The organism is Fibrobacter sp. UWT3 (assembly GCF_900230125.1).
GTDB lineage: Bacteria > Fibrobacterota > Fibrobacteria > Fibrobacterales > Fibrobacteraceae > Fibrobacter.
Genome location: NZ_OCSS01000001.1, coordinates 1,093,117 through 1,150,787, shown reverse-complemented (window position 1 = coordinate 1,150,787; position 57,671 = coordinate 1,093,117). Strand labels below are relative to the sequence as shown.

Genomic DNA, 57,671 nt, shown 5'->3' with positions numbered 1-57,671 from the left:
TCAAGACCAGATGGTTTTCACTGTCAAGCAACTGCTTGATATGTTCCAATTCGTCCACACGATCCGTGAAAAACTCGTCTTCTACGATTGTGCCGAATTTAAACGGGTTCATAATCTCTCCAATGCGAAAATTGATATTGCGAAAAATTTCGTTGCGAAAATTTTCGCATCACACCATAATATAGCATATTTATCAGCTTCGCGCAAGATGGTCAAACGAAACTCTATTACACAAATCCGCACATAAAATCAATAGTCTACGACATTTTTCCGCATTTTAGGCAAAACACTCGCGAATTGCTGCGATGATGGCATCCTGCTGGTCGGGGGTCATCTTGTTGTCGCTGGGGAGGCAGAGCCCGCGGGCGAAAATGTCGGCGCCCACGGAGGTATCCGCGCCTTCCTCTCCCGAAAAAGCCCTGTAGCCTTCCTTCCCCGCAGCGGTCACGAAGGCATGGCCAGCATACAGCGGCTGCATGTGCATGGGTTTCCAGATGGGGCGACCCTCGGCGTTCATGTCGGCGAGGCGTTCCAGTATTTTCGCAGGCGTAGTTTTCCCGCGGCCCTCGCCCACCGCACATTCATCGATAATCATGCAGCTAAGCCAGAAGTTCGGCACGGAATTCTCCGCGTTGTAGGGGTTCATCTGCACGGGCAACCCGGCAAGACCCGCCTTGTAGCGCTCGTAAATGGCACGCTTCTGCGCGATGTGTCCTTCGAGGTGCGGCAGCTGCCCGCGTACCACGCCCGCAATTACGTTGCTCATGCGGTAGTTGTACCCTATTTCCTCGTGCTGGTACCACGGTGCGGGTTCACGGCTCTGCGTGCTCCACTTGCGCACACGGTCCGCATCTTCCTTGCTGTCGGTAAGGTACATGCCGCCGCTACTGCCGGTAATAATCTTGTTCCCGTTAAAGCTGATTGCATTAAAGTCGCCAAAACTTCCGGTCTGCACGCCCTTGTAGCTTGCACCGAAACTTTCTGCGGCATCTTCGACCAGGAGGGCGTTGTGGCGGGCGCATATTTCGCGGATTTCATTGACCTTCGCAGGAGTTCCATACAAATGAACAAGCACTACGAGCCGTACGTCAGGGTAAATCTCGAAAGCCTTCTCGAGGGCAACGGGGTCCATGTTCCAGGTATCGCGTTCGCTGTCGATAAACACGGCCTCGCCGTTCTCGTAGGCCACCGGGTTGAGCGTCGCGGCAAACGTCATGTCGCTGCAGAATACCTTCTGCCCGCGCAGCGCACCCTCACCCGCCTTGGGCACCCCGAACAAGCGGACACCCGCAAGGCGCGTGCCCAGATGCAGCGCGGCAGTCCCCGCAGAAAGCGCCACGGCATACTTCACGCCCACCTTCTCGGCCACCAGGCGCTCCACCTCGTCGATATTCTTCCCGACGGTGCTCATCCAGTTGGTCTCGTAGGCTTCCTGCATGTAACGGAGTTCATCGCCATGCATGGTGGGACTCGCAAGCCAGACTCTCTTTTCAAAGCGCTTCATGGGCAATTCCTTTACGCGGTCTCCTGTATCGCCTTCATCGATGCGGTCGCCTTCTTGTTGTATTCCTCGGGTTTCACGAACGTCGGTACAATTTCGCGGAGAGCCTGTACGGTAGCCTCTTCATCGTTCTCGAACGCGGCGTCCCTCAGCTTGCGCAGTTGCTGGATAAACTTGCTACTGTCTATCTCCAGCTGCTTCCCGATAAAGATAAGTTTATTGTTGGTCTTCTGCAGGCCTTCCTCGTTCATCAGGAGTTCTTCCTTGAGCTTTTCACCAGGCCTGAGTCCCGTAAACTTTATCTGCACATCCTTGTATGGCTCCTTGCCGTACATGCGGATGAGGTTTTCGGCAAGCGTCAGTATCTTCACGGGTTCGCCCATGTCGAGCACAAAGATTTCGCCGCCGTGCGCAATGCTTGCCGCCTCGAGCACGAGGCTCACAGCCTCGGGAATGGTCATAAAGTAGCGGATAATGTCGGGGTGCGTCACGGTCACGGGCTTGCCCTGCTCAATCTGCCGCTTGAACAGCGGGATAACGCTCCCGTTGCTGCCGAGCACGTTGCCGAACCGGGTACATACAAATTCAGTATTGCTCATCTTGTGCTGGGCAAGGTACTGCACAATCATCTCGCAGCAGCGCTTGCTTGCACCCATCACGTTCGTGGGGTTCACCGCCTTGTCGGTGCTAATCATCACGAACTTCTTGACCTTGTTGAACAGCGAGAGGAACGCCACGTTGAACGTCCCTGCTACGTTGTTCTTAATCGCCTCCATGGGGCTATTTTCCATCAGGGGCACGTGCTTGTGGGCCGCCGCGTGGAAAACAACGTCGGGCGTGTACTTCTTGAAAATCTGGTTCATGCGGTTGTAGTCGCGCACGCTCGCAATAAGCGTCACCAGGTCAAGCGCACTCCCGTATTCCATGAGGAGTTCCTGCTGGATTTCGTAGGCGTTGTTCTCGTAGATATCCACAAGCACAATCCGCTTCGGGTCGTACTTTGCAATCTGGCGCACGAGTTCGCTCCCGATGGAGCCGCCACCGCCCGTAACCATGCAGACCTTGCCCTCGATAAAGCTACGCACTTCCTTGTTGTCGAAGGTAACGGGGGCGCGCCCCAGGAGGTCTTCGAACTTGATATCGCGAATCTGCTCCACAAAGCTGGTGGATCCGTCGCCAACGCTGGAGGAATCAAGCAGGCTACCGATAAACGGCAAAACCTTCACGGGGAGCCCGGTCTTGTTGCATATCGAAAGAATCGCCTTGCGGTCCTTGGGCGGGCAACTCGGGATGGCAAAGATAATCTGCTCTACATTCTCGGCCTTCGCGACCTTCACGATATCTCGCGTACCGCCCGAAACAAGCACCCCGCAGACGGTAGACCCAATCTTGTTGCGGTCATCGTCGATAAGGCACACGGGCTCAATCTTGGGCGACTCCGCCCCCGCCACAGCGGGCAGCCTGTTTATCTCCGTAATGAGGAGTTTCCCCGCCTCGCCCGCGCCGATAATCATGGTTCGCTTGCGTTCGGCCTCCTTGCGGCCGACTTCTGCAATAGTCAGGAACGCATCGCGGAACGCAAAACGGAACAGGCAAATCCCTATCGCAGTAAGCAGGCACGAAAGCGCAGAAAAACGCAGGTACGAAACATCGGTAATGATGTAGTAAAGGCAAATGGCGACGGCATAGCCGAGCACCACGCCAATAATGCAGCTAATGTAATCGTTCCGGGAAAAGTAACGCCAAAGTTTGTTGTACGCCCCAGTCAGGAGCAGGGCTGCCAGGCAGCACACCACGCATGTCGAAAGGAAGGCAAAAAGTTCGGGGCGGCCGATACGTTCTGCGTAAATAGGTATGGGAAAATTGGCGAGCAAGCCGGCAATCACGACAATAAATGCATCAGAAAGTGCCAAAAGACGCTTCCTTAGCCTAAAATTCGTGAATAATTTACGGATTTCCTTCATTTACACTCGCCCGAAACATTACAAAATTAGTTTTTTTTGATTATCGGGACGTTTTGTTACAGCATTTTGCAAACTAGCGTGATTTGGGTCAAAACACCCCATTTTTCGGGCTTTTTTCAATGTAAATAATACCTTAAAAATGCTTGAAAACACCCAAAAACTTTATAATTTAACGTTTGGTGTATGGATTAGGCATTTTTCAAATGCTCAAGGATCCGTATGCAGAAAAAATACATCGCATTCCCGTTCGTTGCCGCCTGCGCCCTCATTTTGGGCTGTTCTGACGATTCCCCAGAATCCCCCTAACCTCCCCTTACGGCGACATCCAGGATCCGAGTAACCCCTACGTTGACCCCAGCAATCCGGGTGTAGACCCGAGTGACCCCTACAATCCGGGCATCGGCGGGGACCTGAGTTCCGGAGCACTCCCGTTCGGCAGTTCCTCCTCGTTCGCGGGGCAAACGAACCCGATTATGAGCTCCAGCGGTATGATTCTGCCGTACAGTTCGGGCAATATCCAGCCCACTTCTTCGGCGGTTAACGCGAATTCTTCCAGCGCCGGGCTCAAGGAATACGATGACAACCACAAGGCAAAAGCGACGTTCCTCCCCAAGGCGGGCTTCTACTCTAACCTGACCATTGAACCGCCGACCCCCACGAAGGGCGGGCAAATCTACTGCACGTTCGACGGATCGTTCCCCACGCAGGGTTCCCAGCAGATTACCTCGGCAATGCAGATTACCAAGAGCACCGTGGTGCGCTGTAGCGAATTCGTGAACGGCCAGCCCGCCGATACCACGACGCAGACCTACTTTATCGGCGAAAACGTCTCGATGCCGGTGGTAGCACTCACCGTGAATCACCACGACATGTTCGACTCGACCGACGGCCTTTACGCGACCGGTCCCATGAACCAGCTCCGTTGCAACAACCCGAACTTCAACCAGATGAGCATGGGCGGCAACCAGACCGACAACAACAATTCCAAGTGTGCCGAACCGTGCTACAAGGCGAACTTCTGGTGCGAAGACGAACTCCCCGTACACGTGGAATACTTCGAGAAGGGCAGTTCCACCACCGAAAAGACGTGGGAAATCGACGCGGGCATTTCGCTTATCGGTAACTGGAGCCGCTACAAGCCCAAGAAGAGCGTCGCCATCAAGATGGATAACGACGACTACGGAGACAAGGTGCTCAAGTACTCCTTCTTCAAGACACGCCCCGAAGCGAAGAAGATGAAGAGCTTCAACCTGCGCAACAACGGCAACCGCTTCTGGACGGATTACATCGGCGATGCCATGATGACGAGCCTCATGGAAGGCACTGACGTGGATTACCAGCGCAGCCTGCAGGTGGTGGTGTTCTACAACGGTGAATACTTCGGCATTCACGATTTGCGCGAGCGCCTGAACAGGAGCTTTGTCGAGACGAACTACGGTATCGACAGCAAGTCCATCAACATGATTAACATCAAGGGCAACAGCGCCGAGGCGAGCGGTACGAACGGGGCATCGGCCACCGAGTACCAGCAGGTCGCGAACCAGATTACCAGCGGCAACTTTGCGGGCGACAACAACCAGAGTTATGAACAAATGAAGCAGAAGTTCAACATGAACAGCTTCGCGCAGTACATGCTCGCCGAATTCTACTTCCACAACGGCGACTGGCCCGAAAACAACATCCGCGCCTGGGGCGGCAACGGCAATCCGTTCAAGTTCGTCGCGTTCGATACCGACCACGGATTCGGTTTCTCGCCGGGTATCAGCGGGTTTGACGTGCAAAGCCAGAACATGTTCCAGTGGGCGCTGGGCTCTGCCACGAGGGACAATAGCCAGCAGGACGGCCAGCAGAACCCCGGCCAGCAACAGCCCGGTCAGGGCCAGTTCCCCGGCATGGGTGGCTGGGATATCGGCGGCGGATGGGGCTTCGGCGGCGCAAAGCAGGGCCCCGCACAGATGCTCAACAAACTTCTCGACAACAACGATTTCAAGCGCCTCTTCATCAACAACGCATGCATCTTGCTCGACAACTACCTGACCTACGAAAATGTGCAGAAGAAGGTGCAAGAGATGATGGCTGCAATTCCCGCAAGCGAGCAGCAGCGTGACCAGCAGAGATGGCCACGCAACCAGGGCAGCTTCCACTGGGCTCCCGACGGTAGCGACCTTATTCAGTATGCCCAGAACCGCACCCAGACCGTACGCCAGGAAATGGAGCAGTACTTTGGCCTGCAGAATGCAGTGAACGTGAGCATCAACGTGAGCGGGAGCGGCAGCGTGACGGTTGACGGCATGAAACTCCCGAAGAGCAATTACCAGGGCAAGTTCTACGCGGGTAACGACCTGTTGTTGCAGGCAGTGCCGAGCAACGGCTCCGTGTTTACCGGCTGGAGCGACGGTTCGACAGAAAACCCGCGCAAGTTCCAGCTGAACGGCGGCTCCGCAAACATCACCGCGCAGTTTAAGTGACACGCAGTGTCATCCTGAGCCTCCTTCTTGTCATCCCCGGCTTGACCGGGGATCTTTTTTAACGCGGCGTTGTCACAAAAAATTTTTCTATATTTACTCCCGTAATTTTTTAACCCAAAGCCGACGCTTCGCCTTTCCGCAAGCCGTCGCAAACTCAAAAGGAAACAACAATGGCTGACAATCTGTCCGTCCTCGGCAAGGCCCGCAAGGCCTACCAGCCGAAACTCCCCGCCGCTCTCCGCGACGGCGCTCTCAAAGTTGCTCTCGTGAAGGGCAAGCCCACCCAGTCCGTCCGCGACCAGGCCAAGATCAAGGCCCTGTTCCCGAACACCTACGGCGCTCCGTACATCGGCATGAAGAAGGCTACCAAGGCCGCTGCCGGTAAGGCTCTCAACGTGGGCGTGGTGCTCTCCGGTGGCCAGGCTCCTGGTGGACACAACGTGATCGCGGGTATCTTCGACGGTATCAAGAGCATCAGCAAGAATTCCAAGCTCCTCGGCTTCCTCGGCGGCCCCTCCGGCCTCGAGAACGGCAAGTTCATCGTGATCAACGAAAAGATCATGGACGCCTACCGCAACACTGGCGGATTCGACATCATCCAGTCCGGCCGTACCAAGCTCGAAACTGAAGAACAGTTCAAGAAGTGCATGGCCGTTGCCAAGGCTCAGAAGCTCGACGCTATCGTGATCATCGGTGGTGACGACTCCAACACGAACGCTGCTGTTCTCGGTGAATACTTCCAGGCCAACGGCGCAAGCTGCGTGGTTTGCGGCTGCCCGAAGACCATCGACGGCGACCTCAAGAATGAATACATCGAAACCTCCTTCGGTTTCGACACTGCCGTCAAGACCTACTCCGAACTCATCGGCAACATCATGCGCGATGCCAACTCCGCCCAGAAGTACTGGCACTTCATCAAGCTCATGGGCCGCAGCGCTTCTCACATTGCTCTCGAAGCCGCTCTCCAGACCCACCCGAACATCTGCCTGATTTCTGAAGAAGTCAAGGCCAAGAAGATGAAGCTCAAGCAGGTCATCAAGTACGTGGCCGACATCGTCGCTGCCCGTGCCGCTGACGGCAAGAACTTCGGCGTCTGCCTGATTCCGGAAGGCCTCCTCGAATTCATCCCGGATGTGGGCGTGCTCATTTCCGAACTCTCTGAAGCCCTCGCCCACCACGAAAAGGAAGTCGAAGGCCTCGACACCGCCGCCAAGGTGGAACTGCTCTGCAAGTGGATTTCCAAGGCTTCTGCCGAAGTCCTCAAGAGCCTCCCCTCTACCACTCAGGGCCAGCTGATGCTCGACCGCGACAGCCACGGAAACGTGCAGGTTTCCCTCATCGAAACCGAAAAGCTCATCATCGAAATGGTGAAGAAGGAACTCAAGAGCCGCAAGAACTTCAAGGGCAAGTTCAGCGCCCTCAACCACTTCTTCGGTTACGAAGGCCGCTGCGCCGCACCGTCGAACTTCGACGCCGACTACTGCTACAGCCTCGGTTTCACCGCCTCCGTGCTCGCCTTCAACAAGATGAACGGCTACATGAGCTCCGTGCGTGACCTCACGAAGGGCATCGAAAAGTGGACTGCCGGCGGCATTCCTATCACCATGATGATGAACATCGAACGTCGTCACGGTGCCGACAAGCCGGTGATCCAGAAGGCTCTCGTGGAACTCGACGGTGCTCCGTTCAAGTTCTTCGCCAAGAACCGCGAAGTCTGGGCCAAGACTGAAAGCTACACCTACCCGGGTCCGATCCAGTACTGGGGTCCGAGCGAAGTCTGCGACGTCACGAACTTCACGATTAAGTTGGAACGTGGTGCACTGAAAGTTAAGTAAGCGATAAACTTCGTCTAGAATCTAAGTCCCTCGCAAAAATGCGAGGGATTTTTTTGCTTTTGAGGCGAAATTGGGTACCAAACACGCTAAAAACTTTCATTTGGTACCCCAAAACACAAATTTGCAATTCATTTGCAAATTAACAAATGTAAAATCCTACAAGCCCGAGGGTCACCACGCTAATGAGCGCGACCGCAAGCGCGATAGGCCTGCGCATGGATTTCGCCCCGAGGAAAAACACCAGGCCGCCCTTGGTCAGCGTATTCGCGATACTCGCAAGCATCAGCGCAAGCACGAGCTCGCGCACCGGGAGTCCTGCCTTCAGGTTCATGTCTATCACGGAAAACGCAACCGCATCCATCTCGGCGGCACCACCAACGAAACTGCACGCCAAAAGCGCCCCCGCACCCAGATACACGCGGGCGGCGTTCGCGACAAACATCACGCAGGTAAACACCACGCCGAACTTGATTGCGGGCAACAGCTTGAACGGGTTCGAAAATCCGGCGGCGTTCTCCCTGTGGTCGCGCGACGCCTTGAACTTGAGGTACGCGGCGTACCCCAGCGCAGGGACCGCGGGCAACAGGAGCGGCAACGCGAGCGGTCGCGCAAGCGATGCACTCAGGAACACGCAAATCAGGTAGAGCCGCACGTACATCACCGCCCAGCTGAGCACAATCCCGAGCGTAAAATCGGGCGCATAGCCCTCGTTTTCGCGACTGCGGCCCGCCAGGTTTAGCGTGAGGGCGGTACTGCTAGCAAGCCCGCCCAGGAGGCCGGTCAGCCAGATTCCCTTCCCCGGGCCCACAAGCTTTATCAGCACGTAGCCCACAAAGCCGATGCCCGAAATAAACACCACAAAGAGCCATATCGTGTGCGGGTTCAGCACCTCGAGGCCCGGCGGGCCATACGCCTGGTTCGGCAAGAACGGCAGAATCAACAGCGATATTACCGCAAACTTCACCGCCGCAAGGATATCTTCTTTCGAGAGTTTCTGCGCGAATGCGTGCAGCTGCTCCTTCGCCGAAAGCACCCAGAGCATCACAACCACAACGACGCAAGATTCAAGAAGCCTGCCGTACATCGAGAGCGCCCCCAGCAGGTACACGACCAGCACAGCGACACTCGTAGTGACACCGTCACTCCCCACCACAGGGCGGCCCTCCTGCGGCTTGTGCGCGATGGCAAACGATATGTGCGACGCGACAAGCAACATCCCGATGATGACAAAGCCGGTCACGAACGGAGCCACACCGCCCATTTCTCCCGAAAGGAGCGCCGTCATCGCCCCCGCAAGGCCCACGAGCGTAAACGAGCGAACACCCGCCGGGTGCCTATCCGACTGGTCCGAATACGTATGCTCGCGCTGCAGGCCGATAATCAGCCCGATACCGATTGCAGCCGCCAAGCGGTAAAACACGTTAAAATCCAGCATAACATTAATCTATACTAAAAAAAAGTCCCCGACAAAATGCGGGAAAATAAATTCTTTAAAAATTATTCCAAGTTGTATCAAGAAACATCAATCTTCAATCATCAATTATCCATCATCAATTAATCCCGTTCCCAGACTTCAAACACAGTCGGGAAATCATTCTTCTCGTCTGCGCCTAACTGCTCTTCGCTCACTTTGCGCCAGCCCTCGCCCCATTCCGGGAAGAACACGTCGCCATCGACATCGGCAAGCACGCGGGTCACGTACAGTTTTTTCACGAGGGGCATCGCGTCGCGGTACACGGCGGCGCCGCCAATGATAAAGCACTCACTCTCGCCGGCGGCGCTAGCCTTGTTCAAGGCCAGTTCGAGGCTACTGCAAACGATACAACCCGGAGCCTCGAACGCCGTGTTCCGCGTGAGCACATAGTTCGTGCGGTTCGGGAGCGGCCTCCCGATATCGTCGTAGTTCTTGCGCCCGAGGATAATGGAATGCCCCGTCGTGATGGCCTTGAAACGCTTGAGGTCGGCAGACAGGTGCCACGGCAGGTGTCCGTCGCGCCCGATGACGTTGTTTCTTGAAATTGCGACAATAGCGGATATAAGCATAATAGGTAGTTGGAAGTGGTTAGTGGATGCTAGACGAGAAATTGTTTAGTTCATTCCGTGCAAATGCCATTATTCATCTTTCGTCTATAGCCGCGTGGTTCGGCGAGCTCACCAACCTAAGCGGCGTTCTTTCGTCTAATTTAAACTGCAATCGGGGCTTTAATCGTCGGCCACGGGTCATAATCCACGAGTTCAAAGTCCTCGAACTTGAATTCGAACAGGTCCTTGATTTCGGGATTGAGTTTCATGGTCGGGAGCTTGCGCGGCGTGCGGGTCAGCTGCTCGCGGGCCTGCTCGAAGTGGTTGGAGTACAGGTGCGTATCGCCGAGAGTATGGATAAATTCACCCGGCTCGTAGTCGCATACCTGCGCGAGCATAAGCGTCAAAAGCGCGTACGACGCGATATTGAAGGGCACCCCGAGGAACGTGTCGGCACTGCGCTGGTAAAGCTGGCAACTGAGTTTGCGCTTGCCGGACTTGCCTACCCCGCCCACGTAGAACTGGAACAGGCAATGGCAAGGCGGCAGGGCCATCTTGTCGACTTCAGAGACATTCCATGCGCACACCAGGTGGCGGCGCGAATCGGGATTGTTCTTGAGGCTGTTGATCAGGTTCTGGATCTGGTCGATGTGCCCGCCATCGGGGGTCGGCCAGCTGCGCCACTGGTGGCCGTAAACCGGGCCCAGGTCACCGTTCTCGTCGGCCCACTCGTCCCAGATGGTCACCTTGTTGTCGTGCAGGTACTTGATGTTCGTGTCGCCCTTCAAGAACCACAGCAGCTCATGAATAATCGAGCGAAGGTGCAATTTCTTTGTGGTAAGGCAAGGGAACCCCTGCGAAAGGTCGTAACGGCACTGGCGGCCAAACACGGAGCGCGTGCCCGTACCCGTACGGTCGGAACGGTCCACGCCATTTTCAAGAATATCTCTGAGTAAGTCTAAGTATTGCTGCATATCTGTAATTTAATAAAAGACGAAAGACGATAGACGATAGACGATAGAATTTTTTGCTCATAACGCGCGTAGCACCTTCTTTTGTCTTTCGTCTGTAGCCGCGTGGTTCGGCGAACTCACCAACCTAAGCGGCGTTCTTTCGTCTAAAATAGTTCCGCCCGCTTGTACTGCTTTACCGCCTTGTCCTCGGCAACCGCCTTCTCGCGCATGAGCATGTTCACCGCCTGCAAAATCAAGTCTTGCGTGTGCTTGGGCACGGGCTTCTTGCCGAGGCGCGCCTTCTGCACCATCTTGTGGTTCAAGTTCGTGGGGAGTTTTTCCACCAGGTCGTGGTTCGATGCGCCAAGCGCCTGCAAAATTTCGTCAAGTTTTGTCATGCGGGTAAATATAAAAAAAGAAAAATGTGTGCGTAATACCTTCATTTGGGCATTTTAGCAGACTAAATCAATTAAAAGCGATCAGTTGGTCTGCTAGTTTGCAGATAAAGTAACCGCATTTGCCAACTTTTTTAGAAAAACAAGGCCATCACAAGCACATTTAACGCGGAGTCTGCGCAGAAACGCCTCAAACAGCCCATATTTATTACAGACAAACTAATTTTATACAGACCAAAAGACAGCCAACCAGGCATTTAGTCTGCTATTTTTACAAATTCAGTCTCTACATGAGAGATCCCCACCGAGGCGGGGATGACCAACAATAAAAAATCCCCAGCCTTTCGGCCAGGGATTTTAGTTTAGTTGTTGATCAGACTCTATTGCTGGAACTCGGACTCACACTTGGTACCGTCGTTCTCCGGCGTAGCGAAGTGCATTTCGATACGGCGGTTCATTTCGCGACCGTCTTCGGTGCTGTTGTCCTCAATCGGGCAGCTTGCACCGAGACCCACGGCCTTGATGCGGTTCTTCTTCACGCCGTACTTGATGAGGGTCTTCATGACTTCCTGAGCACGCTTTTCAGAGAGCTTCTGGTTGGTCTTGTCCTTACCCTTGTTGTCGGTGTGGCCCTGGATAACAATCTTCAGTTCCTTGTAGCTATCATCTTCGTTCAGCTTCTTCGCAACAGCCTTGAGGATGCTCTTGGCGTTGGATTCGAGCGTTGCCTTACCCGGCTTGAAGGTCACGCCGGTGAGTTTCTCGACAGCCTTCTTCGGGCAGCCGTGGCCGTCATCACCCGCAACATCCGGGCAACGGTCGAGGCCAGTGCAGACGCCTTCGAACTGCTTGAGGAGCTTCTTGGTGGACACCCATTCAGAGCAGACGCCATCCTTATCGGCATCCGGATCGTCGTCCATCGGGCAGCCCTTGTTCCATTCAGGACCGGCTTCGTCCGGGCAACGGTCAGTACCGTGGCAGACATCCTTGAACTGGTCGAACATCTTCTGCTTGCCAACCCAGGCGTCGCACAGGCTGTCGCCGTCGGAGTCCGGATTTTCAGCCGGGCAGCCCTTGTTCCAGGCCGGGCCGCTTTCATCCGGGCAACGGTCGATGCCGGTACAAACATCCTTGAACTGTTCAGTCATCTTCTGCTTGGAGACCCAGGCATCACAGACGCTGTCCTTATCGCTATCCGGATCTTCGGCCGGGCAACCCTTGTTCCAGGCCGGGCCATTTTCGGTCGGGCACTTGTCGATGCCGTGGCAGATATCCTTGAACTGTTCCTGCATGTTCTTCTCGGCAACCCAGTCGGCACAGAGGCTGTCACCGTCAATATCCGGGTTGTCCATCGGGCAGCCGTTGGCCCATGCTTCACCAGGTTCGGTCGGGCACTTGTCAATGCCAGTGCAGATGCCGTCGTACTGGTCGAGCATGTTCTTCTGCGTCACCCATTCATCACAGATGCCGTCCTTGTCGGTATCGGGGTCGCCAAGCGGGCAACCTTCGTTGGTGGCCGGGCCGAATTCGGTCGGGCACTTGTCGATACCCTTACAGGTCTTCTCGATGAACCATTCGTTCTTAATCTTGTCGTCTTCGGCAGCCTTCTCGAAATAGAAGCCCATCTTCTTCTGGGTCACCCATTCGTCACAGAGGCCGTCGCCGTCGCTATCCGGATCATCCCACGGACAACCCTTATTGGCCTTAGGACCGGCTTCGCCCGGACACATATCGTAACCCTTACAGACGTTGGCGTAGTCACCGAGCTTATTCTTGTCGGTCACCCACGGAGAGCACATACCGTCAGAATCCGGGTCCGGATTGTCTTCGGGGCAGCCCTTGTTGGCAACAGTACCCTTTTCAGTCGGGCAGCTATCGATGCCTTCGCAAACGTCCTTGAACTTCTTCTGGAGTTTCTTCTTAGACACCCAGGCGTCGCACACATGGTCGCCATCCGGGTCCGGTTCGTCGAGCGGGCAGCCATCTTCGCCTTCGCCCTGTTCGTTCGGGCAAGCGTCGATGCCTTCGCACACATCCTGGAATTCAGATCCGAAGCCCTTCTCGGAGACCCAAGCATCGCAAACGCCATCTTCGTCAACGTCAGGATTGCCGAGCGGGCAGCCCTTGTTGAGGCGATGACCAAAGTCGTCGGGGCAGTTATCTTCATCATCCGTCACGCCATCGCCGTCGCGATCCTGCGGGAGCAGGAATCCGCTCCACGTGATACCGCCGTAGACCTTGTACTTCGGATTGACAGTTGTCTTGTACTCGAGAACACGTGTGTCGTTCTCCATGGCATGGACAGTCGTGTACTTTTCGATGTCGGTGCTACCCAGGGAATAGGAACCACCCAGGTGAAAATCAAGACCTATCGGGAGGTGGAACACGATTGCGCCAGTAAGGTCCTTCACGTCGAGCTTCACGGCATCGCGGTATTCATCCAGCTGGAACATCATGTAGTATTCCGCAAAGAGCGAGAGGAAATCCATGAAGTAGATTTCAGCAGCCGCAGTCATGTACGGGTACGAGAGGTAGTTCGAGTTCGTCGAGTAGACGTAACCGCCGTTCACGTGGATGAGGAACGGGACCGCGTCAATCTTGTCGAAGTCGAGGGTCAAGGCCACGCCGCCCTTCGCGATGGTAGAGCGCACGCCGTAAGCCTGGGCGGTTCCGCCACCATCAGTCGGTTCACCCTTGTTGATGAATTCGGCCTCGCGAATCCAGAGACCGTCCTTTTCAGGGTTAGACGTACCAAAGTTGCCTTCGCCGAAGAACGCGATGTCGACCGGCTGGTCTTCGGGGAGCGGAAGCCTAATCTTCAAGTCGGCCTTGAGGTTACCGATGTACCCGATATTGGTACCAGACATCTGGCCCTGCTGACCGCCGCCAATGTAATTGCCTCGGTCATCAAATTGAGGAGGATACCCGGTATTGTTCACGGTAAACTTGTCGTAGTAGATCGGGATGCCGACACCCAAGTCAAAGTAATGCCATATACCGATACCGAAACCGACCTGCGCGCCCATGGCGATGTAGTCTTCAACCATGCCCCGACGCATGGGAGAACCCATAGGAAGGACACCGGCAGCCCCAAAATAGAGTTCACGAACGCCTTCTGGGGCTATATTTTGCACATCAGTCGTGGCATCCACCAAGCCGTAGAACGACAACTTGGAATGCCCGAGCGACTGGGCGGACTGAGTCTTGTTGACACCAACAAAACCTGTCTTGTTGATTGTCTGCGGATGGTCTGCAAAAGCCTGCACGGCCATTGCGAGCGCCAATCCTGCTACTACTCTCTTCATAGAGTCTCCTTAAAAAACAGGGTGATCCCTAAACTAAACTACCACTAATATAATTTTTTTAACAAACGTTATATTGAACGCCCTCCCAAAAAGCGACAAAAAACACAGAATTTCGCACTTTTCGGCATTTGTTTCGCAATTTTTACAGCAATTTTCCGCTTTTTTTTTGCGAAAAAGCCCTTCTAGACCGCCAAAGAATCGATATTTGCGTGCCGGATGCCCTTCTCGAACATATCCGGATCGAGCCTGCACATGCTGGTGTAGCCGCCCCTGCCCACGATAATGTGGTCGATTACGGGAATCTGGAGCACCTTCCCCGCCGCACACAGCAAGCGGGTTATCGCGAAGTCCTGTTCGGAAGGTTCGGTGGAACCCGAGGGATGGTTGTGAGCAAGCACGACCGATACGGCGCGGTCCTCGATGGCCTTCGCGAAAGCCTCCCGCGGGGCAATGGGGGCCTGGTTAACAAGCCCCGAGGTGACATCGTGCACGTTTATCACGTAATTCGCCGAATTGAGCGTCACCACCACGAAATGCTCCTGCTGCTCGAACTTGAGACCCGCAAGGCGCGAGAGCAGGTCTTCGGGCGCAATGACAGAAACCGCACGCGACGTGAGGATATACCGGCTCGAAAGCTCGAGACACGCAAGAATCTGAGTCGCCTTTACTGTACCGAGCCCGCGGATATGGCGCAGGTTCTCGACCGTCGGGATAGAGGTCGCCGAAGAAAGGTAGTCCGAAACGTGCCGCGAAAGTTCGAACACGCTACTTTCGCGCGTGCCGCTGCCGAGAATGAGCGCGATGAGTTCCTCGTTCGAGAGTGCCGTCGCCCCGCATTGCTGGAGCTTTTCGCGCGGGAGAATTTCTGTTTCGATTAGTCCGTTTTCCATGAGAAGTCCTTTGAGGTAGTCTATCTAGAGTCCCCATTTTGAAAGTCTATGTTGAAGTCTCTACTTCTATAAACGCCGAAAACCGGAAAATCGGCCAAAAGGGCATATTTTTTATAAAGATGGCGTAAAATTGAGGGAAAGGGACGTATTTTGAGGGACACGGGCATCAATTCAGGGCAAACATTTAAGTTTTCAAAACATCTTCGCCCCCATTTATACAATTTTATTAGAAAAATCGCCAATTTTTAGACATATTTTTTCAAAACAAAGCAAAAGTTACGCAAATTTTTCAACATTTTTCAAAACACGCCTAAACAAAAGTCAAAAGTTTTCAGAAATTTTTAAAGCTTTTTAAGATTTTTAGCAAATTCATCTTGCCACAAAAAGCAAAAACACCTATATTTTCCGCAATCTTTTTAACAGACTTTCAAATTCAACCAGGAAAATCTATGGCAAACAAGGTCTTGAATGGTGCCGAAGTGATTATCGAATGCCTCAAACGCGAAGGCATCGACACGATTTTCGGCTACCCCGGTGGATCCGCCATCCCGATGTTCGACGCGATCCTTGATTCCAATATTAAAGTAGTGCTTTCCCGCCACGAGCAGGGTGCAACCCACATGGCCGACGGCTACGCACGCCAGACCGGCAAGGTCGGCGTCGCCCTCGTCACGAGCGGCCCGGGTGCAACAAACACGTTCACCGGCATCTACACGGCACTCATGGATTCGAGCCCCATCGTGGTGCTCGCCGCACAGACGACGACCCCGAACCTCGGCAAGGACGCCTTCCAGGAATGCGATACGAGCGGCATGACGTTCGCGGCCGTCAAGCATTCCTACCTGGTGAAGAATTCCAACGACCTCCCGCGCGTGATGAAGGAAGCTTTCCACATCGCACGTAGCGGCCGTCCGGGCCCGGTGCTCATCGACCTCCCGAAGGACGTGACCGCAGGAGCATGCACCGCCCCGTTCACCGACCAGATGGACCTTCCGGGTTACAAGATTCCGACCTACGCCTCCGCAGAAAGCGTCGAGAAGGCGGCGGAATTCCTCCGCAAGTCCAAGAAGCCGTTGCTTCTCGTGGGCCACGGCGCCATGATCAGCGGGGCCAGCCGCCAGGTGCGCGAACTCGCCGAAAAGATTGGCGCTCCGGTGTGCTGCACCATGCTCGGTCTCGGCGTGTTCCCCGTTGATCACGAGCTTTCGCTCGGCATGCTCGGCATGCACGGCACCGTGTACGCGAACAAGGCCGTGCTCGACTGCGACCTGATTCTCTCCATCGGTAGCCGCTGGGATGACCGCATTACCGGCAAGCTCGATGAATTCTGCAAGAACGCGGTGAAGATGCATATCGATATCGACCCTGCCGAAGAAGGCAAGGTTCTGCAGCCCGATGTGTTCATGTGCGGTGACGCGAAGCTCGTGCTCGAGCAGTTGCTCCCGATGGTGAACAAGCTCGATACTGCCGAATGGATCAAGACCTGCCAAACCTGGAAGAAGCGCTTCCCGCTCACCTACGCGAAGCAGGGCGGCCTCCGCATGCAGCACGTGATTGCGACTGCAAGCGAACTCACCGGCGGCAAGGCCATCGTCACGACCGACGTGGGCCAGCACCAGATGTGGGTTGCACAGTTCTTCCATATAAACTATCCGCGCCAGTTGCACTCCAGCGGTGGCGCAGGCACGATGGGCTTCGGCTTCCCCGCCGCTATCGGTGCCGCATTCGGTAACGAGACCGGCTGGCCGGTGCTCAGCTTCAGCGGCGACGGCGGTTTCCAGATGACGGAAGCGGAACTCGCGACTGCAGCCATCCACAAGCTGCCCATCAAGATTTTCGTGATGGACAACAAGTACCTGGGCATGGTGCGCCAGTGGCAGGAACTCTTCTATGACCACCGCTACTCCAGCGTGGACATGATGGGCAACCCCGACTTCGTGAAGCTCGCCGAAGCCTACGGCATTCCTGGGCTCCGCATCAAGCGCCCCGCCGATGCCGAACGCGTTATCCAGAAGGCGCTCAGCTACAACGACGGCCCGATTCTCATTCACTGCGAATGCGAAAAGGAAGACAACGTGTTCCCGATGATTCCGGCAGGCGCACCGCTTACCGCCATGCTTACGGAAGCACCCAAGGCAAAACTCGAAAAGCCCACGGGATCGACGTAACAGGAGGTTTTAAAAATGAAAGACATTGCACATTCTATTAGTTTGTTGGTTGCGAACCGCCCGGGCGTGCTCGTGCGTATCGCCCTCGTGTTCTCCCGCCGTGGCTACAACATCGACTCCCTCGTTGTCTCCCCCACGCTCGACCCGAACTTCAGCCGCATGAACATCATCGCCCACGGCAATCCCGAAATCTTGATGCAGATCATCAAGCAGCTCGAGAAACTCGTGGACGTGGTGCAGGCGAAGGACCATACCGGCACGGACGCCGTCGAGAAGGAACTCGCGCTCATCAAGGTGCGTTGCACTCCCGACCAGCGTACGGAAATCCTGCAGCTGTGCGACCACTTCCACGCGAATACCGTGGACATGACTGCCACCTCGATGATCATCCAGATTACGGGCAACAGCCAGAAAGTCGACACGCTCAAGAGCCTCTTGCAGAAGTTCGAAATCGTCGAGTACATCCGCACGGGCAAGGTCATCATGCTCCGTGGCGAAGACAAGACGTAATGAAACAAGGGAGGGCGCCAAACTCGGGCGCCAAGCCCTATATGAAACAGCCCCCGGTAATACGGGGGCTTTTCTATATTCTTTTACATTTTTTAACGGCATATTCCCCTAGAATCGCTTATATTTATGTTACGAAGAGGAGGAAATAACGTGAAAATCGAAAAACGCAGGGTTTCCCAGAACAAGGTTCTTTCTTTTGCCGCCAAGAGCGCCATTGCCGCCGCTCTCGGGATGAGTGCATCGCTCGCGCTTAGTGCCTGCGACAACAGTTCCTCGGCAAAGGACGACGAGGAAGCCACCCCAGGGCCGCTGGGCGGCGTTGTCGCCCCCGAAGAACAGGATATCATTCGTTCGTCCAGTAGCGAAAGCATGCCGGAGCCCTCGAGCCAGGAGCAGGCACCAACAAGCTCAAACCAGGTCGATAATTCAAGCCCGGCAGAAACTGCGCCAAGTAGTTCCAGCAATTCTATCGACATTCCCCTGAGCCAGGAACCCGTAAGCAGTTCCCTCATGGACGCGATTTCGTCTGCGCTGGAGTCGAGTAGTTCCGCCGCAGAACCGACAAGTTCCGAAACTATCGAGCCCGAAAGTTCGTCCAGTGAGCCCACCGACCAGGAAATCAGAGACGCCTGTCAAGGAAATCCGGGTGGGACTCCCGTAGACATTGGCGGACATCTGTACCTCTGCCCCGATAACGGCGGCGGAATGCTGTTCAGCATGATTTCCACCTTTGAAAGGTCGGATGTGGAAGCTTAATTATTAGGAGGGAAAAATGAAAATCGAAAAGAAGAAAATCACCGGAAACAAGTCGCTTTCCACCGCAACCAAGAGCGCCATCGCCGCTACACTTGGCATAGCGGCTGCCTTCACGCTGAACGCCTGCGACGACTCTTCTTCACCGACCTCGGGCCAGGTCGGTCTTCCCGTCGACGACAGCAGCTCGTCCGACGATTCCGTCCTCCCCGACTCCGCAAACTCTCCGGAAACTACAAGCAGCGCCAGTCAGACGGAAGGGGCAGCAAGTTCAAGCCAGGTTGAAAATTTGAACCAGGCTGAAACCGCGCCGAGCAGTTCTAGCCGGATTGTAGACATTCCTCTGAGCCAGGAACCCGTCAGCAGTTCCGTCGCCGAAGCCATATCTTCCCTTATGGAATCGAGCAGTTCGCAGGCCGCGCCCGAAAGTTCCGAAGCAGCACCGACGAGTTCTACGGTTGCGCCGGGATCGTCAAGCGAGGCTACACCCGCGAGTTCCGACGACACACCGTCAAGTTCATCGCACAGCGGATGGAACTATTGGCCAGCAGACCCCTCAAGCTCTTCGAAAGACTACAGCGATGTATGCCCGGATAACGACCCGTGGTGCATCCAAGTACATATGTGCGAAGACCGACCCGACGGTTGCATGGCAGCCAGCATGGTCACCACCTTCGAGCGCGACGACATCACCGGATGAACCTGATTCTATGCCTTACGGAACAGTGCAACCTGCGCTGTTCCTATTGCTATTACAAGGACACGCAGGCCGCACGCCATGCGGTTATGGACGATGCGACCCTCGAGCAGGCGATTCGTACCGGCCTAGAGCGCACACTCGCCTTCGGGCAAAAGCACCTGGTTGTTTCTTTTTTCGGCGGGGAGCCGCTCCTACGCAAGGATGCCATCTACAATGCCGTCGGGTTTGCGAAGGCATTGGTTGCAGACGCAATGGAGCAAGGCCGCGCAGGCAATGACTTCCGGTTAGATTTCGTAATCAACACGAACGGGACTTTATTTGACGAAAAATTTCTGGACTTTTGCGAAAGGGAAAAATTCACCCTATTCCTCTCGCTCGATGGCCCAGAACACCACCAGGATATCGCGCGCCGCACTGCAAACGACACCGGAAGTTTCAAAGATATCAAAAGGAACATCCCGAGACTCGTGCAACTCGGTGCCACCGCCCTCAGCACCATCACGCGCTCGCATATCGACACGCTTGCCGAAAGCATCACGTGGTTGCACGCACAAGGATTCAAGAGCATTGCGACTGCAGTGGATTTCGACGGCAAGTGGACCGGAGATGATTTCGAGAGGCTTGCCGAACAATACCGCAAGATGGCGCATTACTGGCTAGAATGCCGCAAGGCAGGCGACAAGTTCTTCCTCGGGACGATTCAGGACAAAGTAAAGTTATTGCTTTCGGGGAAAAGACTCCGGCAATATTCCTGCCACGTGTATGACGGTAACATCGGGGTGGCGACCAACGGGAACATTTTCCCCTGCTCGCGGTTCATTACCAGCAAGGAGAATGCACCATACCTGCAGGGAAACGTGTTTACCGGATTTGACGAGGAGGCGTGCAATAAACTTCGCGCATTCTTCGAAAGCGACAAGCAGGAATGCGAAGGTTGCGAAATACGGCACCGCTGCAGCATGCACGAATGCGCCTGCACGTCGTTCTATACCACAGGGCACCTCGAAAGCGCATCACCTGAAGTCTGCACGCACGAAAGGATGCTTGTGGAAATCAGCGACAGACTGATTTCGCAGTTTAATACATTACCCGAATCTCGAGAAGCCCGCAGGGACTAACAGTCACAAGGGCTTCACAGCGCCATCTTTTTGCAAATCTTCGAAACAAACTTCTCGTTTTAAGAATCTCTTTCGTTATTTTTGCGTAGAGCGGCGTTTTGCTGTAAGCCACAAGCGACTCGTATCAACGAGTCGCGATGGCGAGAGTGAGCGCATGCCAGAGCATAATACCAAAATGTAGCGCGAACAGTCGCATACAAGCACTCGAACGAAGTGAATGTGTGAGCGTGCGAAATGCCGCTCGAAGCAAACTATATTAACGAAGCAGACTTAAAACCCGAGGACAGCTTCGGAGATTTCGTTCGCCTCGTCGGAGTAGTCGTCCACAAAGTCTGCGTTAAACTCGCCCCAGCCTTCGCTTTCGCCGCAGCCCACCCCGACATCCATCGAAGCCCACTTGAACACGCCATAGACGCGCTCGTAGCGTTCCATCAGGTCGGTAAGGAAATCTTCCGGGAATTCTTCCACAAGCAGGCTTCCATCCATCGCAATGAGTTCCTCTTCGGGCAATTCCTCGAAACGGCACTCGTACTCGTCGACCATCACGTCGTTGACGGTGTACCAGTCTCCCGTATCTTCGCTGGGCAGGTCAGCCTCCGGAAACTGCTCCATAATCTCGTCCCATATCTGGGCAAGTTCGCTGCGGCTCCCGATAAAGCGCATCAAGAATCTCGTTTCCATAAAGCCTCCCACCTTTGGCGCAGTTCACCCGCGCTGGTCCCTACTTTTTATCTTGCGGCACGAGCCTTTCCACAATGCGGAACAGGTCGTTGTAAATATCCAGAAAGTCTTCTACCCAAATTGGGTCGCGTTCACCCACCACCTGGAACGTTTCTTCGAGCGTATGGCGGGCATTGTACGGGCCCACAAGCGTGCCCGCGGGCTGCACGAAGGTACCGGAACGGTAATCGCTTGAGGCAAGGCGCGCCCTGTACGAACGGCGCAGGCGGGCAATCAGAGCGCCGCGGAGCGCAAGCAGTTCCTGGTGAGCGTCAAGAATGTTGTTTTCCGCAATCCACTTTTCCACCAGGTCCAAACGACGCGAGATGGCATCCCGTTCCATGGAAGGCACGAGCATCTTCTTGTCGGTAAGCGTTTTGCGAACCTGCGCGATTATACCCCGGAGCATGTCTGCATTCCAGAACATCATGGGGTTCTTTTCCATCGCGGAACTTTCTGCCACCTTCGGGGTATGCGTTTCCACCCAGCGCGCTAGTTTATCCAAAACCATGCGTGCCTCGGGTTCGCGATCCACGGCAATGTATTCACCCGCGCGCGTCAGGAGATTTTCGGCATAGGCCATGCGCCAATGCGGCATCGTCCCCGTCTTGCGGATAGAATCAATCGATCGCCTTATGGAATCAACGCGTTCCTGCATCAATGCTTCTCCAGTCTAAGCGGAGTAACACCAATTTCTACGCGACGGTTGAGTCGGCGGTGTTCTTCGGTATCGTTCGGGTACTTGGGCTGGAATTCGCCGAAACCCGCTGCAAATATACGGTCGGAAGGGAACCCTTCCTTGATAAGCATCTTTACCACGTTCACGGCACGTTCGGTAGAAAGGTTCCAGTTCGTGTAGGTGGTAGACCCGCTGAACGGGATATCGTCGGTAAAGCCGCTCACCATAATCACGTCGCCCGTATCGAGCGCGTCGAGCAGGCCCTTGCTGATTCCCTTGATAACGCCCTCGCCTTCCGTAGTGAGCTTGGCGCCGTTTGTCGGGAAAAGGAACGATGCCTGAATCTGAATCTTGCCGTCTTCGAGCGCGATAAGGCCCGCCTCGATAGAGGTCTGCAGGCTCTTCGCCAAAAGCGCATTGCGTTCGGCGGCAATCTTGCGCATTTCTTCCTGGCAGCTCAATACCTCTTCCTCGGTGCGGGTAAGGTCTTCAGCCTTCTGCTCCTTGAGGGTAGCCATGGCGACAAACGCAAGGATGAACAGCGACACGAGCGCGATGCCCAAGTCGGTATAGGCCATCCAGGGATTGCTGCCTTCTTCGCGACGTAAGCGCATACCTTAGCCCTCTGCCTTCGGGGTTGCCTGCCTTGCGGCGCGTTGCGTCTGCTCGAGGACCTCCAGGAGGATTTCCTGAGTCTTGACCGCGTTTTCCATAAGCACTTCGCTTGCACGCTCGTGGAACGCTTCCAGAGACTGGTTGAGGTGTTCCACAAAGTTCTCTTCGTCTTCGTGTTCGGCAGTATCGCCGCTGAGCTTTTCGAGAATCGTCTCGAGACCCGCACGGAGCATCTCGAGGTTCGCGCTGAGTTCGCTCTGGTTCACGCGCATGAGTTCTGCCGTTTCCACGATGTTTCCGCCAAGCGCGTCGGTCGCTTCCTTCTCCTTCACCACGCGGTTGTCAATGCTCTCGGTAAGCGCCTTCTGTGCTTCAAGCAGTACGGCGGACGTATCGGAAAGTTTCTGGAACGCGGCGAGGATATCGGTCGAAAGCGCGCTGAGCTTTTCGGCAACGGACTGCGAAAGTTCGGCAGAACCCGCCTGCGCCTTCTCTGCCACCTGGAGAGCCACGTTCTTGAGCGTTTCGAGGCCTTCCTTCTGAGCATCCACATTCGCGCTCGTCTCGGACGCGAGTTTGTCCATAAAGGTTTTCCACTGGTCGTCGGACTGTTTGACCTGTGTGGCGACGGATTCGGCAATATTCTTCACTGCACCGTCCATGGACTTCTCGGTAGATGCGGCAACGCCCGAAAGGCCATCCTTCACGCTTGCAGAGATTGTATCCAGGCTGGAGTTCAGGCCAGAAGATATCGCATTCAGTTTTTCGTCCAGCTTGGAAGGCAAGGATTCCACGGAGGTCTGGAGGTTCTTCATGTAGTCGTTCAGCGGATTCAACGCATTAGCGACATCCGCACCCACAGTACCGCCCAGGTTGCCAAGCGAGCCTTCCAGTTTTGCAACCATCGAGCCGAGGTCAGAATTCAGCTTGGCGGTCGTCGAAGAAAGTTCATCACCCACCTTGGAAACAATACCATTCAGGCCCTGTTGTACAGAAGCGGCCACAGCAGAAAGATTCTTCTCGACAGAATCGAACAGGCGACCAAGTTCATCCTTGCTCTTTTCGTTTTCGCCCGCAGATTCACCCTGCAGGTTAAGCGTAAGTGTATCGAGGCGGGCGATAAACGCGTCGCGCGAATTCAGGAAAAGCCCGCGGGAAGCGCCGAGCACGAGGGCAGCAAACAAGCCACAAAGGCTAGTACCGAAAATGCCCTTCATGTTGCTGAACAGCACCTGGATAGTATCGAGCGTGCCCTGCGTGGAGGAATTGTCGATAGCAACACCCGCAGTAGCGACAGAATACATGAGGCCGAAGAACGTACCCATAAGGCCGAGGAGAATCACCGTACCGCCCGAGCTGCGCGGAGTCGAAACGGTCGCATTGTTTGAAAGCACCTCGAACGCAATCGCGGAATCGAGACGCACGCCCTTGCCCATCAGGTCGCGAGCAAGCTTGAGACGGCGCGCCACAACGCCTTCGCCGGCAACCGCATACATGCCCGACCTTTCGCAGGATTCTATCTCGGCTTCTTCGCAACGGATACTCTTGAGAGCAGAAAGCAACTTGAACTGGTCGATAATGAACACTGCAAATATTGCCGCCATTATAATCCAGCCGAAGAGCGGGGCTCCGAAGTAGAGGGCGCCCGCAACCAGTACAAGCAGTCCGACGACGGTAAGAACCAGAATCGAGTTATATGCGTTCTTCATGTTTATCCTTAATTTTTAGCCTCGGCCGAGGCCGTTGTTTCAAACAAGTTCAACTGACCACGGGAGAACCCGCGGAGGAAAACAGACCACTTGTCGTGATACCATTCTATAATATGGAGTGTCAAGTCACGCGCGTAGTCACAAAATTCATCGGTAAAAGCGAGGAAGCCGTTCTCGTAGGCGTAGTGCGGGTTCCAGAACCTGCCCACATTATGCGCACAAGAGGCGGCGCTGCGGTAATAGCGCTGCGGCCCCTTGCCCGTGAAGGCAAGCGCAAAGCGCTTTTTGGCAAGCACATTGAGCGAAGAACGCAACGACGTAATCATCGCGTTCTCCTTGTCGCGGAGCGAGGATTCCAGGCACGGGAGCAACTTGGATACCGCATCCACGGCACTCTCGGAATGCCAGTACTTGCACAACTTTTCTTGCAGCTGCATCACGCGGCCGTGCATGCGCACGAACAGCGGTTCGGCATCGCTCACCAGCAGGTGTATGGTCGCAGAATAGAAAGCGTTTATATCCTGTTTGTTGTTCTTGACCGTAAGGGCCCAGCCCTTCTCCTCGTCATGATGGATAAAGTCGCCGCCTTCAAGCAGCAGGCGCAAGACCTCGTCGGTCGAAAAGCGCTGCATCCACTTGGCACGGAACTCGTCATAAAGCTTGTTCGCCGCTTCGGCAATCTGCGGGAAGCTCGTATCCGCAAGTTTCCACGCCGTCTCGCTAAACGATATCTGCTCGGAATTGCCTACAGAAGGGTCCAAGTTGTTGAGCATCGCGTCGAGGTGTTCGAACAAGGCGATGGACCAGGTTACCATCATAGACTGCGAAAGGTCCGCCACCATAGACGAGCGGTTCGGGCAGGCATTCAGGCGAATGCTTGCACCGGTCATCTTGCGTATGGAACGACGGAACGATTCTTCCACATCTACCCCTTAGAAACCAGTCTCTATGCGGTGCCAGACGCTCCGGCTAACGCGCTTGCCGCTACCCGCAAGTTCATCGGATTCCTTGCGGACATCCGATTCAAGATTGTCCTTGATCATGGACTTGTCGCCATTGAAGTCCCCACCCGCTTCCAGGTAGAGACCATAGACGTTGCCCGAAATCTTCGTGTCAGCAGAAATCACCTTGCCCGCACGGACAGAAAGCGCGAACCTGTTGCGCACGAAATCGCAACGCGCGAGAAACACCTCGGGAACGTCGTCGACCCAGAGGCCGTAGTAGTTGTTCACGAACTTCACTTTCTCAAAAATCCCGCGGGAACGGAATACCGTATTGCGGAATGCGTTTTCTACCACGAAGTTCTTGACCTCGAAGGGGCGGTTCGTCGAAACAAAATGGAGCCCGTTCCAGCTCTCGCTAGAATCGGCACTGCGGAACACGACCGGCTTGGACTCGCTCCCGAGGATATGCACCGGACCGCGGACCGTAATCTTCGCGTATTCACCCATGAGCACGGTAACCCCCGGCTCAATAAACAGCGTGTCGGCGGCAGAAATCACGATTCCCTGTTCAAGCACGTAAGGGCTGTCCTTCTCCGTCAGGCGGACCGCGCCGTTCTCCGGGTGCGGGAACGGCATGTCGCTCGCAATAACCGCGACTGCCAGCAGAAGCGTACCACAAATGACTTGCCTTAAACCGCACCTGAACATTAGAACTCGCCCCTCAGCTTGATTTTCTGGAGGATGTGCATGTCGGGAATGACGCTACCCGCAACGAGGTCCGTCACGTTCACGTGGCCCTGAAGGTCGAGATTCACCGTAGAGATAACGCCATGCGTCATATCGAACAGGATAGAACCCGTACCGACAATGAATCCCTTGCTTTCCATCTGCACGTTCGCGCTGGAATCTGCAACCTCGCGGTACTTGACGTTCATACCAATCTTTGCCATCTGGGCGCCATCGTGCATGAACACTTCCTCGAGCGTAAACGACTTGTAGACCGAGGTCGTCTTGCCGCTTTCGGGAATCTGCACCTCGCGTTCCCATGTGGTACCGACCTTCGTGGGGGTGCCCGGAAGAATCGGCTGCACCTTCATGAACAGCTTGAGCAGGTTGAGTTCCTCGGTACCCGGTTGGAGAGCCACGTCTTCGACAGCAGGTTCACTCACGGAACCGTCGGGAGCCATCTTGTACTGGAAATGCTGGGTGAGCAGGTACTTCTGGATGTAGAGGTAGTCTTCCACGGTACGCTTGTCGCTCTTGTACTCGACAGAATCAATCTTCATCTCGAAACGGCCCGAACCATTGTCATAGGCAACCAGTTCGGAAAGCGTGGCCTGCACCTTCAGGTGCGTTTCCATCGCCTCGGGAACGGTTACGCCGGAATCGCTCGGGAGCATGGCATCGAGCGAGGATTCCAAGAAATACTTTTGGACGGGAGCGTTCTCGGTATTGAACGCCAGGGAAACTTCATTGCTATCGCAAGAACACAAGAAAAGGAGCGCCGCAGAAGAAGCGCAAAATTTGATAAAATTCATACCTTGAATGTAGTAAATAGTTGGCTGTTGGCTGCCCACAGAACTTAGTTCTGGGGGCCCTTGTTGCCAGAATCGCCCTTTTCAAGTCGCATCCGCTGGAAGAAGGCCTTCAACAGGCCCAGGCACTCGTCAGCAAGCACTCCGCCCACAACTTCGACCTCGCGCTTGAGGGCGTTGTTCGAGATTACGTCTATGGTCGTGCCGCAACCGCCAAAGCGGGTATCCGGGGAACCGTAGACCACGCGGGAAACACGGCTGTTGAGGATAGCCCCCGCGCACATCGGGCAGGGTTCGAGCGTTACATACAAAGTACAGCCGTCCAGGCGCCAGTTCTCGAGCTTGCCCGCGGCAGTCCCGATGGATAAAATTTCGGCATGGGCGGTGGCGTCCCTCAGCATCTCGATCTGGTTATGGCCCTTCCCTATCACCACACCATCCTTCACGATAACGCAACCGATGGGAATTTCCTTCTCCTCGAAAGCCTTCTCCGCCTCGCGGAGCGCAATGCGCATGTAGCGTTCGTCTTCGGAATTAGACGAGAGATTGTCGTTATCAAATTTGCTTTCGTTATCCATGCAGAAACCTTTTTAACTCTATCGGCTTTATGAGCCTCCAGAATGTTCTTCTTTCGTCTATAGGCCCGCAGGGCCGTTCTTTCGTCTATTACAGGCCTCTCCCGTAAGCGCAGTAGGAGTCTTCTTGCATGTAGTCGCCGTCGTGGTAGTAAGCGGCGCGGGCGCGGCAACCGCCGCAGCGGTCGTTGAACTTGCACTTGCCGCAAGAACCGGAGTATGCCTTGGTGCGGAGTTTCTTGAACACATCGGCGTTCGCCCAGATTTCGTCGAACGGCGTGTCGTGAACGTCGCCCGCTTCTTCCATCATGTAGGCGCAGGGGCGCACCTTCCCGATGGGGCTCACGATGCAGTAGTTGATACCGGCGAGGCATCCACGGCTGTAACGTGTCTTGATGTCCAATTGGTCTGCGATGCGCAGGAACTGCGGGGCACATGTGGGTTTGACGGGGATACCGAGCGTGCGGCTCTTTTCCATAATCTTGCGGAGCAGGCCCTCGTATTCGGCAACGCGCAGGGCGTGACCTTCAATTTCCTTGCCGCGACCCACGGGAATCAGGAAGAAAATCTGGTGGTTCACCGCACCGATTTCCTTGACCCAGTCCATGATATCGAAAATTTCGTTCTGGTTCCAGTCCATGATGGTCGTGTGAATCTGGAACGGGAGGCCCGCCGCCTTGCAGTTCTCGATGCCCATCATCGTGAGTTCGAATGCATTCGGGAGCCCGCGGAAGTCGTTGTGGCGCTTAGGGTCGATACTGTCGATACTGATACCCATGGCCATGGCGCCCGCCTTCTTGAGTTCAAAGGCCAGGTCGTGCGTGATGAGCGTGCCGTTGGTGCCAAACACCGGGCGTAGCCCCTTGCTCGAGGCATGCGCCACCAGTTCCACGATGTCCGGGCGGGTCATCGGCTCGCCACCACTGAAAATCATGATCTTGAACCCCGCCTTTGCGATTTCGTCAATCAGCTTGAGGGCTTCCGGCGTCGTGAGTTCGGCAGCCTTGTTCTCGCCCGCGTCCTGGTAGCAGTGCTTGCAGGTCAGGTTACACTTGTTGGTGGTCATCCAAGATACAATCATATTTACCTAAAATAAAATGGTCGTTGAGCAAACAGCAAGAACTAGAAACCGAAACCGTCAACACCGGCGAGCAGGTCGTCGCAAGATTCCTCCGCGGAATCTTCCTCGTAGAAATAGGCCGTGTAGGGCACGCCGCTAAGCTTACCTTCGCACACCTTCTTTGCGCCACCGGGGCAAGCGGAACCCAGCGTGCCCGCATTCTCGATAGATTCAAGAGCCTTGGCCATCTCGTTCGCCTTGCCGCAGGCACTCTCAATCTTGGCCTGGTCAAAGGATTCCGCACAAATGTGAATGTTACCGAGAACGCCCAAGTCGAGGTCGACGTTGCAAGAATACGTGCTCTCGGGAGCGCTCGAGGAATCATCATCGCCACAGGCAGTGAAAACAGCGGCAGCGGCAACCAGCAGTCCAACCAAAACCTTCTTCATATCCATTCCTTTGTTAAAGACTCTTTGCCCAAATATAAAAAAGACCCGGACAACGCCGGGCCTCAATTTCGTTCAACAAGCCTTACTTCTTGGCAGCCTTCTTGAGCGCCTTCATGTAGTACTCGTCATCGTCCGGTGTGAAGCCGTAATCGTCTTCTTCGTCATCGGCAAGGAACTCTTCGCAAGTCAAGCCCCTATCCTCAGCGTCGTAGGAGTACAAGGTGTAGCCCTTGGCTGCATCGTCGCAACGAATCACGTAGCCACTCGGGCAGCCACTACCAAGCGTGGCGGTACCTTCCATGAGAGCTTCAAAGCCATAGTCATCAGCACCACCAGAAAGCATTGCGCTAGCAGCATCGCAGGTATCGCGAATCATAGCGGCATTGGTAGCTTCGGCACACTGATGCGTTTTGTAACCCAAAACAGAAGCATTGAGATCGCAAGAAGTCAAGCCACTGGAGCTGCCACCCGTAGAGGAGTCGTCGCTATCACAAGCGGTGAAGATTACAGCAGCAGCAATTGCAGCACCGAGGAGAATTTTTTTCATAATCACGTCCTTGTTGATTACTTTTCGTGTGCTTACAATATAACTAAAAAATGCATAAATGGATAAAATTTTTTTAGCCTAGTGATAAAAAAAACTATCTTTTGGCTCGAAAAACAAGGATTTTTATGAAAAGAAGAGTTGTCATTACCGGCCTTGGTGCCGTGACCCCCGTAGGCAAGTCCGTCCCCGACATGTGGAACTCCATCCGCGAGGGCAAGTGCGGGATAGGCCCCATCACGCTGTTCGATGCCAGCAACTGCCCGGTGAAGATTGCCGCAGAAATCAAGGACTTCAAGCCCGAGGAACACGGGATAGACCCGAAGGAAGCCCGCCGCATGGCCCGCTTCACGCAGTTCCTGATGGGAGCCGCAAATGAGGCGGTCCAGGATGCGGGGCTCACCCGCGAAGAGCTCGCCGCCGATACCACGGGAATCGTCGCCGGGAACGGCCTTTCGGGAATGGATGTGCTCGACGAGACTTACAACAAGTATATCGAAGGCGGCAAGCGCAGGGTTTCGCCGCTCGCCATGCCGGAACTCATCCCGAACGAGGCGTGCGCGAACGTCTCGATTGCACTCGGGATTACGGGACTCGCCCACACGGTCTGCACCGCCTGTGCCTCCGGCACGGACGCCATCGGGGTCGCCCTGGATGCAATCCGCTCGGGCAGGCTCGACGTGTGCCTCGCCGGCGGTTCCGAGAGCGGGATTACGGAATACTCCATCAAGAGCTTTGCGGGCATGCACGCCCTCACCGACAAGTTCAACGACAACCCCACGAAGGCGTCGCGCCCGTTCGACAAAGACCGTAGCGGCTTTGTCATGGGCGAAGGCGGTGCCGTCATGGTTCTGGAAGAACTCGAGCACGCAAAGGCCCGCGGGGCAAAGATCTACGCGGAACTTGCAGGCTACGGTGCCTCTGCGGACGCATACCACATCACGAGCCCGCGCCCGGGTGGAGAAACCTGCGCGAAGGCCATGACCCGTGCCCTGAAGGATGCCGGAGTCGCCCCCACCGACGTGGACTACTACAACGCGCACGGCACCTCGACGCACCTGAACGACCTCACCGAGACCCAGATGCTGAAAATCGCGCTCGGTGAACACGCCTACAAGATCAAGGTGTCGAGCACCAAGAGCATGACGGGCCACTGCGTGGGCGCCGCCGGCGTCATCGAGGCCATCATCTCGACACTCGCCGTGCAGAACTCGTTCTACCCCGCGACCATCAACCTCGACAACCCCGACCCGGAATGCGACCTGGACTACGTGCCGCACAAGGGCATCGAAGGCAATATCGACGTCGCCGTTTCCGCATCGCTCGGATTCGGCGGTCACAACGGCGTGGTCGTCATCAAGAAATTCAAGGAATAACGCAAAAATCGCGCTTTTCCAGGCCAAATTATGTATTTTTCGGTTAGAGTGCGGGCGTTGTACCGCACCGAACCAAGGAGTGGACCATGTCCGACTGGCTGTTTAAATCGTGGCTCAAGATTTCCGCACTGACGGCAATCCTGTTCTTCTTTTATCACCTTTTCATTTCTCAGAAACTCGAGGAAGAATCCTTCACCTCCAACAAGGACAAGTAGGTAACCCCATGGAACAGAACAAGGACATCCTCGACATCCAGGCGGCCGAAGCGAACCAGCACAAGAAGAAAAAGTTCATCCTGTGCTACCACAGCTTCAGCGCGACCAACTTCAAGAGGGCCCGCACGCAAATCCGAAAACTCGCGGACGCCGCGGGTGCGCCTATCAGCATCGCAGTCGTGCCCTCCATCGGGGCCGTGCCCGAATCCGAGGCGGACGAATTCCGCGAAGAACTCGAGAAGTTCGTGCAGGAAGGCTACGAGATCATGCTCCACGGGGCACGCCACCGCGCCGACCTCTTTATCAAGCGTAGCCTGCAGGGCAAGTTCGCCCTCTGGATTTCGAACAACGAGGCCGAATTCGCCGGCCTGAACGAGCGACTCACGCAGACGCTCCTCAAGCGCAGCCTAGCCCTCTGGAACGCCCACGGCACCGAGAAGCCCTCCGGGTTCATTCCGCCCATCTGGTTCGGCAACAAGTACCTCAAGAACCTCGCCCTCGACATCTTCGACTACTACGAGGATTATCACGGCATTTACCAGAAGACGGAAAACGGAATCAAGAAGACCAAGTCAAGGCCGCTCAGTTTTTCCATCTACCCGCCCGCGATGCTCGGAATCGTGCAGACTTACGCCTGCCTCCGCATGCTCCTGCCGGGTGGCACGCACCGCCTGGTGTTCCACGACAAGGATTTCAGGACCATCGGCGAAAAACGCATTCTGAACATGGTGCGCTACGTTTCCACCATGCGCGAAAAAATCATGTACAGGGATCTGTAAGGCCCGAAACCACGGTATCGACTCATGTTGCTAAACAAGTTTCTATCCCGCACGGATTACGAATCGTACGAAGACCTCTACAAGAACTTCAAGATAAACATTCCGGAAGACTTCAACTTCGCCTACGACGTGGTTGACGAATACGCGAAGACCGAACCCAAGCGCGAAGCCCTCGTGTGGTGCGACGACAACGACGAAGACCACATCTTTACGTTCAAGGACCTCTCGCTTGCCTCCATGCGCACGGCGAACTTCCTCTGCGAACAGGGTATCAAGAAGGGCGACCGCGTGATGCTCATCCTGCGCCGCCGCTACGAATTTTGGTTCTTCCTTCTGGCGCTCCACCGCATCGGCGCGATTGCTATCCCCGCAACGAACATGCTCGCCGAAGAAGACCTGGAATACCGCTTCAACGCGGCCGAAATCAAGATGGTCGTGAGTTACGACGAGCCCTCGCTGCAAAAGGAAGTGGACAAGGCAAAAACAAAATGCCCGTCCGTCGAAAAGCTCGTGACCGTAGGCCAGACCGCCCGCCAGAACTGGGTGAGTTTCTACGACGACTACGAAATCTACCCCGCGAAGTTCCCGCGCCCGCAAGGCGAAGAGGCGACTCACAACGACGACATCATGATCGTGTACTTCACGAGCGGTACGAGTTCGAACCCGAAGATGGTGGCGCACACGTTCACCTACCCGCTCGGCCACATCGTGACGGCAAAGTATTGGCAGCACGTCGTGGACGGGGGCAGGCACCTCACCGTCGCGGAGACCGGCTGGGCCAAGGCCCTCTGGGGCAAGATATACGGGCAGTGGATTGCGGGTAGCGCAGTGTTCACCTACGACATGAAGGTGTTCATCCCGGGCAAGCTGCTCGAAAAGATGGCGGAATACAAGGTGACCACGTTCTGCGCGCCGCCCACCGTCTACCGCTACATATTGCACCACGGACTGAGCCGTTACGACCTTTCGAGCCTCAAGTACTGCACTACCGCAGGCGAATCGCTCAACACCGACATCTACAACAAGTTCTACGAGCAGACGGGAATCCGCTTACAGGAAGGCTACGGCCAGACGGAACTCACGCTTACCACGGGCAACTTCGGGTTCACCGAACCGCGTCCGGGTTCCATCGGCATGCCCTCCCCGGGCTACAGCATGGAAATCGTGGACGCCGAAGGCAAGCCCTGCGCCACTGACGAGGTGGGCGAACTCATCATCAAGATAGACCAGGGGAAACCCTTCGGCATGTTCGGCGGCTACTACCGCGACCCGGAACGCACCGAGAAGGTGTTCGAGGGCGGAGTCTACCATACGGGCGACACCGCCACCCGCGACAAGGATGGATACCTGTGGTTCGTGGGCCGCATCGACGACCTCATCAAGAGTTCGGGTTACCGCATCAGCCCCTTCGAGGTGGAAGAAGTACTCCACAAGCACCCCGCCGTCCTTGAAGTGGCGGTAACGGGCGTCGAGGACAAGGACCGCGGCCAGGCAGTGAAGGCTACCGTCGTCTTGAAGAAGGGCTACGAAGCCTCGAAGGACCTCGCGAAGGAAATGCAGCTGTTCGCGAAGAACGTCGCGGCCTCCTACAAGAGCCCGCGCATCATCGACTTCGTGACGGAACTGCCCAAGACGATTAGCGGAAAGATTCGCCGCGCCACCATCCGCGACAAGGATGCCGAAGCGCAAAAAGCGGAACAGACCACCGAACAAAAAATCCCCGGTCAAGCCGGGGATGACAAGTCGACGCAAGGCTCTAGCAACAACGGCGCCAACAGCACCGAATCCTAAAGTGTCTTGAAAACTTTCCTGGCGGCATCGACGGTACGGTCGATGTCGCTTTCCGTATGCGCGGCGCTCACGAAGATAGCCTCGAACTGGCTCGGGGCCAGGTAGATGCCCTCGTCGAGCATCCCGAGGAAATACCTGCGGAAAAGTTCCAGGTCGGATTTCTGCACGTCGGCGAAGCATTCCACAGGGCCTTCCGTAAAGAAGATGCAGCCCATGGAACCCACCTGGTTTGCTGCCAGCGGGATACCCGCAGACTTTGCCGCATCCTGGAGGCCCGTAATCAGTCGCCTGGTCATCGATTCGGCGTGAACGTAGTACTCCGGGTGAGTATGCAGTTCGCGCATCGTGGCCAACCCCGCCGCCATCGCGACCGGGTTACCCGAAAGCGTACCCGCCTGGTAGATACCGCCAAGAGGTGCAATCTGCTGCATCACATCGAGACGCCCGCCGTACGCACCCACAGGCATGCCGCCGCCGATAATCTTCCCGAAGGTCGTGAGGTCGGGCTTGATGCCATAAAGGCCCTGCGCGCAGTGGATACCCACGCGGAAACCCGTCATGACCTCGTCTACAATCAGGAGCGCACCGTGCTTCTTAGTTTCTGCGGAAAGCGTTTGCAGGAACTCGGGCTTCGCGGGCACGACACCCATATTCCCTGCCACAGGCTCCACGATGACACCCGCAATCTCGTCGCCAATCTTGTCGAAAAGTTCCTTCACGCCCGCCACATCGTTGTACTGGAGCGTGAGCGTGTACTTCGCGAGGTCCGCCGGAACGCCCTTGCTGCTCGGCTTGCCCGTAGTGAGCATGCCCGAACCCGCCTTGATAAGCAGGCTATCGCTATGGCCGTGGTAACAGCCCTCAAACTTCACAATCTTGTCGCGACCGGTAAACCCGCGGGCAGCACGGATGGCGCTCATCGTCGCCTCGGTCCCGCTGTTCACCATGCGAATCATCTCCACACTCGGCACGAGGCTCATCACGAGTTTTGCAAGTTCGGATTCGAGCCCGCACGGAGCCCCGAAACTGAGGCCGTTCTTCGCCGTTTCCGCAACAGCACTGATTACCGCGTCGTGCGCATGCCCCAGGAGCATCGGGCCCCAGCTGCCCACGTAATCGATATAGTCGTTGTCGTCCACATCGTAAATGTGGCAGCCCTTCGCGCGAGCGATAAACGGAGGGGTGGCCCCCACGTTACCGTAGGCACGCACCGGGCTGTTCACGCCACCCGGCATCAGGTTCTTGGCTTCTGCAAAAAGTTTTTCGCTCAAGGAGTGGTTCATACCAATCCCTTTTCCAGCGCTTCCTTCGCGTGATAGGTAATAATGATGTCAGCACCGGCACGCTTCATTGCAAGCAGGTTCTCGCGGATGATGGAATTCTCGTCAATCCAGCCCATCTTTGCAGCAGCCTTCACCATCGAGTACTCGCCGCTCACGTTGTAGACAGCCACGGGGACGGTGCTGATTTCTGCAGTCTGACGCAAGATGTCGAGGAAAGCAAGGCCCGGCTTTACCATCACGATGTCGGCACCTTCCTCAATATCGAGTTCCACTTCGCGCTGGGCCTCGCGACCGTTGCGCACATCCATCTGGTAGCTCTTGCGGTTACCGAAATGCGGGGCGGAATCCGCCGCATCGCGGAACGGACCGTAGTATGCGCTCGCAAACTTCGCGCTGTAGGCCATAATCGGCGTGTTCGCGAATCCGTTCGCATCCAGTTTTTCGCGGATTGCAGCCACGCGGCCGTCCATCATGTCGCTCGGGGCAACCATGTCAGCACCCGCACGCGCATGCGAAACTGCGGTCTTCGCCAGGAGTTCGAGCGTCGGGTCGTTATCCACGTCGCCGTCCTTGATAATCCCGCAATGGCCGTGACTCATGTACTCGCAGAGGCACACGTCCGTAATCACGTAAAGCTTGGGGAACTTCGCCTTGATGGAGCGAACCGCACGCTGCACGATGCCATCGTCGTCGTAAGCCGAAGTCGCCATCTCGTCCTTGGAATCGGGAATGCCGAACAGGAGGATGGACTTGATGCCCGCGATGACGCAGGATTCGAGTTCCTGGAGAATTTCATCGATGGAGAACCGGAACTGGCCGGGCATCGACGGGATTTCTTCCTTGACGCCCTCCCCTTCTACCACGAACATCGGGTACACGAGGGAATCGGGATTCACTGCGGTTTCCGCAACCATGTTGCGGATAGTTTCATTCTTGCGTAAACGACGTGGACGGATAATCATATCTATGTAAAATGAGGAATGTGGAATGACTACTGTTTAATGTAAAAAATCGCGTTCGACCTGTTCGAGGCCTTCGGCCCATTCGGATTGGATTTTCTGCTTGAGTTTCTTGGCAAGCGAGGGGGCGCGGCCCTGCGTGGAGACGGTCACGGCGATGTTTTCGCCAAAATCCATGCGGGCGGGCACGATAAAGTCGCCGTCGAGGTAGTCACAGGCGTTATTCACCAGAATGCGGCGGGCACGGGCATCGTTGCTGACCTGTGCATTGACAGCGGGCTTGTCGGTGCAGATAAAGACCATAAAGATTCCACGAAGGTCAAGCGGTTCGTAGGGACGATTTTTCAAGACGATAGACGGGATCGTGGTAAATTCAGGATCGATTTGCGGGGCGACAACGGTAATGTGCGCGCCTGTCGGGAGGAGCGTCTTGACCTTGCGCAGTGCAATGCGGCCACCGCCCACAACGAGAACGTTACGGCCTTCGAGATTCAGTTCGATGGAGAAAAGGTTTGATGTGTGAGATGTGGAATGTGAAGTGTGCAATGTGGAATTTGACGACTGACGTACAGTTTCTTTCTGAGCATTGCGGATGCCATCCACGACCATGTCGGAGAATTCCTTCCAGTCGCCGAGGCAGGGCATAAGCGTTATAGGAATCTGCGGAAATTCCTCCTGCAGTTTTGCGACCACACGGGGCACATCGTTCTTTGAATGTTGGCCGTTCAAAAGCAAAAACGGCAGGAGCGTCACCGATTCCACATCTTCGCGGAGGAGCGTGCGCAGGTCGTTTTCCAAATCGAGCAAGCTCGTGCTTGCCACACGCGTACCGGGCAAATCATGATGAAGTTTGTCCAAAATACCTTCGAAGCCCTTGTAGGCCCCAGGCAAAATGCAATGATGCGCAATAATCAGGATAGCTTTCATACAATGTGGAGTGTGAGGTGTGAAATGTGGAGTGTGGGATTAGGATTCTTTTTTGTAATACTCCACAATCTTTTTTACGAGGGAATCCATCGTCGTCTCGTCGGAAGTGACCGTTTCAAAGCCGTGCTTGCGGGCGGCAGATTCCGTCATGCGGCCAATGCAGAATGCGAGACGGGGAGAACAAGAAGCAGGCGTAGTCAAAGATTCTCTATTAAGATCCTTCGACTCCGAGCTACGCTCTCCTACCCAAAGGGCATAACTGCCACTAAGGGGCGAAGCCCCTAGTGTCGTATAGCTCAGGATGACACTGCAGAAATTTTCGACGGCGCTGGTGCTCGCGAACACGACGGCATCGGCGCCGACAACGGCCTCGCGTTTCCATTCGGGGAGTTCAGCGACCGGGAGCGTCTCGTAGACCACCCAGCGGGTCGCCTGCGGGAGCAGCTTGAGCAGGGTATCGTCAGCGAGATTGCCCTGCAGAAGAAGAATGCGGGAATGGTCCACCGGGAGCGAAGCCAGCAAACGACCTAATCCTTCGCCGGTATGGTCTTCGGGCACGTAGTCGCAGCGGATGCCGTATTCGAGCAACTTCTTTTCGGTAATTTTGCCGACGCTCGCAATCTTCTTGCCGGCAAGCACGCGCACGTCGTAACCTGCGGCGAACAGCTGCCTGAAGAAACTTTCCACGCCGTTCGTGCTCGTGAAGGCAAGGATGTCGAAATTCGCGAGGGCATTGAAATCAGCTGAGGAGATCCCCGTCTTGGTTCGGCTTCGCTCACCACAAGTCGCGGGGATGACATCCCTGGTTTCGATCATCGGGGTTTCGATGACTTCGGCGCCGAGGGCAGTGAGGCGTGCGGTAATCCCGCTGGCCTGCTTTGCGGCACGGGTCACCACGAGACGCTTGCCCGAAAGCGGCAAGTTCTTTTTCCACGCGAGCGTGTTCCCGAGTTCCACGACGCCACCCATAATCGTAATCGCAGGTGCCGTCACGTTTTCGCGGGCAATCGTCTCCCCCGCAGTCTCGAGCGTCGCCATGACGGTGCGCTGGTACGGGGTCGTGCCCTTCTCGATAAAGGCGAGCGGCGTTTTCGGGTCCTTGCCGCATTCCATAAGCCGTCGGGCAATAAAATCCATGTTGGCGATGCCCATCAGGAATATGAGCGTGCCGGGGCACTTCGCGAGTGCTGGAAAATCTAGACCTACCGGCGCAGAGGAGATCCCCGCCTGCGCGGGGATGACATTAGAGGATGATTCCGCCTTTTCATGCCCGGTGATGATATGGAAGCTCGTCGCAATCCCGCGATGGCTTACAGGTATACCCGCATACGCAGGCACCGAGATTGCAGACGTAATGCCCGGAACCACCTCGAATTCGACACCAGCAGAAACAAGTTCCAGAGCCTCCTCGCCGCCACGCCCGAACACGAACGGGTCGCCGCCCTTGAGGCGCGCTATCACACCGCCGGGAAATTCGCAAGCAAATTGCACCAGAAGCCTGTTGATTTCGGACTGCTTGACCTTATGGTGCGTCGGCATCTTGCCCACGTCCACCATCTTGGCCTTCGGATTGCACATGCCAAGAATTGCAGGCGAAACCAGGCGGTCATAGACCACCACGTCGGCCTTTTCCAGAATTTCCTTGCCACGGAGCGTCAATAGCCCGGGATCGCCGGGACCTGCACCGATTAAATAAACGGTTCCTTTCATCGAGTGTAAAAATAGAAAGTTATAGGGAATCAGCGCGCAAGCTGTTCACGGATTTTACCCGCAAGAGCAATTCCCGCGTCGCGGGCCTGCGTCACAGCATTTTCAAACGAATCACCCATACCGGATTCAAGCGCACCAAACTGCACGCCATGTTCCGCACGGAGCAACCGCTGTGAAGATTCGTCCCAGTAGATGCCGTGGATTTTCATAATATGCCGGCAGCCTTCCTCCCCGCCATGAATTTGCGAATCATTCGCAAATTCGCCTTTCCCTGCAGGAGAAACGAATTCGGCGAAACTCGCCACCGGGAACTGGCAACCCGCATTGAGCGCCTTGAGGAAGGCCATCTCGGCAACTGCGATACAATAGGTGGGAACGTCGTTCACGCGGGAAAGAATAGTCTGGATTCTATCGGTCGCAAGGCTCCCTCCAGAATGACAATCGGCCAAAGTTTCAATCGCGAGGATTCCCTGGCCAGATGCAGGCAAAACTTTATCGGTATCGAAGTATTCCGTCACCTGGTCTGCAAGGCCCATGCGCTTGAGGCCTGCAGCCGCCAGCACGACTCCGTCAAGTTCATCAAGTTTCGAGAGGCGCGTCTGGATATTCCCGCGGATGGGCACGTATTCCAAGTCCGGACGGAGCGCCTTCAGCTGCACCACCCTGCGGATGCTGCCCGTACCGACGCGGGCACCCGAGGGCAAGTCCATAAAGTGCACGCCGCCTGCACCCCCGCGGGCAATAAACGCATCGCGCGGATCTTCGCGCTTGAGGACTGCGGACAATTTGAATTCCGGCAAGACTTCTGCCGGCATGTCCTTCAGGCTGTGGACCGCAATATCGGCGCGACCTTCGAGCAGGGCGACTTCGAGTTCCTTGATGAACACGCCCTTGCCACCGAAGCTCGCAAGGGACTTGTCGAGCCTTCGGTCGCCCTCGGTCGTCATCGTCACGAGTTCGTATGCGAGGCCCGGGTTCGCCGACACGAGGGCGTTGGCGGCAAGCGTAGTCTGCGCCACGGCAAGGGCGCTCTTGCGCGTAGCAATCCGCAGCGGGCGCACATTACCGCCCAACGAAAGACCGGCATTATTCATCGTTTGCCTCCAGGCACTTGAGGAACACCTTCACGTCTTCGGGAGAATTGCCCGCCTTTACCTTGTACAGGTAATCGTTCGCCATCTTCTTCGCAAAGCGTTCGTACATCATGCGGATGCGTTCGCGTTCATTTTCCGGCAAGTCGGGCATCGAGCGCAAAAGCTTTTCGGATTCCTCGTTCGCAGTCGCAACCATCCTGTCGGCATGCACGCGGATGTCCTTCGAGACCTCGTCCATACGGTACCACTGCAGGAATTCGTCCAGACCTTCCTTCAAAATTTTCTGTGCGGCCTCGAGTTCCACCATGCGCAGGCGACGGTTTTCCGAAACAATCTTTTCGAGATCATCGACGCACACGTACTGCACACCGGGAATTTCGCCAATGGAGGCTTCCGCATTACGCGGGCTGCCGAGGTCAATGATTAGACGCTTGGATTCTATCGCCTCGCTAGTTGCGGAGCCTGCCCTGAGCTTGTCGAAGGGCTCCGAATGACTCGCTGACAAAGCGTTCTCGAATTCATCCTTCGTGATAAGGGGTTCCTGGCAGATGCTGCACAGTACGACAACATCGCACTTGCCCAGCACCTTGTAGCGGTCCTCGAGTTTTACGGGGGTAAGCACGTCCGCAAACTTTTCGGCATTCGCGAAAGTCCTGCTGCTCGCAAAAATATTCGTGGTGTATTCCTGCACGTACTTGAGCATCAGGGAACCCATCTCGCCCAAGCCCACGATATACACGGAACGGTTTTCGAGGTCATCGAACGTGCGCTGCACCTGCTTCATCGCCAAAAACGGGATGTTGCAGCTGAGCTTGCTCAGGTTTGTTTCCGTCTTGATGCGCTTGGTTGTGTGGATTGCCCCCTGGAACAACTTGTTAAGGCTGTTGCCCGTCGCATGCAGGCTATGCGCCGTCTCGTAGGCACGGCCAATCTGGTGCAGAATCTGGTCCTCGCCCACCGCTACCGAATCGAGCCCCGCACACACGTTCATCACATGATGCGCAACGTCATCACCCGCCTTGAAGTAAAAGAACTTCGCAAAATCCTCGAACCTTTGCCCCGCAAGCTTGCACACGTACTGCACGAGTTCCGCCTCGGCAATTTCCCTGTCCGATGCCACGTAGACTTCGGTACGGTTGCACGTCGCAAGAATCAGGAGTTCGTCAAACGGAGAATGGCCGAGCGCTTCCGTCTTCACATCCATCGGGATGTAGAACTTTTCGCGGACTGCGATTTCGGCCACCTTGTGGCTCATGCCTGCCATGTAGATTTTGCGCATGGCCCAAAGATAGAAAAAGAGGCTAGACTATTTGCAGGTTCCCAAGCGGCCGATGGAATAGAATACGAAATCACCCGTAGAACCGGCTACGCCTTGGTACTTTAGCTTGATTGCAGCTGTCTTTCTAAGTACAGAATCAATTACAACCGTTTTACCCCAACCGACCTCTTGCTTAAATTTAGACCAAGGGTAGTCAATGGTAGTCATATTTGCCGAGCGTGCAACGGATGCCTTATAGTTATTGTATTCCGTAACTGTGGCCTCATCTTCTACTTGCAATTCTATTGCAAAATTCAAGTTGGATGAATAGACCAGGCAGATTCCGTCCCAACGGGAGATATTCGTGCCCTCCTGATCTCCGCTCACAAGATTAAAGCCCAAGCCGACATAAGGGTAATCATAGCCAGCACCTATCATAACAGTACCCTTGATTCCTTGATACGCTTCAGTGAGTGGGCCGAAGAAATTATCATATTCATTCACCGAGACATCGGGCGGATAAGAGATAGAAGACGTACCGTAGTCGTTAGCATCATTGAAATCATACCAGTAACCGGCTGTTTCATCATCAGAGCCTGTTTCAACCTTGCCTTCCGTATCCGTAGGTCCGCACCACAGGTCACCACAGGGAATTTTACTGGATAAAGATGGTTGAACTGACGACGGGTTCTGTACCGGAGCAGTTTCTTCAACCGTATTCTTGTATCCGAAACTTACCGAGGGACATTCAACAGAGCTAGCCATAGGCTTACTATTACCATACGTACTCAAAGCTGTGGAAACCGTACCACCAAGTAAAGCGTTCTGTGCAGTTCCGTTCAGTTGAAGATCCGCCCACCAGACACCCTCCTTTTGATAAACATTGTAGGATTCTATGAACATGTTTTCGTAGTATCCCGTTAGGCGTTCAACCTTATCCGGCATGTTTGCACAATTTACGAGAGCGTAGGAAATCGTTGGGAAATTGGACTCCGTATTGTAATACAGCTGCCCACCATTCTCGACAAGGTTTCCCCTGTTCACTTCGCAAGAACATCCCGAGAAGAAAATGAGTTCCGACGGATCATTTTTTTGACTATTTTCGTACATAGCATTTAGATTATCCGCGCGTTCTTGCTGAATATCCTCAATTTCAGCCACATAGTCCGTACAGGCAGTCATCATGGCTGCGGAGAGCATCACAACAGACAAACGAATCTTTTTCATATTCACCTCGACACTCCTGCCTTAGAAAACAAATGAAAGACCAACACCGACTGCACCGATAATCGCGAAGCTCACACCGATTGTACGATTTCGTTGGTAATCCTGCACGGCCTTCTTGCTTTCTTCATAGCCGGTGCTACCATTTTCAAACGCATCCCTTTCATCCTTCGCCTTCTTGTTGAACACGTACGCAATGGCGACACCGCCCGCAAGTACGGCTCCCGAAATCGCAAGCGGAATCCAGTGGATAGACTTCTTCTTGCCTTCACCTCCAGCGGCATCACTTGCCGCCTCGGCAGCAGAAGCCTCGGCAGCGGTTGTTTCATTGTTTTCTTCGGCGATGGCACGTTCAAGTTCAGCAATTCCCTGCTTGTACGTAAGGGAGTCTTCGGCCGTCATGACTTCGGATTCTTCGTGAACTTCCGTCTTGACAACTTCATCGGGCAACTTTTCCTCGTCCCAAGCCCAGCGGCCAACCATTTCCATCTTCTTCAACTTCTTGAAGACTTCCTTGCCATGGAACTTCTGGATTTCGGCATCCTTGGGCTGGTTCAGAACGGCCTTCTTGTTCTTGATATCGAAGAGGAGGTTCGACTGCTTCTGGTCAGCGTCGATGGTCTTTTCGAAAAGGCGCACGCCGTTCAGGTAATAAGCGCCACTCACCGGCCTACGCATATCTATGCGGAGCATAAGCGTCTTCTTGTTCAGCATGAATTTCACGTTCGAGCCAGCCTTCTTCAAGGAATCGTTCTTTACCTTCAACGTGGCGATAAACATCGGGGCAAATTCCGACCCGGACTGGCGAACCACGATAGGGCCGCACTTTTCAATCCAGAGGCTCGCTAGGCGCTGTTGCTGTTCCACACGCGCCGGGTCATAGGAAAGCGAGAAGATGTATTCGGCATCAAAATCGCCATCGAAGTTGATGGGTTCCAGGTACACGTTACCGCGAAGGCGGAGCAACTGTTCACGGCTAATGATAATGCTGGTCAGCGCTTCGGAGCAGCTCGCCAACTGGCGGGTACGTTCCTCAAGGGTGGTCGCCATACGCATGGAACCGAGCCTGACCTCGCCCGTCACTTCCATGTACTCGTTTTCGAATGCGGGGAGTTCCACTTCATAGAAGCGGGCACATGTCGTATCCAGGAGGTCGTTCAGCGAAATGGAGGCGCATCGGTCGTTCATCTCCGCTACGCGGTTCGCCCTCTTCAAAAGAGCCGCGACCTCGGGGTTCGAATCCCCCACCATGGTCTGCAAGTTCTTCAAGTCCTCCTGCAATGCACGGATTTCTTCGGGGTTCTTGACGAACACCGATATCGTGGAGGAATTATCGTCCTTCTTTTCGACGTTGGTCGAAGCCTGCAGGGGCACTTCCGTGAAGGAGGCTGGCTCCTGCGCAAACACCATAACGGCAAAGAATGAAACGAGAAGGGACAAACGTTTAAAAAGCATAAATTGCTCCATATTGTTATAGCATAAAACTAATTTATTTCCATAACCGCTCAGATTAGGGCCTACTTTTTTCTTAAAAATTTCCGACTTTTTCTTTATTTTTCCTCTTTCAGTGTCGTTTCTATCCAGTCAAAGCGGTCCTTCATCCACCGGACCATGACATCGATGGCCTCGTCGTAATCCTCGTAGGGGTCCTTGAGCGCCCAGTTCTCGGTATTGCTCATGATAGGCCAGCGCCGGTACTCGTTCTTTACGGCATCCTCGATAATAGACCTGTACAACGGCACGCTATCTACCAGGGCACGGAAGGTTTCGCGGTGTTCAAACCAGTACTCCCTTATTTGCGAACGGATAGCATCGTCCCTGAAGAAATAGTAGAACCAGCGATAACTGCGGATATGCCAGTTTTCAAACTTGCGATTGAGCTCACGAGACTCGTTGCCGAACGAAATGTCAAAATCCCAGATGGGGCCAAAATGGATCGGGCTCCCCTTCTGCCAAGTCATAAAAATGCTCCGCGCAAAGATGGCATCCTCGTTCTTGGAAAATTCCTGCACCCAGTAGTAAGGCTTGAAGTCGTCCATGTCAATCCACCGCGCGATAGCCCCCGTATCGGAGGTACTGAAATGCAGCAAGACATCCTCGAAATCGGCGAGATGGCTGCGTAAGAGTTCAAGCGATTCCTCGGAAGGATTCTTCGGGGACTTTACATGGAACGCATACCCGATGCTCGAGCGGATAAACGGTTCATCGATTTTCTTGTCGTTTTCCTTCTCGAAGAGGAAAGTGGTATCGTTTTCGGGAATATTCACGCGTTCGCGAGCCACCTTCACAGTTTCCATGAGAAGGTAGAGGCCCACATAATTGCGGTTCAGGTACACCTCGACAAACTTGCATCGCGGGGTATAGGGCATGCCCAGCCATTCCGAAAGGCGGGTCGCCATGTAGTTCCGCAGGTGGCTCTTGTCACCGAAATTCGCCACGAGCGCCCAATCACGGTTCTTGGGCATCCCGAACAAGCTTACTTTGTCCTTAAATTCAAGTTTCATGCCGTACTTGGGCATCTTGAAACTGGAATTGCCCCGCCCGCGCACGGTGAGTTCGTAGACTTCGCTTTCGGGGGCGTCCTTGCCGTATATCTGCAGGTGTGAAGGAATTTCCGTTTCGCGGTCACGGATTCCGGCGAAATTCTCCGTCTCGATGACAACGCGGGGCAGATTCGCATACGGGTACACGGAATCGTCCATCGGGAGAAAATCCGGCGATGATTCGGTGGGCTCGTCCAGGCAGGCGCACAGACAAAATAACATTGCGACTACGACAAGGTGCACAAGTTTAAAACGCGCATGAAACGCAGGTTTAAAACGCGATTGTAACGCAGGTTTAAAACGCGCGGCCGCCCTATGCAGGATAAATGAAAGCATCTGCAAGAAATATAATATATACAAGATGCATGGCAACAAAAATTTGATATATTTCCATACATGAGCAAAGTTTTCGGATGCATATTACCGTTTCTCTGTGTGGCAGCCTTGGCCACAGAGAACCTGCACCCGATTTTGCCGCCTACAACGGGAATTGCCGTGCAGGGGGCGTTTGAGCTCGACGAAGACGTGTACAGCCTCGATATGGACGTTGCGGCGGAATACGCGATAATCCCGCGATACCTGAGCCTCTATGTGGACGGGGCATTCAGATTCCTGGGCGTGAGTTACGAGTATTCAACAGAAGGGTATCTCCACAACTACTGCAACCTGCACGTGAACGGGTTCAACGAGACATACGCCGGAATAAGGGTCCTACCCGTATCTTTCCTGGGGCTCAATGCGGGCTGGCGGTTCCCTCCCGGCGAGGGCTCGCAAAAGAACCGTTTCCACCGCCTGAATATCGAACCGTTCAGTTATTTGCAATTTTCGAGAACGCTTTCGCTCGGAACGGCGTTCCGGTACAATGCCTTCCTCGAAGACAAGAACTACAAGCCCGGTGACGAAATCGGGTTCAAGGCATCGCTCGTGTGGAAACTCGGCTGGAACGACACCCTCCATACGGGTTGGCAACTCAGCGAGGTATTCCTGTACCAGGCGCGCATCGAGGAATCCGAAAACAGGAACCTCGCCCGCGCGTACCGCAAGATGGACGACAAGTACCACGGTTACAAGATGAAGTTCGACGTCACGCGGTTTTTCCGCATGTTCGGGCGCTCCGTCGGGTTCGGTATAAACTACGAGATTCACGACGGCACGATTTTCGGTTTCGAGGCCGGCCACCGCATCGCAATAGAAACTAAATTGTATTAGGAGGATATATGAAAGCCAAAGTCATTCTCTTGTCACTCATGCTTTCCGCTGCAATGTCTTTCGCACAGGAACCGGAGAACTATACCGACGTACAGCCCGACACAGAAAAGTCCGTCAAAAATGAACCCGAATTCAAGCGCCATTCCATAAGCATCGGCTACGGCATCTTGACCATTTCGGACTTTGTCGGCATAGTTGGCTCTGCAATCATAAGCATATTCGGCGAAGAAGACTCCTTTGGAATCCTGGGCGCAGTTTCCATAGACTACGGCTACAAGGTCAATGAAATATTTGAAACAGGCCTCGTCTTCAACTACTCCATGCCTATCAAGGACGAGTCGCTCTACACCATCATGCCAAGGGCAAAACTGAATTTCAACGTAAACGGGTTCGTGAATCCGTTTATGGAGCTGGATGCGGGCGTTGCCTTCAACGGGAATGGTGCTGCCCCCATGTTCCATGCGACCCTGCTCGGGCTTGAACTGGGAAAGACTCTACCCCTGACCCTAAACTTGCTGAGTTTCGGGCAGCGAGGCATATTCTACGCCTCGCTCGGCTGCAAGTTCTAGCCAAAAATCAGGCGAAGAACCTGAAGCTCGTCTTCTTAAGTTCCCTGACGGAATGGAGCACCGCGTATTCGGGATTGCCGATAGAGACTGCGGCATCCTTTATGAACGCATCCAGTTCTTCGGCGGACTGCGCATGCATCATCACATAGAGCGTGTACGGGAAGCCTTCGAAGGCGGGGCGCTCGTAGCAGTGCGAAATGTATGGCTTGTTTGCAAGGATTGCACCAGCAGGATCCTTCGACTCCCCCTTCCAGGGGTCGCTCAGGATGACACTTCTCTCGTCTTTCGTCTCTAGTCTCTCATCTAATTTAAAGCAGACCATAGCATTATACGCGAAGCCGGCGTCCTGATGCCGGAGGATTGCCCCGAAGCGGCGCATTCTCTTTTGCACGAGGTCGTCGCGAAGAGCCTCAAGGGAAACGCCCCAGTCCGTAAACGGAGTGAGCGTGTGCGGGATATCGTCACAGGCAATGCGAATGCGTGCCTTGTCGGACGACGATAACGCAGCAATGAATTCCCCACCTCGATCGACATTCTCGCGTAGGCGGGAATCTTCATTTTCTTTCAAGACGCGCATTACCGTGTTTATCTTGAACTTCTTCGTCGCGATAAGGATATGCACGTCGTGCAGGCCCGTACTTGCGCAGAGCCCGTCAACGATTGCGCGGATTTCGCCTTCCGACTCCGCGATGGCGGTAAACCACACGTTGTATTCGTGAGAGCGCACGTAGTTGTGCGTAATCGCGGGAATCCCGTTGACAGCGGATGCGAACTTGTCGAGGTCGGTAACCTTGCCCGCACAGAGGCGCGAAATAAACCCGAGCCTGTGGGAATCGTAGATGCCACCGATACGGCGGACAATGCCCGAGCGACGCAGGTTCTCGACCGCATCGAAGACTGACTGTTCCGTAAGATGCCCGCGAGCATCGCCGCCAGCACACGCTTCCTGCGCGTTCAGCACCTCCGCCAACCGCCGGTAAGGGCGCTCTTCCAGCGGGAAGGCATCCTGAATGACAGAGAGAAGACGCTGTTCAATTTCAGTCATATTCAATGTGAAGTGAGGAGTGAAAAACTGATTGATAATTGATAATTTCACATCATCCATTATCAATTATCCATTAATCTCCTCGTCCGTCAGGTAGCAGGCCGGATCCTGTTCCCAGAAATCTCCGGTCACAGCCTCGGCGCGGGTGCGGAAGTTGCCATTGCACAGGTTCAGGTAGGCGCACTTGGGGCAGCGTCCCTTCAAAATCGGCTTCCTGTTCTTGAGCCCCGCCATAATCGGGTTGCTCTCGTCGCTCCAGATTTCTCCGAAGTTCCTTTCGCGCACGTTCCCGAGGGTAATGTACTGCGAGAACTGGTCGGGGTGAACATTCCCGATGCTGTCGATATTTCCGAAGGCCATACCGCTGCGGTTACCACCATTACGCTGGATGAGTTCCAGCACCTTCTCTGCTCGGGCAGGGTCCTCGCGTTTCATGCGCAAGTAAAGGTAGACTGCATCGGCGTGATTATCGACGGTCAAAATTTCCTTGTTTATCCCGCGCTTCTTGAAGTCGAGCGTGCGGTCAATAATCAGGTCCATCGCCTTGCGGCTCTCTTCGTGGTTCAAGTCGTTTGCGACCATCGCGGAACCGCGCCCACTGTAAACCAAGTGGTAGAAACACACACGGTCAATGTTCTCGCTTTCAAGCAGGTCAAAAATCGCATTCAGGTCCTGCACGTTGTAGCGCGTAATCGTAAAGCGCAGCCCCACCTTCTGGCCAGTCGCCACGCAGTTGCGGATACCACGGAGAGCAAGCTTGTAGGCGCCCTCCTTGCCGCGAAACTTGTCGTGCGTCGCCTCACAGCCGTCCAGGCTGATGCCCACGTAGCCCACGCCCATGTCCTTCAGTTTCTTTGCCACGTCGGGCGTAATGCAGGTGCCGTTCGTGCTGATGGTCGGGCGGATTCCCTTGCCTGCCGCATAGTTCGCAAGTTCAAAAAAGTCGGGGCGAAGCAGCGGTTCACCACCGCTAAAGAGGATTACCGGCACCTTGAAATCGGCAAGTTGGTCAATAAGCGCCAAGCCCTCTTCGTGCGTCAGTTCGTTCTGGTACTTGATGGCCTCGGAGCGCGCATAGCAGTGCACGCAACTCAGGTTACACGTCTTGGTGCAGTTCCATACCACCACGGGGCCGCGTCCCGGAGCCACGCCATTCTTGCATTCGTGGGCACGAGGTTCGTAACGCAGCTGATCCCCGTAATTCGGGGTATCCATCAAGAGCTTGGTAATGCTAATCATGAGCGCAAATATAGAAATTAGAACACTTGAAACAAAGTATCTTCGTGGGCGACTAACGGCGCAATGAAAACTAGGGAGGGTGCAATGAAAAAAGCCCCCGCACGGAGCGGAGGCATTTTTCAAAAAAAGTCAGATTACTTTTCAGCAGCGAACTTCTTGGATGCGGCCTTGACCTTCGGGTCGTTCTGGGCTTCCTTGATTTTCTGCTTGATGCCGTCCTCGATGGACTTCTTGAGCTTAGCAGCGAGGTTGGGGAAACGGTCTTCCAGGGAATCACTGAAGATGGCGGGCTTCTTGGCAGCAGGAGCGGCACCCTTGCGCTTTGCGTTCATCGGGCGTTTCTTCTTGGCCGGAGCCTTCTTTTCTTGAGATTTTTCTGTAGATTTCGGTTCCTGAGGCTTGACTTCTTCTGTGGATTTGACTTCTTTTTCTTCTGCCATGATATACCTCTTGGAATTTTGTCTTTAGACAATTATGTTAATTTGACGGCGCAAAGATAGCAATTTTTGCCGAAATTATCAAGTGAGGGCCGTTCGCCCGCAGGGCTTTAGCGATTATCTAGCCAGTGAGCAAGCACGGTTATATCTGCCGGGCGCACACCGGGAATGCGACTCGCCTGCCCCAGCGTGAGCGGCTTGTGGGCGTTCAGGCGCTGGCGGCTCTCGATACTTACGGCGGTCACCTGCATGTAGTCGAAGTCTTCGGGCAGGCGCACGGATTCCATCTTCTTCTGGTCGTCGATTTCGCGGGCCTGTCTGTCGAAGAAACCGGCATAGATTTCCTCGGCGTACAGGAACCACTGGTCACGGCGCGTGAGCGGCAAGTCCGGGAGGGCAACCCTGAACAGCTGTTCCGGGTCAATACCCGGGCGACGGAGCACGTTGATCCAGCGGGTGCGCTCGCTTGCAAGAGCCTGCCCACCGGCTTCAAGAATGATGTTTGCCTGCTCGGGGAGCGCGGATTCTTCGGCGAGGCGCATGCGGGCCGTTTCCACAAGGGAACAGCGACGCTTCCAGTCGGCGTAGTCGGTCTCGGAAATCATCCCGATTTCATGCGCGCGTTCCTTCAGGCGTTCTTCCGCATTGTCGCTCCGGAGGAAGAGCCTGTATTCGGCGCGGCTCGTGAACATCCTGTAAGGCTCGTCGAGCAGGATGTTCGTGAGGTCGTCCGCCATTACCCCTAGGTAGCTGTCGGAACGACCTAAAATAAAGGGAGCTTCGCCCTTTATTTTCAGAGCCGCGTTGATGCCGGCCAAAAGGCCCTGACCCGCAGCCTCTTCGTAGCCGCTCGTACCGCAGACCTGGCCCGCAAAGTACAGGCCCGGAACCTTCTTGCATTCAAACGTCGGGAAAAGCTGCGTGGCATCTACGGAATCGTATTCCACCGCATAGCCAATCTGCAACACGCGGGCGCGCGTGAGGCCAGGAATCGTGTGGATTGCAGCAAGCTGGATATCCGCAGGCAGGCTCGAGCTGAACCCGTTGATGTACACGCGACCGATGTCCGCCTGTTCCGGTTCAAGGAACAGCTGGTGACCGTCGCGGTCGCCAAAGCGGTTAATCTTGTCCTCGATACTCGGGCAGTAGCGCGGGCCCTTGCCATGGATACGACCGCTGAACATCGGGCTGTCCTTGAAGCCGCTCCGCAATATATCGTGAGTCTTTAAATTCGTGCGCGTAATCCAGCACACGCAATCGTTACGCACAAACTTGTTCGTAGCGTCGCCCCAGAAATAATCCGTATCGCGGCCGGGGACCGTTTCTGCAACATGGCGGTCACTCATGGGCCAGGCCACATCGTCGCCGTGCTGCACGTCGCATTCATCAAAGTCAATAGAATCCGGATCGAGTCGGCTCGGCGTACCCGTCTTGAGCCTGCGCAGCGCAATGCCGTTAGCCGCAAGGCATTCCGAAAGCTTGTCTGCACTCGGCTCGCCCACTCGCCCACCGATGCTCGTCTCAAGCCCGGTGAACACCTTGGAGGCAAGGAAGGTTCCACTCGTAATCACGAGCGCGCGGGTCACGTAGCGTTCGCCATTCAAAAGCGTGAGTTCCAGGCGGCCATCGGGCATGCGCTCGAACGCGGCGAGTTCCCCCTGGATAACGGAAAGCCCGGGAAGGTTCGTAATGACCTCTCGGGCAATCTCGCTATAATACTTCATGTCGCACTGGGCGCGCGGGCCCCACACGGCGGGCCCCTTGCTCATGTTGAGCATGCGGAACTGGATCCCGGCCTTGTCGGTCAAAAGGCCCATCAGGCCACCGAGCGCATCGATATCGCGCACAATCTGGCCCTTCGCCACCCCGCCTACGGCCGGGTTACAGCTCATACGCCCGATGGCGTCAATATCCATCGTGAGCATGGCGGTCTTAACGCCGAGCTTCCAGGCGGCATGCGTCGCCTCAATGCCGGCATGGCCGCCACCTACGACTACGACATCAAATTCTTGCATTATAGACGGAACGCAATGAGATCCTTCGACTACGAGGGTTTGCCTCTCCGCTCAGGATGACACGGTGTGTTACTTCTTGGCAGCCGGAGCAGTAGCGGCGGCGGGCTTGAGCGTATCGACCACGGCCGGCTTCGGCGGTTCCGGATTCCAAACGACCGGCTTGCCATCCATGAGGGCGGCAATTTCGGCCTTGAGGGTTTCCTTCTCGCCCTCGAAGGCAACGTATTCCTTGTACGATGCATCCGGGTTCACGAGGTAGACCTTCGGCACATAGCCATCGCTGTAGAGTTCACCGAACTGGCGGGCTTCATCCCACACGATATTGATGGTATCGTCGAACTTCGCATTGTCGGCAAACTTGCGGATGCCGCTCTTGTTGTTTCCACCGCTGGCAACGGCAACCGTCGTAAGGCCCTTCGGGGCAAATTCCTTCGCGATGTCGAGAATCTGCGGAGCGGCGTGTGCACAGTGGCCACAGGTCGCGGAGAAGTAGAAAATCAGGAGAGGCTTGCCAGCCCAGGTCTCGAGGTTTTCGGCCTTGTTCGTGATGCCAGTAACCTTCACCTTGTAGTTCATCTTGGCAGGCATGCCGTTCGCAAGCGTATCGCCACGGAGGCCCTTCACCTCTTCCTTCAGCTTGGCTTCTTCTTCCTGGGCCTTCTTGATGGCTTCTTCACGGAGAACCTTCATCTTCTCGTTGTAGCGTTCGCCAACAGCCCTGAGGGAATCATCCGGCAAGGCGTTCGTGAGCGTGGTATCGCGGGTCTTGGCGCCGGCATCGCGGATACCGAGCACGAAGTAGTTCACGTCGAATTCCGTCTGGAACTGGCCACCAATCGCGCTGAACTGGTTCTGGAACTGCACGCCGATAAAGTAGGAAAGCTTCTGGTTCTTGGTCGGGGTTTCACCAATCGTCACCGGAGCCTTCTTCGGAGCAGGAGCGGGAACCACCGGAAGGGCCTTCATCGCAGAATCCATGTAGGCACGGAACTTCGACTGGTCGCCGTTGAAGGAAGCGTTCGTCGCGCTATCGGGGCGAATGGATTCCATACGGGTACGAGCCACGGAATTGTAGTCAAAACTGACCTGCCTCAAAGTATCAACGGGAATCTGCAGTTTAAAGTTCGTGTCCTTTTCAGCCTTCATGGCATCGAGAACACCCTGCACGACCACGTCCTCGTCGAGTTCCTCACCCATCTGGAGCGGGAGCATCTTGAAATTCTGCATACCGAACTGCACACCCAGCATGTAGGCGAACTTCTGGTCGTCCGTAGAGGTACCAGTCACCTTGGCTTCGGCATTCTGAGCATCGTTTTTCTGTAAATCACAGGCGGCCATCATCATGGAGATACAGGCCAGGCCCAACAGGACTCTAGATTTCATTTTTCAACTCCTTGAACCGTAGGTTCAAAATTTTACGCATAAAAGATACAAAAAACCGGGAGCCCGGAGCATGAATTTGCGCGGGTTCAGCCTCCACAAAAGACGTTTTTGAACGAATTTAGCGGATTAAGTCCTTCATTTCTGTCGGGAAATTCTCGCACACAAACGTACGCGGTGTATCCCAGTACGGGAGCAAGAGTTCTACCTTGTACGCATAGAGCATATGGCTATGCGCGCCTAAAACGCGGAAATCGTCTTCCGTAAGGGCGCCTTCCGCCATCTTTTCGTAGTACAGGCCATCGAAGGCATAAAGGCGGTCCCCCACAATCGGGAACCCGAGGCTCGCGAGGTGGGCTCGTATCTGGTGCTTGCGGCCGGTCAGGAGTTCGCATTCGATAGCCGTGAACGTTTCGCCGTCGCGAACAACCGAGCGCACCTTCCGGAATATGGTCGTGCAGGGCTTGCCGTCATCGAACGGGTACATCTTGAGTCGGATTCTGCTTGCGGGGTCTTCGCGAAGGGGCGTGTCGCAGCGGTATTCCTCGTGAGGGAATTCCCCGCGCACCACCGCCATGTAGAACTTGCGGAGCAGTATGCGGTCGAGGTTCTTCTGGAAGCGCGCCGCCGACTCCGCATACTTTGCAAATAGCATGAGCCCGCCCGTATCGCGGTCCAGGCGGTGCATCGGGGTCGCCGTCTCGTAGCCGGTCTCGCGGCGCACTACGGAAACAAACGTGTTGTAGAATATGCGGGCGGTATGGTGGACCGGGATTCCCGCAGGCTTTGCGACCAGCATGAATTCCTCGTCCTCGAACACGGTGCTAAAATCAGTCGGCACCTCGGGCTCGTCGTAATTTTCCACATGGTACACGACCTTGTCGCCCTTGCGGGCAACCGTTTCGGGCCCCGCGACCTCCCCATTGACGGTAACGAGCCCGCGCTCCAGGTTTTCTTTCCACTGCTCACGGCTATGGTAGGTAAAGCGGTAGCAGAGGCTATCGAGCAGGAGCATCCGGTCGTGTTCGGGCCGGACGACGCTCTCGAAGTACATGTCGCGGGGAGCCTTCATGCCGAATGCCACTACCTCAACGTATCGCGGGCAAAGCCTTTCGGAGGTTCGCCCTCAAACACTTCGAACTTCTGCGAACCGATGACGGCGCCGTTCTTGTAGGCGACCTCCACATTGTAACGGCCCGCAGGAATGTTCTTTTTCTTCGTGAAGCTGCGGTAGCCAGACTCGCGCCCGCCCACGATGGTCATCCTGCCCGAGGATATCTTGTCGGTAAGGCTGTACTTGCCCGTAGCGGGGTCCATATAGTACCAGCGGTATTCGAGTTCGGCCTTCAAATCAGCAGGAGCGTAGACCGACGACAGGAAATACACCTCGGAACTGTCCGTGCGGTGAACGGAGGGCAACTTGATGCCCAATGTCTGCAAGAATGTCGGGTCGTCGATATCGCAGGAATATGTCTTGCGGTCGAAGTTCTGGCACACCATTTGCTGCTTGAGCACGAGCGGGACCGGCGGGACCCAGTTCATTACATAGGCAATAACCAGGAGAGAACTGATGATTGCGGGGGCGATGAGCACGCGCTTCTTGTGGTGCGAGAGCCTCTGGATTCCCACGCAGATGAGGAACGAGACCACAGTACTCAAAAGGAACCAGATAAAGCCAATCCTGTGAACCACATGCGGGATAGTGAAGTTCATGAACATCGTGCCCAGCAGGCAGAAAAACGCGAGGCTCACGCCGAAACTTTCATATTTCTTCTTCAGGAATTCGTTACCCACCAGAAGGGCAGCGAGGACAATCACGAGCAGGAGCGACGCAAGCGAGCCGCTGCTCTTGAAGTAGCAAACCACGAGCGCGCTGAACATGCCGCCGAACAGGAACTGCAACATCCACGAAAAGCGGTCCTTCCACACTTCGCTCCACTCGCGGTCCAAAAAGCGGTGTTCCACCACAATGGCGTTCTTGGGAACCGCCATGGATTCATACCCTATCTTGTCAGCTAGTTTCTTTGCCTCGGCGGTCGAAGCATCGGCGGCGTTCTTGATCTTTGACGCAGAAGCATCGGCCACGTTCTTGATTTTCGAGGCCACCACAGTCGTCGCAGGCTTCGCGATATTCGCCATCTTCCCCGCCACGGCAGCAAGTTTCGCGTTCGTCGGGGACGGGGCCTTAGCCTCCTGCACTGCGGGTTGACTTGCCGTAGCGGGTTTCGCCGCAGGCTTTGCAGGTGCTGCCGTTTGCGGAGCCGCGGGTTTCGCCGGGGCGTTACCGCCCGTTGATGCCTTCGCCGCCATAATGCGTTCGCGGGTCCAGCCCTCCGGATGCTCCAGGTGTGCCGAAAGAAGGATCACGAGTATAAACGCACCCGTATAGTATGCCAGCAGGAACAGCAGGTCGGTATTGTCTATTTGCCGCCCGAGCGTTATGGAATCCCAGCCGAAACCGCCGAGGAAAGCTATCGCCGGGAAGAACTTCTCCACCTTCTGCACGAAGGGCTTCTGCCTCAAGTTATCTACAAATTTCATTTGTCCTACCCCAAATCATTCGCTATACAAGTCGTTTTCCAGAATGTAGTCGTACACCGCAGGGGCTAATCCCGCAGGCCTTACGCCCCTGTTGTAGAGCAACTCCCTGCGTATCGCAGTACTCGAGAACTTTCCCACAAAGCCTTCTTTTTCCCCAAGCCAGAACAGCGGGGCATACCCCTTAGCGAGATGCGCATCGATATCAATCTGCGGGTAGCCGCTCCTCGCAAAAACAATCAGGCTGAAGTCGCGCAACAGCAGGTGGCCGTTGTACTCCGTGCCATAAAAATGCAGGGGGTCGCGCCAGTGCGGAATATTCTCGTAACTGTCCGCCCCTACAAGCAGACGAAAATTCACCTCGGGGTACTTTTCCGCAAGGCCCTTCAAAAACACGTAAGACCCGCGAAAATCTCCCTGCCGGATTTCTTCGTCCGAAAGCACAAAACGCGGCTCGTCGGATGTCACAAGTTCAAGCATCGCGAAGCGGTCTTCGGGAGAGGCGTTGAGCGTCTTGTCCCACCTGTCAGGGCTCGGCACAAACCACACTTCGTCGCAAAGCCCGTGCTTCAGGCAGAGCCTCGCAACCGCAACATGGTCCATGTGAACCGGATCAAACGCACCACCCATAATGGCAACATTCTTCATCGCGGAACCTTGCCCTAGTAAATGTAAGTGATGAAACCCAGGTTCATCTGCAGGCGGCTGCCCGAAACATTCTTGTTCAAGAAGGGGTCGTAGTGGTCAAGCACCCAACGGTAGCCCACATCGGCAAAGAGCATCGTCTTCGAGAATATGCTGAAGATTGTCCCGAAACCGGCGCCCCATTCATTCCACGAGACATCGCCCACATCGGAGAGTTCCTTTGCCCTCGAGAAATTGCCGACTACGTACAAGTCGCCAAACACGTGAACGCCCAGTTCCACGTCGAGGTTGTAATGCTCGATTTCCGTTTCGGAACCGTCTTCGCCTTCGCCATCAAAATCAAAGAATCCGTAACCTGTGCGGAAGAACGCCACGTGCGGGAACCAGATACCGAACATGGGCTCAATCTGTCTGAGGCCAACACCTCTCTCGGACCCCACGCCCGTACCCGTACCGAAGCCGAGCGCACTGCCCAAAAAGAGCGGCGTGTGAATCCCGGTCGTCTGCGATGCCTGGGAGGCGGCACCCGATGAAGCAGATGCTGCAGACGCACCCGAGGAATTCGTCTGAGCAGCGACAGTCCCGAAGCAGAACATCAGCGCGCATACAGCGCCAAGGAGAATCTTTTTCATATTGTTTCCCATGCTACAGTACCAAAACCAGGGCGATGGAAAGCCCAAGCAAAACGTTCAAGAACGAATCCGCCTTGTCCATCAGGATTCCACGCCGGCCCATATCCTCGCCACGGATTTCCATGCGGAGTTCCCGGTCCGAAAAAAAGAGCGTAAACGCAAGTTTCAAGGCTATAACGGCAGAAACCCAGTACGCAAGGCCCGAAAAATGGGCAAGAAACACATAGGCCAGCATTAACGAGAACGAAATCGCAAAATTAAACAGGCGAATGCCACGTTCGCGAGATTCGCTCACCTTCATGAGCGTCTTGATCTCGTCTGCCTTCTCGCTCAACTCGGCAGAATTTGCCACGAGCTGCGATGCACTGTAACCCATCAGCACGATGGAGGCCACCAGAGTTATTTTAGACACGACATCCATATCAACAATATAATCAATCCGAAGAATTCAGTATGCGGAGGTAGCTCCGATAACGCGCCCTGGAGAGCTTGCCCGACTCGACGGCGGCCCGCACGGCGCAGCCCGCCTCCTTCACGTGTATGCAGTTGCTGAACTTGCACGTAAAGATATCGTCCTCGAAGAATCCCGGGAAGATTTTCGCCAGGGTTTCCTTGTCCAAATCCATGAGGCCGATACCCCTGATCCCAGGCGTATCGATGACAATCCCGCCACCCGGCAAGTCGAACAGGCTCGACGAGATAGTGGTATGGCGGCCCTTGCCGTCGCGTTCGCGCACCTCGCCCGTCGCAAGCGCGGCGTGCGGCACCAGCGCGTTCACCAGCGAGGACTTTCCGACCCCGCTCATACCGCTAAACACCGACGACTTGCCCAGAAGCTCGTTACGGAGGTCGTCGAGGCCGACCCCCGTCTTGACGCTCACGGGAATCACCTTGTCGGCGATGCTCATAAAATCGCGAATATCTTCCGAAAGGTCAGCCTCCCCGTTCGGGAGCAAATCCATCTTGGTAAGCACCAGGATGAACGGCAGGCTATTCAGGTTCGAGGCAAGCAAGAAACGGTCCATGAACCCGTAGTTGAATTCGGGCTGGGTCACGCTCGCGACAATCACCACCTGGTCGATATTCGCGGCAAGCGTCTGCTGCTTGTAGAACGTGTCACGCGGGCCGGGGCGCTTGAGTTCGCTCTTCCGCGGGAGCACGCGCACCACGCAGTACTTCTGCGAACCCACGCCATCACCCGAATCCTCGCCATCGTTCACGAGCCCGAGAAGCACACGATCGCCCACCGCGGGGAATTCCCCCAACTGCTTGGACGTGGTCGCGCGGTACATCGCGGTAACTGTATTAGACGAAAGACCGCTTCGCTGGTAGACGATAGACGATAGATTATCTTTTTTTTCATCAATATCTCTTTCGTCTAAACGTACCTC

General features: G+C 55.2%; 53 protein-coding genes (2 of these 53 only partly in view). 13 read left to right on the top strand and 40 right to left on the bottom strand.

From position 1 onward, the window contains the following. The 3 genes from CRO08_RS04935 to CRO08_RS04925 form a co-directional block, all read right to left on the bottom strand. Positions 1 to 112, bottom strand: partial view of an ATP-binding protein gene (locus CRO08_RS04935; protein ID WP_217990564.1) — the 5' portion only. Its footprint begins 953 nt before the window's first position; the window shows 112 of its 1,065 coding nt (coding positions 1–112); its start codon is at positions 110 to 112; its stop codon lies off the left edge, out of view. A gap of 165 nt (positions 113 to 277) precedes the next feature. After that, on the bottom strand, positions 278 to 1,504 hold the full coding sequence (locus CRO08_RS04930; protein ID WP_097035291.1) for a DegT/DnrJ/EryC1/StrS aminotransferase family protein: 1,227 nt from the start codon (positions 1,502 to 1,504) through the stop codon (positions 278 to 280). Positions 1,505 to 1,515: 11 nt separating this feature from the next. Continuing rightward, positions 1,516 to 3,414 (bottom strand): nucleoside-diphosphate sugar epimerase/dehydratase, encoded by a 1,899-nt coding sequence (locus CRO08_RS04925; protein WP_255252242.1) that lies wholly within the window; start codon positions 3,412 to 3,414, stop codon positions 1,516 to 1,518. A gap of 524 nt (positions 3,415 to 3,938) precedes the next feature. On the opposite strand from CRO08_RS04925, the gene CRO08_RS04920 reads away from it, so the two are divergent. Both CRO08_RS04920 and CRO08_RS04915 read left to right on the top strand, forming a co-directional pair. Continuing rightward, positions 3,939 to 5,933 (top strand): CotH kinase family protein, encoded by a 1,995-nt coding sequence (locus CRO08_RS04920; RefSeq protein ID WP_097035289.1) that lies wholly within the window; start codon positions 3,939 to 3,941, stop codon positions 5,931 to 5,933. 170 nt (positions 5,934 to 6,103) lie between these two features. Then, a complete protein-coding gene (locus CRO08_RS04915; RefSeq protein WP_097035288.1) occupies positions 6,104 to 7,768 on the top strand; it encodes a diphosphate--fructose-6-phosphate 1-phosphotransferase in 1,665 nt (554 codons plus the stop codon). 139 nt (positions 7,769 to 7,907) lie between these two features. Here CRO08_RS04915 and CRO08_RS04910 read toward each other — a convergent pair whose 3' ends face one another. From CRO08_RS04910 to radC, 6 genes are all read right to left on the bottom strand, one after another. After that, on the bottom strand, positions 7,908 to 9,203 hold the full coding sequence (locus CRO08_RS04910; RefSeq protein WP_097035287.1) for an MgtC/SapB family protein: 1,296 nt from the start codon (positions 9,201 to 9,203) through the stop codon (positions 7,908 to 7,910). Between the two features lie 119 nt (positions 9,204 to 9,322). Beyond that, positions 9,323 to 9,811, bottom strand: a complete 489-nt coding sequence (locus CRO08_RS04905) for a dihydrofolate reductase (RefSeq protein WP_097035286.1) — start codon at positions 9,809 to 9,811, stop codon at positions 9,323 to 9,325. Positions 9,812 to 9,951: 140 nt separating this feature from the next. Continuing rightward, the gene (locus CRO08_RS04900) at positions 9,952 to 10,764 is read right to left on the bottom strand and encodes a thymidylate synthase (protein WP_097035285.1); all 813 of its coding nucleotides are present in this window, start codon (positions 10,762 to 10,764) and stop codon (positions 9,952 to 9,954) included. Positions 10,765 to 10,907: 143 nt separating this feature from the next. Continuing rightward, on the bottom strand, positions 10,908 to 11,141 hold the full coding sequence (locus CRO08_RS04895; protein WP_097035284.1) for a hypothetical protein: 234 nt from the start codon (positions 11,139 to 11,141) through the stop codon (positions 10,908 to 10,910). Between the two features lie 377 nt (positions 11,142 to 11,518). Further along, the gene (locus CRO08_RS04890) at positions 11,519 to 14,443 is read right to left on the bottom strand and encodes an OmpA family protein (RefSeq protein ID WP_141398239.1); all 2,925 of its coding nucleotides are present in this window, start codon (positions 14,441 to 14,443) and stop codon (positions 11,519 to 11,521) included. Between the two features lie 182 nt (positions 14,444 to 14,625). Beyond that, on the bottom strand, positions 14,626 to 15,333 hold the full coding sequence (radC, locus tag CRO08_RS04885) for a DNA repair protein RadC (RefSeq protein WP_097035282.1): 708 nt from the start codon (positions 15,331 to 15,333) through the stop codon (positions 14,626 to 14,628). A gap of 449 nt (positions 15,334 to 15,782) precedes the next feature. On the opposite strand from radC, the gene ilvB reads away from it, so the two are divergent. The 5 genes from ilvB (at position 15,783) to CRO08_RS04860 (ending at position 20,582) form a co-directional block, all read left to right on the top strand. Then, positions 15,783 to 17,501, top strand: coding sequence for a biosynthetic-type acetolactate synthase large subunit (gene ilvB / locus CRO08_RS04880; protein WP_097035281.1), 1,719 nt, complete (start codon positions 15,783 to 15,785; stop codon positions 17,499 to 17,501). A gap of 15 nt (positions 17,502 to 17,516) precedes the next feature. Continuing rightward, a complete protein-coding gene (ilvN, locus tag CRO08_RS04875) occupies positions 17,517 to 18,011 on the top strand; it encodes an acetolactate synthase small subunit (RefSeq protein ID WP_072812598.1) in 495 nt (164 codons plus the stop codon). A 150-nt stretch (positions 18,012 to 18,161) separates the two neighbouring features. Then, a complete protein-coding gene (locus tag CRO08_RS04870; protein WP_097035280.1) occupies positions 18,162 to 18,767 on the top strand; it encodes a hypothetical protein in 606 nt (201 codons plus the stop codon). Between the two features lie 16 nt (positions 18,768 to 18,783). After that, a complete protein-coding gene (locus CRO08_RS04865; protein WP_097035279.1) occupies positions 18,784 to 19,464 on the top strand; it encodes a hypothetical protein in 681 nt (226 codons plus the stop codon). Next, complete coding sequence (locus CRO08_RS04860; RefSeq protein WP_097035278.1) at positions 19,461 to 20,582, top strand: radical SAM protein; 1,122 nt, start codon at positions 19,461 to 19,463, stop codon at positions 20,580 to 20,582. The genes CRO08_RS04865 and CRO08_RS04860 overlap by 4 nt, the downstream gene beginning before the upstream one ends. A 270-nt stretch (positions 20,583 to 20,852) precedes the next feature. Here the strand turns inward: CRO08_RS04860 and CRO08_RS04855 are convergent, their stop codons facing one another. The 11 genes from CRO08_RS04855 to CRO08_RS04805 all read right to left on the bottom strand — a co-directional run bounded on the left by CRO08_RS04855 (position 20,853) and on the right by CRO08_RS04805 (position 29,415). Continuing rightward, the gene (locus CRO08_RS04855; protein ID WP_097035277.1) at positions 20,853 to 21,263 is read right to left on the bottom strand and encodes a hypothetical protein; all 411 of its coding nucleotides are present in this window, start codon (positions 21,261 to 21,263) and stop codon (positions 20,853 to 20,855) included. Between the two features lie 40 nt (positions 21,264 to 21,303). After that, entirely contained in the window at positions 21,304 to 21,960 is a 657-nt protein-coding gene (locus tag CRO08_RS04850; RefSeq protein ID WP_097035276.1) for a hypothetical protein, read from the bottom strand. Then, the gene (locus tag CRO08_RS04845; protein WP_072812605.1) at positions 21,960 to 22,595 is read right to left on the bottom strand and encodes an OmpA family protein; all 636 of its coding nucleotides are present in this window, start codon (positions 22,593 to 22,595) and stop codon (positions 21,960 to 21,962) included. The genes CRO08_RS04850 and CRO08_RS04845 overlap by 1 nt, the downstream gene beginning before the upstream one ends. Before the next feature lie 3 nt (positions 22,596 to 22,598). Next, on the bottom strand, positions 22,599 to 24,305 hold the full coding sequence (locus tag CRO08_RS04840) for a fimbrial protein (protein ID WP_097035275.1): 1,707 nt from the start codon (positions 24,303 to 24,305) through the stop codon (positions 22,599 to 22,601). Between the two features lie 8 nt (positions 24,306 to 24,313). Next, positions 24,314 to 25,228: a hypothetical protein gene (locus CRO08_RS04835; protein ID WP_097035274.1), complete on the bottom strand. Its 915-nt coding sequence runs from the start codon at positions 25,226 to 25,228 to the stop codon at positions 24,314 to 24,316. A 9-nt stretch (positions 25,229 to 25,237) separates the two neighbouring features. Further along, positions 25,238 to 25,957, bottom strand: a complete 720-nt coding sequence (locus tag CRO08_RS04830; protein ID WP_097035273.1) for a hypothetical protein — start codon at positions 25,955 to 25,957, stop codon at positions 25,238 to 25,240. Next, positions 25,957 to 26,787, bottom strand: coding sequence for a hypothetical protein (locus CRO08_RS04825; protein ID WP_097035272.1), 831 nt, complete (start codon positions 26,785 to 26,787; stop codon positions 25,957 to 25,959). Before CRO08_RS04825 ends, CRO08_RS04830 begins: the two co-directional genes overlap by 1 nt. A gap of 44 nt (positions 26,788 to 26,831) precedes the next feature. Then, entirely contained in the window at positions 26,832 to 27,362 is a 531-nt protein-coding gene (gene tadA / locus CRO08_RS04820; protein WP_097035271.1) for a tRNA adenosine(34) deaminase TadA, read from the bottom strand. An 88-nt stretch (positions 27,363 to 27,450) separates the two neighbouring features. After that, positions 27,451 to 28,440, bottom strand: a complete 990-nt coding sequence (gene nirJ2 / locus CRO08_RS04815; RefSeq protein ID WP_097035270.1) for a putative heme d1 biosynthesis radical SAM protein NirJ2 — start codon at positions 28,438 to 28,440, stop codon at positions 27,451 to 27,453. Between the two features lie 41 nt (positions 28,441 to 28,481). After that, positions 28,482 to 28,868 carry a hypothetical protein gene (locus tag CRO08_RS04810; RefSeq protein WP_141398238.1) on the bottom strand — a complete coding sequence of 129 codons (387 nt, stop codon included), beginning with the start codon at positions 28,866 to 28,868 and terminating at the stop codon, positions 28,482 to 28,484. 82 nt (positions 28,869 to 28,950) lie between these two features. Continuing rightward, positions 28,951 to 29,415 carry a hypothetical protein gene (locus CRO08_RS04805; RefSeq protein ID WP_141398237.1) on the bottom strand — a complete coding sequence of 155 codons (465 nt, stop codon included), beginning with the start codon at positions 29,413 to 29,415 and terminating at the stop codon, positions 28,951 to 28,953. A gap of 125 nt (positions 29,416 to 29,540) precedes the next feature. Between CRO08_RS04805 and fabF the strand changes: the two genes are divergently transcribed. The 4 genes from fabF (at position 29,541) to CRO08_RS04790 (ending at position 33,573) form a co-directional block, all read left to right on the top strand. After that, the gene (fabF, locus tag CRO08_RS04800; RefSeq protein ID WP_097035267.1) at positions 29,541 to 30,788 is read left to right on the top strand and encodes a beta-ketoacyl-ACP synthase II; all 1,248 of its coding nucleotides are present in this window, start codon (positions 29,541 to 29,543) and stop codon (positions 30,786 to 30,788) included. Between the two features lie 86 nt (positions 30,789 to 30,874). After that, positions 30,875 to 31,003 carry a hypothetical protein gene (locus tag CRO08_RS17280; protein WP_255252241.1) on the top strand — a complete coding sequence of 43 codons (129 nt, stop codon included), beginning with the start codon at positions 30,875 to 30,877 and terminating at the stop codon, positions 31,001 to 31,003. 8 nt (positions 31,004 to 31,011) lie between these two features. Beyond that, positions 31,012 to 31,782 (top strand): polysaccharide deacetylase family protein, encoded by a 771-nt coding sequence (locus CRO08_RS04795; protein ID WP_097035266.1) that lies wholly within the window; start codon positions 31,012 to 31,014, stop codon positions 31,780 to 31,782. Between the two features lie 24 nt (positions 31,783 to 31,806). Then, positions 31,807 to 33,573 (top strand): AMP-binding protein, encoded by a 1,767-nt coding sequence (locus tag CRO08_RS04790; protein WP_097035265.1) that lies wholly within the window; start codon positions 31,807 to 31,809, stop codon positions 33,571 to 33,573. On the opposite strand, the gene hemL is transcribed toward CRO08_RS04790, so the two are convergent. The 9 genes from hemL to CRO08_RS04745 all read right to left on the bottom strand — a co-directional run bounded on the left by hemL (position 33,570) and on the right by CRO08_RS04745 (position 44,793). Beyond that, on the bottom strand, positions 33,570 to 34,856 hold the full coding sequence (gene hemL, locus CRO08_RS04785) for a glutamate-1-semialdehyde 2,1-aminomutase (RefSeq protein WP_097035264.1): 1,287 nt from the start codon (positions 34,854 to 34,856) through the stop codon (positions 33,570 to 33,572). The genes CRO08_RS04790 and hemL overlap by 4 nt on opposite strands. After that, positions 34,853 to 35,818, bottom strand: a complete 966-nt coding sequence (gene hemB, locus CRO08_RS04780) for a porphobilinogen synthase (protein WP_097035263.1) — start codon at positions 35,816 to 35,818, stop codon at positions 34,853 to 34,855. Before hemB ends, hemL begins: the two co-directional genes overlap by 4 nt. A gap of 36 nt (positions 35,819 to 35,854) precedes the next feature. Beyond that, the gene (locus tag CRO08_RS04775) at positions 35,855 to 36,742 is read right to left on the bottom strand and encodes an NAD(P)-dependent oxidoreductase (protein WP_097035262.1); all 888 of its coding nucleotides are present in this window, start codon (positions 36,740 to 36,742) and stop codon (positions 35,855 to 35,857) included. A gap of 39 nt (positions 36,743 to 36,781) precedes the next feature. Then, complete coding sequence (gene cobA / locus CRO08_RS04770; RefSeq protein WP_255252240.1) at positions 36,782 to 38,452, bottom strand: uroporphyrinogen-III C-methyltransferase; 1,671 nt, start codon at positions 38,450 to 38,452, stop codon at positions 36,782 to 36,784. A 29-nt stretch (positions 38,453 to 38,481) separates the two neighbouring features. Further along, positions 38,482 to 39,546 (bottom strand): hydroxymethylbilane synthase, encoded by a 1,065-nt coding sequence (gene hemC, locus CRO08_RS04765; protein ID WP_097035261.1) that lies wholly within the window; start codon positions 39,544 to 39,546, stop codon positions 38,482 to 38,484. Continuing rightward, positions 39,539 to 40,825 (bottom strand): glutamyl-tRNA reductase, encoded by a 1,287-nt coding sequence (hemA, locus tag CRO08_RS04760; protein ID WP_097035260.1) that lies wholly within the window; start codon positions 40,823 to 40,825, stop codon positions 39,539 to 39,541. Before hemA ends, hemC begins: the two co-directional genes overlap by 8 nt. A gap of 27 nt (positions 40,826 to 40,852) precedes the next feature. Then, positions 40,853 to 42,031, bottom strand: coding sequence for a hypothetical protein (locus CRO08_RS04755; protein ID WP_097035259.1), 1,179 nt, complete (start codon positions 42,029 to 42,031; stop codon positions 40,853 to 40,855). Between the two features lie 21 nt (positions 42,032 to 42,052). Beyond that, on the bottom strand, positions 42,053 to 43,483 hold the full coding sequence (locus tag CRO08_RS04750; RefSeq protein ID WP_176495062.1) for a hypothetical protein: 1,431 nt from the start codon (positions 43,481 to 43,483) through the stop codon (positions 42,053 to 42,055). A 95-nt stretch (positions 43,484 to 43,578) separates the two neighbouring features. After that, positions 43,579 to 44,793 carry a CotH kinase family protein gene (locus CRO08_RS04745; RefSeq protein ID WP_176495061.1) on the bottom strand — a complete coding sequence of 405 codons (1,215 nt, stop codon included), beginning with the start codon at positions 44,791 to 44,793 and terminating at the stop codon, positions 43,579 to 43,581. Positions 44,794 to 45,006: 213 nt separating this feature from the next. Between CRO08_RS04745 and CRO08_RS04740 the strand changes: the two genes are divergently transcribed. Together CRO08_RS04740 and CRO08_RS04735 are read left to right on the top strand one after the other, a co-directional pair. Then, positions 45,007 to 45,780, top strand: coding sequence for a hypothetical protein (locus CRO08_RS04740; RefSeq protein ID WP_141398236.1), 774 nt, complete (start codon positions 45,007 to 45,009; stop codon positions 45,778 to 45,780). 8 nt (positions 45,781 to 45,788) lie between these two features. Further along, complete coding sequence (locus CRO08_RS04735) at positions 45,789 to 46,349, top strand: hypothetical protein (protein WP_097035255.1); 561 nt, start codon at positions 45,789 to 45,791, stop codon at positions 46,347 to 46,349. 7 nt (positions 46,350 to 46,356) lie between these two features. On the opposite strand, the gene CRO08_RS04730 is transcribed toward CRO08_RS04735, so the two are convergent. From CRO08_RS04730 to rsgA, 11 genes are all read right to left on the bottom strand, one after another. Continuing rightward, a complete protein-coding gene (locus CRO08_RS04730; RefSeq protein ID WP_097035254.1) occupies positions 46,357 to 47,394 on the bottom strand; it encodes an Lrp/AsnC family transcriptional regulator in 1,038 nt (345 codons plus the stop codon). Positions 47,395 to 47,460: 66 nt separating this feature from the next. Then, on the bottom strand, positions 47,461 to 48,633 hold the full coding sequence (nirJ1, locus tag CRO08_RS04725; protein ID WP_097035253.1) for a putative heme d1 biosynthesis radical SAM protein NirJ1: 1,173 nt from the start codon (positions 48,631 to 48,633) through the stop codon (positions 47,461 to 47,463). A 134-nt stretch (positions 48,634 to 48,767) separates the two neighbouring features. Next, the gene (locus CRO08_RS04720) at positions 48,768 to 49,073 is read right to left on the bottom strand and encodes a hypothetical protein (RefSeq protein ID WP_072812656.1); all 306 of its coding nucleotides are present in this window, start codon (positions 49,071 to 49,073) and stop codon (positions 48,768 to 48,770) included. Between the two features lie 107 nt (positions 49,074 to 49,180). Beyond that, positions 49,181 to 51,085 (bottom strand): tRNA uridine-5-carboxymethylaminomethyl(34) synthesis enzyme MnmG, encoded by a 1,905-nt coding sequence (gene mnmG, locus CRO08_RS04715; protein WP_097035252.1) that lies wholly within the window; start codon positions 51,083 to 51,085, stop codon positions 49,181 to 49,183. Between the two features lie 69 nt (positions 51,086 to 51,154). Next, positions 51,155 to 52,468, bottom strand: coding sequence for an FKBP-type peptidyl-prolyl cis-trans isomerase N-terminal domain-containing protein (locus CRO08_RS04710; RefSeq protein ID WP_097035251.1), 1,314 nt, complete (start codon positions 52,466 to 52,468; stop codon positions 51,155 to 51,157). A gap of 118 nt (positions 52,469 to 52,586) precedes the next feature. Continuing rightward, complete coding sequence (locus tag CRO08_RS04705; RefSeq protein ID WP_255252239.1) at positions 52,587 to 53,549, bottom strand: RluA family pseudouridine synthase; 963 nt, start codon at positions 53,547 to 53,549, stop codon at positions 52,587 to 52,589. Beyond that, entirely contained in the window at positions 53,549 to 55,006 is a 1,458-nt protein-coding gene (locus CRO08_RS17490; RefSeq protein WP_303621499.1) for a DUF2914 domain-containing protein, read from the bottom strand. Before CRO08_RS17490 ends, CRO08_RS04705 begins: the two co-directional genes overlap by 1 nt. 15 nt (positions 55,007 to 55,021) lie before the next feature. Beyond that, positions 55,022 to 55,651, bottom strand: a complete 630-nt coding sequence (locus CRO08_RS04695; protein ID WP_073115654.1) for a nicotinate-nicotinamide nucleotide adenylyltransferase — start codon at positions 55,649 to 55,651, stop codon at positions 55,022 to 55,024. 14 nt (positions 55,652 to 55,665) lie between these two features. Further along, positions 55,666 to 56,280: a hypothetical protein gene (locus CRO08_RS04690; RefSeq protein ID WP_141398235.1), complete on the bottom strand. Its 615-nt coding sequence runs from the start codon at positions 56,278 to 56,280 to the stop codon at positions 55,666 to 55,668. A gap of 13 nt (positions 56,281 to 56,293) precedes the next feature. Next, positions 56,294 to 56,701 carry a hypothetical protein gene (locus CRO08_RS04685; protein WP_097035249.1) on the bottom strand — a complete coding sequence of 136 codons (408 nt, stop codon included), beginning with the start codon at positions 56,699 to 56,701 and terminating at the stop codon, positions 56,294 to 56,296. A gap of 13 nt (positions 56,702 to 56,714) precedes the next feature. Beyond that, positions 56,715 to 57,671, bottom strand: partial view of a ribosome small subunit-dependent GTPase A gene (rsgA, locus tag CRO08_RS04680; RefSeq protein WP_073115651.1) — the 3' portion only. It continues 240 nt past the right edge of the window; 957 of the gene's 1,197 nt are visible here — the last part of the coding sequence; its start codon lies off the right edge, out of view; its stop codon occupies positions 56,715 to 56,717.

Excerpts from the sequence above, each read along its gene's own strand:
- CRO08_RS04930 (WP_097035291.1), bottom strand. The coding sequence starts at position 1,504 with ATGAAGCGCTTTGAAAAGAGAGTCTGGCTTGCGAGTCCCACCATGCAT.
- CRO08_RS04920 (WP_097035289.1), top strand. The coding sequence starts at position 3,939 with ATGAGCTCCAGCGGTATGATTCTGCCGTACAGTTCGGGCAATATCCAG.
- CRO08_RS04915 (WP_097035288.1), top strand. The coding sequence starts at position 6,104 with ATGGCTGACAATCTGTCCGTCCTCGGCAAGGCCCGCAAGGCCTACCAG.
- CRO08_RS04910 (WP_097035287.1), bottom strand. The coding sequence starts at position 9,203 with ATGCTGGATTTTAACGTGTTTTACCGCTTGGCGGCTGCAATCGGTATC.
- CRO08_RS04905 (WP_097035286.1), bottom strand. The coding sequence starts at position 9,811 with ATGCTTATATCCGCTATTGTCGCAATTTCAAGAAACAACGTCATCGGG.
- CRO08_RS04900 (WP_097035285.1), bottom strand. The coding sequence starts at position 10,764 with ATGCAGCAATACTTAGACTTACTCAGAGATATTCTTGAAAATGGCGTG.
- CRO08_RS04895 (WP_097035284.1), bottom strand. The coding sequence starts at position 11,141 with ATGACAAAACTTGACGAAATTTTGCAGGCGCTTGGCGCATCGAACCAC.
- CRO08_RS04890 (WP_141398239.1), bottom strand. The coding sequence starts at position 14,443 with ATGAAGAGAGTAGTAGCAGGATTGGCGCTCGCAATGGCCGTGCAGGCT.
- radC (WP_097035282.1), bottom strand. The coding sequence starts at position 15,333 with ATGGAAAACGGACTAATCGAAACAGAAATTCTCCCGCGCGAAAAGCTC.
- ilvB (WP_097035281.1), top strand. The coding sequence starts at position 15,783 with ATGGCAAACAAGGTCTTGAATGGTGCCGAAGTGATTATCGAATGCCTC.
- ilvN (WP_072812598.1), top strand. The coding sequence starts at position 17,517 with ATGAAAGACATTGCACATTCTATTAGTTTGTTGGTTGCGAACCGCCCG.
- CRO08_RS04865 (WP_097035279.1), top strand. The coding sequence starts at position 18,784 with ATGAAAATCGAAAAGAAGAAAATCACCGGAAACAAGTCGCTTTCCACC.
- CRO08_RS04860 (WP_097035278.1), top strand. The coding sequence starts at position 19,461 with ATGAACCTGATTCTATGCCTTACGGAACAGTGCAACCTGCGCTGTTCC.
- CRO08_RS04855 (WP_097035277.1), bottom strand. The coding sequence starts at position 21,263 with ATGGAAACGAGATTCTTGATGCGCTTTATCGGGAGCCGCAGCGAACTT.
- CRO08_RS04850 (WP_097035276.1), bottom strand. The coding sequence starts at position 21,960 with ATGCAGGAACGCGTTGATTCCATAAGGCGATCGATTGATTCTATCCGC.
- CRO08_RS04845 (WP_072812605.1), bottom strand. The coding sequence starts at position 22,595 with ATGCGCTTACGTCGCGAAGAAGGCAGCAATCCCTGGATGGCCTATACC.
- CRO08_RS04840 (WP_097035275.1), bottom strand. The coding sequence starts at position 24,305 with ATGAAGAACGCATATAACTCGATTCTGGTTCTTACCGTCGTCGGACTG.
- CRO08_RS04830 (WP_097035273.1), bottom strand. The coding sequence starts at position 25,957 with ATGTTCAGGTGCGGTTTAAGGCAAGTCATTTGTGGTACGCTTCTGCTG.
- CRO08_RS04825 (WP_097035272.1), bottom strand. The coding sequence starts at position 26,787 with ATGAATTTTATCAAATTTTGCGCTTCTTCTGCGGCGCTCCTTTTCTTG.
- tadA (WP_097035271.1), bottom strand. The coding sequence starts at position 27,362 with ATGGATAACGAAAGCAAATTTGATAACGACAATCTCTCGTCTAATTCC.
- nirJ2 (WP_097035270.1), bottom strand. The coding sequence starts at position 28,440 with ATGATTGTATCTTGGATGACCACCAACAAGTGTAACCTGACCTGCAAG.
- CRO08_RS04810 (WP_141398238.1), bottom strand. The coding sequence starts at position 28,868 with ATGAAGAAGGTTTTGGTTGGACTGCTGGTTGCCGCTGCCGCTGTTTTC.
- CRO08_RS04805 (WP_141398237.1), bottom strand. The coding sequence starts at position 29,415 with ATGAAAAAAATTCTCCTCGGTGCTGCAATTGCTGCTGCTGTAATCTTC.
- fabF (WP_097035267.1), top strand. The coding sequence starts at position 29,541 with ATGAAAAGAAGAGTTGTCATTACCGGCCTTGGTGCCGTGACCCCCGTA.
- CRO08_RS17280 (WP_255252241.1), top strand. The coding sequence starts at position 30,875 with ATGTCCGACTGGCTGTTTAAATCGTGGCTCAAGATTTCCGCACTGACG.
- CRO08_RS04795 (WP_097035266.1), top strand. The coding sequence starts at position 31,012 with ATGGAACAGAACAAGGACATCCTCGACATCCAGGCGGCCGAAGCGAAC.
- CRO08_RS04790 (WP_097035265.1), top strand. The coding sequence starts at position 31,807 with ATGTTGCTAAACAAGTTTCTATCCCGCACGGATTACGAATCGTACGAA.
- hemL (WP_097035264.1), bottom strand. The coding sequence starts at position 34,856 with ATGAACCACTCCTTGAGCGAAAAACTTTTTGCAGAAGCCAAGAACCTG.
- hemB (WP_097035263.1), bottom strand. The coding sequence starts at position 35,818 with ATGATTATCCGTCCACGTCGTTTACGCAAGAATGAAACTATCCGCAAC.
- CRO08_RS04775 (WP_097035262.1), bottom strand. The coding sequence starts at position 36,742 with ATGAAAGCTATCCTGATTATTGCGCATCATTGCATTTTGCCTGGGGCC.
- cobA (WP_255252240.1), bottom strand. The coding sequence starts at position 38,452 with ATGAAAGGAACCGTTTATTTAATCGGTGCAGGTCCCGGCGATCCCGGG.
- hemC (WP_097035261.1), bottom strand. The coding sequence starts at position 39,546 with ATGAATAATGCCGGTCTTTCGTTGGGCGGTAATGTGCGCCCGCTGCGG.
- hemA (WP_097035260.1), bottom strand. The coding sequence starts at position 40,825 with ATGCGCAAAATCTACATGGCAGGCATGAGCCACAAGGTGGCCGAAATC.
- CRO08_RS04755 (WP_097035259.1), bottom strand. The coding sequence starts at position 42,031 with ATGAAAAAGATTCGTTTGTCTGTTGTGATGCTCTCCGCAGCCATGATG.
- CRO08_RS04750 (WP_176495062.1), bottom strand. The coding sequence starts at position 43,483 with ATGCTTTTTAAACGTTTGTCCCTTCTCGTTTCATTCTTTGCCGTTATG.
- CRO08_RS04745 (WP_176495061.1), bottom strand. The coding sequence starts at position 44,793 with ATGTTATTTTGTCTGTGCGCCTGCCTGGACGAGCCCACCGAATCATCG.
- CRO08_RS04735 (WP_097035255.1), top strand. The coding sequence starts at position 45,789 with ATGAAAGCCAAAGTCATTCTCTTGTCACTCATGCTTTCCGCTGCAATG.
- CRO08_RS04730 (WP_097035254.1), bottom strand. The coding sequence starts at position 47,394 with ATGACTGAAATTGAACAGCGTCTTCTCTCTGTCATTCAGGATGCCTTC.
- nirJ1 (WP_097035253.1), bottom strand. The coding sequence starts at position 48,633 with ATGATTAGCATTACCAAGCTCTTGATGGATACCCCGAATTACGGGGAT.
- CRO08_RS04720 (WP_072812656.1), bottom strand. The coding sequence starts at position 49,073 with ATGGCAGAAGAAAAAGAAGTCAAATCCACAGAAGAAGTCAAGCCTCAG.
- mnmG (WP_097035252.1), bottom strand. The coding sequence starts at position 51,085 with ATGCAAGAATTTGATGTCGTAGTCGTAGGTGGCGGCCATGCCGGCATT.
- CRO08_RS04710 (WP_097035251.1), bottom strand. The coding sequence starts at position 52,468 with ATGAAATCTAGAGTCCTGTTGGGCCTGGCCTGTATCTCCATGATGATG.
- CRO08_RS17490 (WP_303621499.1), bottom strand. The coding sequence starts at position 55,006 with ATGAAATTTGTAGATAACTTGAGGCAGAAGCCCTTCGTGCAGAAGGTG.
- CRO08_RS04695 (WP_073115654.1), bottom strand. The coding sequence starts at position 55,651 with ATGAAGAATGTTGCCATTATGGGTGGTGCGTTTGATCCGGTTCACATG.
- CRO08_RS04690 (WP_141398235.1), bottom strand. The coding sequence starts at position 56,280 with ATGAAAAAGATTCTCCTTGGCGCTGTATGCGCGCTGATGTTCTGCTTC.
- CRO08_RS04685 (WP_097035249.1), bottom strand. The coding sequence starts at position 56,701 with ATGGATGTCGTGTCTAAAATAACTCTGGTGGCCTCCATCGTGCTGATG.